At 32.1% G+C, this 57671-nt stretch carries 60 protein-coding genes, 4 pseudogenes, 1 riboswitch and 1 other annotated feature (1 of these 66 running past the window's edge); of the genes and pseudogenes, 53 read left to right on the plus strand and 11 right to left on the minus strand.

Annotated features, from left to right (window positions below; translation table 11 throughout):
- The 5 genes and pseudogenes from AC1Q8M_RS08780 to AC1Q8M_RS08800 all read left to right on the plus strand — a co-directional run.
- A partial coding sequence (locus AC1Q8M_RS08780) for a SpaA isopeptide-forming pilin-related protein (protein WP_206777363.1) occupies positions 1-509 on the plus strand: 509 nt, incomplete at its 5' end.
- Positions 510-663: 154 nt separating this feature from the next.
- Entirely contained in the window at positions 664-1227 is a 564-nt protein-coding gene (locus AC1Q8M_RS08785) for a class I SAM-dependent methyltransferase (RefSeq protein WP_000225731.1), read from the plus strand.
- 239 nt (positions 1228-1466) lie between these two features.
- Complete coding sequence (locus AC1Q8M_RS08790; RefSeq protein ID WP_016512802.1) at positions 1467-1946, plus strand: SRPBCC family protein; 480 nt, start codon at positions 1467-1469, stop codon at positions 1944-1946.
- A gap of 79 nt (positions 1947-2025) precedes the next feature.
- Positions 2026-5196 (plus strand): annotated as a pseudogene (locus AC1Q8M_RS08795) (ATP-binding cassette domain-containing protein).
- Between the two features lie 173 nt (positions 5197-5369).
- Positions 5370-6179, plus strand: a complete 810-nt coding sequence (locus tag AC1Q8M_RS08800; RefSeq protein ID WP_000472642.1) for a MerR family transcriptional regulator — start codon at positions 5370-5372, stop codon at positions 6177-6179.
- Between the two features lie 263 nt (positions 6180-6442).
- Here AC1Q8M_RS08800 and AC1Q8M_RS08805 read toward each other — a convergent pair whose 3' ends face one another.
- Positions 6443-7159 carry an SDR family oxidoreductase gene (locus tag AC1Q8M_RS08805; protein ID WP_098361368.1) on the minus strand — a complete coding sequence of 239 codons (717 nt, stop codon included), beginning with the start codon at positions 7157-7159 and terminating at the stop codon, positions 6443-6445.
- A gap of 347 nt (positions 7160-7506) precedes the next feature.
- Between AC1Q8M_RS08805 and AC1Q8M_RS08810 the strand changes: the two genes are divergently transcribed.
- From AC1Q8M_RS08810 to AC1Q8M_RS08825, 4 genes are all read left to right on the plus strand, one after another.
- Positions 7507-7845 (plus strand): winged helix-turn-helix transcriptional regulator, encoded by a 339-nt coding sequence (locus AC1Q8M_RS08810; RefSeq protein WP_000365523.1) that lies wholly within the window; start codon positions 7507-7509, stop codon positions 7843-7845.
- A gap of 133 nt (positions 7846-7978) precedes the next feature.
- A complete protein-coding gene (locus tag AC1Q8M_RS08815) occupies positions 7979-8731 on the plus strand; it encodes a class I SAM-dependent methyltransferase (RefSeq protein ID WP_090976669.1) in 753 nt (250 codons plus the stop codon).
- 287 nt (positions 8732-9018) lie between these two features.
- Entirely contained in the window at positions 9019-9813 is a 795-nt protein-coding gene (locus AC1Q8M_RS08820) for a VOC family protein (RefSeq protein WP_097947128.1), read from the plus strand.
- A gap of 116 nt (positions 9814-9929) precedes the next feature.
- The gene (locus AC1Q8M_RS08825) at positions 9930-10682 is read left to right on the plus strand and encodes an aminoglycoside phosphotransferase family protein (RefSeq protein WP_016512795.1); all 753 of its coding nucleotides are present in this window, start codon (positions 9930-9932) and stop codon (positions 10680-10682) included.
- Positions 10683-10760: 78 nt separating this feature from the next.
- Here AC1Q8M_RS08825 and AC1Q8M_RS08830 read toward each other — a convergent pair whose 3' ends face one another.
- Positions 10761-11708 (minus strand): phosphotransferase enzyme family protein, encoded by a 948-nt coding sequence (locus AC1Q8M_RS08830; RefSeq protein WP_098361367.1) that lies wholly within the window; start codon positions 11706-11708, stop codon positions 10761-10763.
- 331 nt (positions 11709-12039) lie between these two features.
- Between AC1Q8M_RS08830 and AC1Q8M_RS08835 the strand changes: the two genes are divergently transcribed.
- The gene (locus AC1Q8M_RS08835) at positions 12040-13134 is read left to right on the plus strand and encodes a helix-turn-helix domain-containing protein (RefSeq protein WP_097996867.1); all 1095 of its coding nucleotides are present in this window, start codon (positions 12040-12042) and stop codon (positions 13132-13134) included.
- A gap of 14 nt (positions 13135-13148) precedes the next feature.
- Here AC1Q8M_RS08835 and AC1Q8M_RS08840 read toward each other — a convergent pair whose 3' ends face one another.
- The gene (locus AC1Q8M_RS08840) at positions 13149-14840 is read right to left on the minus strand and encodes a M3 family oligoendopeptidase (protein WP_016512792.1); all 1692 of its coding nucleotides are present in this window, start codon (positions 14838-14840) and stop codon (positions 13149-13151) included.
- 170 nt (positions 14841-15010) lie between these two features.
- Between AC1Q8M_RS08840 and AC1Q8M_RS08845 the strand changes: the two genes are divergently transcribed.
- From AC1Q8M_RS08845 to AC1Q8M_RS08855, 3 genes are all read left to right on the plus strand, one after another.
- Positions 15011-15604: a DUF4030 domain-containing protein gene (locus tag AC1Q8M_RS08845; RefSeq protein ID WP_001225391.1), complete on the plus strand. Its 594-nt coding sequence runs from the start codon at positions 15011-15013 to the stop codon at positions 15602-15604.
- A gap of 70 nt (positions 15605-15674) precedes the next feature.
- A complete protein-coding gene (locus AC1Q8M_RS08850; protein ID WP_065228875.1) occupies positions 15675-17045 on the plus strand; it encodes an aminotransferase-like domain-containing protein in 1371 nt (456 codons plus the stop codon).
- Positions 17046-17065: 20 nt separating this feature from the next.
- Positions 17066-17422, plus strand: a complete 357-nt coding sequence (locus AC1Q8M_RS08855) for a hypothetical protein (RefSeq protein WP_001253116.1) — start codon at positions 17066-17068, stop codon at positions 17420-17422.
- Positions 17423-17532: 110 nt separating this feature from the next.
- On the opposite strand, the gene AC1Q8M_RS08860 is transcribed toward AC1Q8M_RS08855, so the two are convergent.
- Together AC1Q8M_RS08860 and AC1Q8M_RS08865 are read right to left on the minus strand one after the other, a co-directional pair.
- Complete coding sequence (locus AC1Q8M_RS08860; RefSeq protein WP_492334134.1) at positions 17533-18966, minus strand: 4-hydroxyphenylacetate 3-hydroxylase family protein; 1434 nt, start codon at positions 18964-18966, stop codon at positions 17533-17535.
- A gap of 18 nt (positions 18967-18984) precedes the next feature.
- Positions 18985-19428, minus strand: coding sequence for a cysteine dioxygenase (locus tag AC1Q8M_RS08865; protein WP_001176002.1), 444 nt, complete (start codon positions 19426-19428; stop codon positions 18985-18987).
- A gap of 319 nt (positions 19429-19747) precedes the next feature.
- Here AC1Q8M_RS08865 and AC1Q8M_RS08870 point away from each other — a divergent pair, with 319 nt between their 5' ends.
- From AC1Q8M_RS08870 to AC1Q8M_RS08895, 6 genes and pseudogenes are all read left to right on the plus strand, one after another.
- Positions 19748-19948 (plus strand): hypothetical protein, encoded by a 201-nt coding sequence (locus AC1Q8M_RS08870; protein WP_061660661.1) that lies wholly within the window; start codon positions 19748-19750, stop codon positions 19946-19948.
- A 160-nt stretch (positions 19949-20108) separates the two neighbouring features.
- A pseudogene (locus AC1Q8M_RS08875) lies at positions 20109-20922 on the plus strand (alcohol dehydrogenase catalytic domain-containing protein).
- An 81-nt stretch (positions 20923-21003) separates the two neighbouring features.
- A complete protein-coding gene (locus tag AC1Q8M_RS08880) occupies positions 21004-21861 on the plus strand; it encodes an NAD-dependent epimerase/dehydratase family protein (RefSeq protein ID WP_000689430.1) in 858 nt (285 codons plus the stop codon).
- 55 nt (positions 21862-21916) lie between these two features.
- On the plus strand, positions 21917-22414 hold the full coding sequence (locus AC1Q8M_RS08885) for a DUF421 domain-containing protein (protein ID WP_001021414.1): 498 nt from the start codon (positions 21917-21919) through the stop codon (positions 22412-22414).
- 256 nt (positions 22415-22670) lie between these two features.
- Complete coding sequence (locus AC1Q8M_RS08890; protein ID WP_061660662.1) at positions 22671-23300, plus strand: class I SAM-dependent methyltransferase; 630 nt, start codon at positions 22671-22673, stop codon at positions 23298-23300.
- 263 nt (positions 23301-23563) lie between these two features.
- Positions 23564-24196, plus strand: coding sequence for a type 1 glutamine amidotransferase family protein (locus AC1Q8M_RS08895; protein WP_001194780.1), 633 nt, complete (start codon positions 23564-23566; stop codon positions 24194-24196).
- Between the two features lie 293 nt (positions 24197-24489).
- Here AC1Q8M_RS08895 and AC1Q8M_RS08900 read toward each other — a convergent pair.
- Positions 24490-25275 (minus strand): annotated as a pseudogene (locus tag AC1Q8M_RS08900) (SMP-30/gluconolactonase/LRE family protein); the annotation flags it as partial.
- Between the two features lie 141 nt (positions 25276-25416).
- Here AC1Q8M_RS08900 and AC1Q8M_RS08905 point away from each other — a divergent pair.
- Together AC1Q8M_RS08905 and lysS are read left to right on the plus strand one after the other, a co-directional pair.
- Entirely contained in the window at positions 25417-25587 is a 171-nt protein-coding gene (locus AC1Q8M_RS08905; RefSeq protein WP_000551042.1) for a DUF2197 domain-containing protein, read from the plus strand.
- A gap of 69 nt (positions 25588-25656) precedes the next feature.
- Positions 25657-25913 (plus strand) — a binding site (T-box leader).
- 81 nt (positions 25914-25994) lie between these two features.
- On the plus strand, positions 25995-27548 hold the full coding sequence (lysS, locus tag AC1Q8M_RS08910) for a lysine--tRNA ligase (protein ID WP_098361365.1): 1554 nt from the start codon (positions 25995-25997) through the stop codon (positions 27546-27548).
- A 59-nt stretch (positions 27549-27607) separates the two neighbouring features.
- Here the strand turns inward: lysS and AC1Q8M_RS08915 are convergent, their stop codons facing one another.
- Positions 27608-28036, minus strand: coding sequence for a cell wall hydrolase (locus AC1Q8M_RS08915; protein WP_001128402.1), 429 nt, complete (start codon positions 28034-28036; stop codon positions 27608-27610).
- 150 nt (positions 28037-28186) lie between these two features.
- On the opposite strand from AC1Q8M_RS08915, the gene AC1Q8M_RS08920 reads away from it, so the two are divergent.
- The 3 genes from AC1Q8M_RS08920 (at position 28187) to AC1Q8M_RS08930 (ending at position 30915) form a co-directional block, all read left to right on the plus strand.
- On the plus strand, positions 28187-29101 hold the full coding sequence (locus AC1Q8M_RS08920; protein ID WP_061660667.1) for an acetamidase/formamidase family protein: 915 nt from the start codon (positions 28187-28189) through the stop codon (positions 29099-29101).
- Between the two features lie 126 nt (positions 29102-29227).
- Positions 29228-29935 carry a response regulator transcription factor gene (locus tag AC1Q8M_RS08925; protein ID WP_098236968.1) on the plus strand — a complete coding sequence of 236 codons (708 nt, stop codon included), beginning with the start codon at positions 29228-29230 and terminating at the stop codon, positions 29933-29935.
- The gene (locus AC1Q8M_RS08930) at positions 29932-30915 is read left to right on the plus strand and encodes a sensor histidine kinase (protein WP_002094028.1); all 984 of its coding nucleotides are present in this window, start codon (positions 29932-29934) and stop codon (positions 30913-30915) included. Before AC1Q8M_RS08925 ends, AC1Q8M_RS08930 begins: the two co-directional genes overlap by 4 nt.
- A 318-nt stretch (positions 30916-31233) precedes the next feature.
- Here AC1Q8M_RS08930 and AC1Q8M_RS08935 read toward each other — a convergent pair whose 3' ends face one another.
- On the minus strand, positions 31234-31860 hold the full coding sequence (locus AC1Q8M_RS08935) for a DUF6518 family protein (RefSeq protein ID WP_000376270.1): 627 nt from the start codon (positions 31858-31860) through the stop codon (positions 31234-31236).
- A 557-nt stretch (positions 31861-32417) separates the two neighbouring features.
- Between AC1Q8M_RS08935 and abc-f the strand changes: the two genes are divergently transcribed.
- The 6 genes from abc-f (at position 32418) to AC1Q8M_RS08965 (ending at position 39407) form a co-directional block, all read left to right on the plus strand.
- Complete coding sequence (abc-f, locus tag AC1Q8M_RS08940; RefSeq protein WP_098361433.1) at positions 32418-34046, plus strand: ribosomal protection-like ABC-F family protein; 1629 nt, start codon at positions 32418-32420, stop codon at positions 34044-34046.
- Positions 34047-34066: 20 nt separating this feature from the next.
- A complete protein-coding gene (locus AC1Q8M_RS08945; protein ID WP_098015605.1) occupies positions 34067-34660 on the plus strand; it encodes a GNAT family N-acetyltransferase in 594 nt (197 codons plus the stop codon).
- A 518-nt stretch (positions 34661-35178) separates the two neighbouring features.
- Positions 35179-35673, plus strand: coding sequence for a DUF3267 domain-containing protein (locus AC1Q8M_RS08950; RefSeq protein ID WP_080126419.1), 495 nt, complete (start codon positions 35179-35181; stop codon positions 35671-35673).
- A 317-nt stretch (positions 35674-35990) separates the two neighbouring features.
- Positions 35991-36761, plus strand: coding sequence for an ABC transporter ATP-binding protein (locus AC1Q8M_RS08955; RefSeq protein ID WP_000404441.1), 771 nt, complete (start codon positions 35991-35993; stop codon positions 36759-36761).
- The gene (locus AC1Q8M_RS08960) at positions 36736-38667 is read left to right on the plus strand and encodes an ABC transporter permease (protein ID WP_000144151.1); all 1932 of its coding nucleotides are present in this window, start codon (positions 36736-36738) and stop codon (positions 38665-38667) included. The genes AC1Q8M_RS08955 and AC1Q8M_RS08960 overlap by 26 nt, the downstream gene beginning before the upstream one ends.
- A 68-nt stretch (positions 38668-38735) precedes the next feature.
- Entirely contained in the window at positions 38736-39407 is a 672-nt protein-coding gene (locus AC1Q8M_RS08965; RefSeq protein WP_002094033.1) for a lipoprotein BA_5634 family protein, read from the plus strand.
- Positions 39408-39483: 76 nt separating this feature from the next.
- On the opposite strand, the gene AC1Q8M_RS08970 is transcribed toward AC1Q8M_RS08965, so the two are convergent.
- Positions 39484-39825, minus strand: a complete 342-nt coding sequence (locus tag AC1Q8M_RS08970) for a DUF3914 domain-containing protein (RefSeq protein WP_001165517.1) — start codon at positions 39823-39825, stop codon at positions 39484-39486.
- A gap of 279 nt (positions 39826-40104) precedes the next feature.
- Here AC1Q8M_RS08970 and AC1Q8M_RS08975 point away from each other — a divergent pair, with 279 nt between their 5' ends.
- From AC1Q8M_RS08975 to AC1Q8M_RS09020, 10 genes and pseudogenes are all read left to right on the plus strand, one after another.
- Complete coding sequence (locus tag AC1Q8M_RS08975) at positions 40105-41346, plus strand: esterase/lipase family protein (RefSeq protein ID WP_098400630.1); 1242 nt, start codon at positions 40105-40107, stop codon at positions 41344-41346.
- An 87-nt stretch (positions 41347-41433) separates the two neighbouring features.
- Positions 41434-42459 (plus strand): homoserine dehydrogenase, encoded by a 1026-nt coding sequence (locus tag AC1Q8M_RS08980; RefSeq protein WP_098400631.1) that lies wholly within the window; start codon positions 41434-41436, stop codon positions 42457-42459.
- An 89-nt stretch (positions 42460-42548) separates the two neighbouring features.
- Complete coding sequence (pdxR, locus tag AC1Q8M_RS08985) at positions 42549-43997, plus strand: MocR-like pyridoxine biosynthesis transcription factor PdxR (RefSeq protein ID WP_097822283.1); 1449 nt, start codon at positions 42549-42551, stop codon at positions 43995-43997.
- A 4-nt stretch (positions 43998-44001) separates the two neighbouring features.
- Positions 44002-44916, plus strand: coding sequence for a D-alanine--D-alanine ligase (locus tag AC1Q8M_RS08990; protein WP_002094034.1), 915 nt, complete (start codon positions 44002-44004; stop codon positions 44914-44916).
- Positions 44917-44989: 73 nt separating this feature from the next.
- Positions 44990-45095, plus strand: a riboswitch (TPP riboswitch).
- A gap of 127 nt (positions 45096-45222) precedes the next feature.
- Positions 45223-45912 (plus strand): thiaminase II, encoded by a 690-nt coding sequence (gene tenA / locus AC1Q8M_RS08995; protein ID WP_016512778.1) that lies wholly within the window; start codon positions 45223-45225, stop codon positions 45910-45912.
- A gap of 418 nt (positions 45913-46330) precedes the next feature.
- A complete protein-coding gene (locus AC1Q8M_RS09000) occupies positions 46331-46573 on the plus strand; it encodes a DUF3937 family protein (RefSeq protein ID WP_000494855.1) in 243 nt (80 codons plus the stop codon).
- A gap of 548 nt (positions 46574-47121) precedes the next feature.
- The gene (locus tag AC1Q8M_RS09005; protein WP_141527849.1) at positions 47122-47460 is read left to right on the plus strand and encodes a heterocycloanthracin/sonorensin family bacteriocin; all 339 of its coding nucleotides are present in this window, start codon (positions 47122-47124) and stop codon (positions 47458-47460) included.
- Positions 47461-47612: 152 nt separating this feature from the next.
- A pseudogene (locus AC1Q8M_RS09010) lies at positions 47613-47744 on the plus strand (site-specific integrase); the annotation flags it as partial.
- Positions 47745-47953: 209 nt separating this feature from the next.
- The gene (locus tag AC1Q8M_RS09015) at positions 47954-48439 is read left to right on the plus strand and encodes a hypothetical protein (RefSeq protein WP_002041181.1); all 486 of its coding nucleotides are present in this window, start codon (positions 47954-47956) and stop codon (positions 48437-48439) included.
- 311 nt (positions 48440-48750) lie between these two features.
- Positions 48751-49452, plus strand: coding sequence for a pPIWI_RE module domain-containing protein (locus AC1Q8M_RS09020; RefSeq protein WP_000736205.1), 702 nt, complete (start codon positions 48751-48753; stop codon positions 49450-49452).
- Between the two features lie 38 nt (positions 49453-49490).
- Here the strand turns inward: AC1Q8M_RS09020 and AC1Q8M_RS09025 are convergent, their stop codons facing one another.
- A complete protein-coding gene (locus tag AC1Q8M_RS09025; RefSeq protein WP_000675860.1) occupies positions 49491-50600 on the minus strand; it encodes a site-specific integrase in 1110 nt (369 codons plus the stop codon).
- Positions 50601-50903: 303 nt separating this feature from the next.
- Here AC1Q8M_RS09025 and AC1Q8M_RS09030 point away from each other — a divergent pair, with 303 nt between their 5' ends.
- The 4 genes from AC1Q8M_RS09030 to AC1Q8M_RS09045 all read left to right on the plus strand — a co-directional run bounded on the left by AC1Q8M_RS09030 (position 50904) and on the right by AC1Q8M_RS09045 (position 54073).
- Positions 50904-51935: an exosporium leader peptide-containing protein gene (locus AC1Q8M_RS09030; protein WP_492334135.1), complete on the plus strand. Its 1032-nt coding sequence runs from the start codon at positions 50904-50906 to the stop codon at positions 51933-51935.
- Positions 51936-52552: 617 nt separating this feature from the next.
- Positions 52553-53650: an AimR family lysis-lysogeny pheromone receptor gene (locus tag AC1Q8M_RS09035; RefSeq protein WP_097820541.1), complete on the plus strand. Its 1098-nt coding sequence runs from the start codon at positions 52553-52555 to the stop codon at positions 53648-53650.
- 12 nt (positions 53651-53662) lie between these two features.
- Positions 53663-53812 carry a hypothetical protein gene (locus AC1Q8M_RS09040; RefSeq protein WP_167754516.1) on the plus strand — a complete coding sequence of 50 codons (150 nt, stop codon included), beginning with the start codon at positions 53663-53665 and terminating at the stop codon, positions 53810-53812.
- A gap of 120 nt (positions 53813-53932) precedes the next feature.
- Positions 53933-54073, plus strand: a complete 141-nt coding sequence (locus AC1Q8M_RS09045) for a hypothetical protein (RefSeq protein ID WP_000527328.1) — start codon at positions 53933-53935, stop codon at positions 54071-54073.
- Between the two features lie 19 nt (positions 54074-54092).
- On the opposite strand, the gene AC1Q8M_RS09050 is transcribed toward AC1Q8M_RS09045, so the two are convergent.
- Positions 54093-54431, minus strand: a complete 339-nt coding sequence (locus tag AC1Q8M_RS09050) for a helix-turn-helix domain-containing protein (protein ID WP_048567701.1) — start codon at positions 54429-54431, stop codon at positions 54093-54095.
- A 171-nt stretch (positions 54432-54602) separates the two neighbouring features.
- Here AC1Q8M_RS09050 and AC1Q8M_RS09055 point away from each other — a divergent pair, with 171 nt between their 5' ends.
- The 9 genes from AC1Q8M_RS09055 to AC1Q8M_RS09095 all read left to right on the plus strand — a co-directional run.
- Positions 54603-54809, plus strand: a complete 207-nt coding sequence (locus AC1Q8M_RS09055) for a helix-turn-helix domain-containing protein (protein WP_000242167.1) — start codon at positions 54603-54605, stop codon at positions 54807-54809.
- 121 nt (positions 54810-54930) lie between these two features.
- Entirely contained in the window at positions 54931-55197 is a 267-nt protein-coding gene (locus tag AC1Q8M_RS09060) for a helix-turn-helix domain-containing protein (RefSeq protein ID WP_000522017.1), read from the plus strand.
- Positions 55197-55361 (plus strand): hypothetical protein, encoded by a 165-nt coding sequence (locus AC1Q8M_RS09065; protein ID WP_048567699.1) that lies wholly within the window; start codon positions 55197-55199, stop codon positions 55359-55361. Before AC1Q8M_RS09060 ends, AC1Q8M_RS09065 begins: the two co-directional genes overlap by 1 nt.
- A 29-nt stretch (positions 55362-55390) precedes the next feature.
- The gene (locus tag AC1Q8M_RS09070; protein ID WP_048567698.1) at positions 55391-55567 is read left to right on the plus strand and encodes a hypothetical protein; all 177 of its coding nucleotides are present in this window, start codon (positions 55391-55393) and stop codon (positions 55565-55567) included.
- A 4-nt stretch (positions 55568-55571) separates the two neighbouring features.
- Positions 55572-56294 (plus strand): DnaD domain protein, encoded by a 723-nt coding sequence (locus tag AC1Q8M_RS09075; protein WP_492334136.1) that lies wholly within the window; start codon positions 55572-55574, stop codon positions 56292-56294.
- Complete coding sequence (locus tag AC1Q8M_RS09080) at positions 56242-57105, plus strand: ATP-binding protein (RefSeq protein WP_048567696.1); 864 nt, start codon at positions 56242-56244, stop codon at positions 57103-57105. The genes AC1Q8M_RS09075 and AC1Q8M_RS09080 overlap by 53 nt, the downstream gene beginning before the upstream one ends.
- Positions 57106-57107: 2 nt before the next feature.
- Positions 57108-57302: a hypothetical protein gene (locus tag AC1Q8M_RS09085; protein ID WP_048567695.1), complete on the plus strand. Its 195-nt coding sequence runs from the start codon at positions 57108-57110 to the stop codon at positions 57300-57302.
- A gap of 16 nt (positions 57303-57318) precedes the next feature.
- Complete coding sequence (locus AC1Q8M_RS09090; RefSeq protein ID WP_016512773.1) at positions 57319-57597, plus strand: AbrB/MazE/SpoVT family DNA-binding domain-containing protein; 279 nt, start codon at positions 57319-57321, stop codon at positions 57595-57597.
- Positions 57590-57671, plus strand: partial view of a hypothetical protein gene (locus AC1Q8M_RS09095; RefSeq protein WP_016512772.1) — the beginning only. The gene runs 278 nt beyond the window's last position; 82 of the gene's 360 nt are visible here — the first part of the coding sequence; it begins with the start codon at positions 57590-57592; its stop codon lies off the right edge, out of view. Before AC1Q8M_RS09090 ends, AC1Q8M_RS09095 begins: the two co-directional genes overlap by 8 nt.

Here is a 57671-nt window from a genome sequence, read left to right on the forward strand (position 1 = left end):
ATACCTTAGTGGAAGTAGAAGCACCTAAAGGTTACGAATTATTAAAAGAAAAAATAACTGTAAAAATAGAAAAAGATACAGTAGTAGAAATTAAAATAGAAAATAAGAAATTGCCAGATCCGACTGGGCAATTTGAAATTGAAAAAGTTGATGATAAGGATAGTGAATTAAAGCTAAAAGGCGCTGTATTTCAAGTGTTAGATAAAGAAGGGAAAGAAGTTAGTAGATTAATAACGGATGAAAAAGGAAAGGTAATTTCCAACCAATTAGCAATTGGAAAGTATACGATTAAAGAAATAAAAGCACCGAACGGATACATGTTACTTAGGGATCCAATAGAAATAGAAATTACAGAAGCAGTAAAGACACAAAAAATAACAGTAAAAAATGCGAAGAATAATTGGGTAATTCCTAATACTGGTGGGAGCGGAACAACAATTTTTTACGTAATTGGTATTATGCTAATGTTTGCTGTGCTATATTTCTGTAAGAAAAATCGTATATTATGAACTAATTTTATAGAGTTAGACAGATCGTTGCGTTAGAGAGTTTTTAGGACGTGAGTTCGGTATTGTACTGGACTCATGTTAATAAATTTTGAAGGAGGAAGGATAATAGTAAACATAGAATATATTAATGAATTAAAATATTTAAGAGGTGAACATGGTGGCGATAAAACAAGACGAAATTAAAGTAGTTGTCGGAGCTGGAGTGTTTAATAATAATCCAGGTTGGATTCAAACGCAAGAAGATGAACTTAACTTACTAGATAAAGCTACGTGGGAAGGAAGATTTGAATACAACTCTATTTCAGCTATTTTAGCTGAGCATGTATGGGAACACCTTACTTTTGAAGAAGGTGTAAGAGCAGCTGAAATTTGTTATGAATTTTTAAAACCATCTGGTCATATTCGGTGCGGAGTCCCTGATGCATTCTTTCAGGATGAGGCATATCAAAATATAGTTCAAATAGGGGGACCCGGTCCGAAAGATCATCCAGCAGCAAGTCATAAAATCGTTCATAATTATATAACATTAACGAAAATGTTTGAAACTGCTGGATTCGAGGTAGTTTTACTTGAATATTGTGATGAAAATGGTCGGTTTTATTACAACGAATGGGATGCAAACGACGGTGTTATTTTCCGTTCGAAAAGGTATGATTCTAGAAATAAAGGCGATAAACTTGGTTTTCCATCGCTAATTGTCGATGCGATTAAGCGTTAATCATTCAACAAAACAGGAGTTAATCCTATGATTTCATAAGTCGCAAATGCGGCTTTTTTATTTGTACGCAAATCTATATTTAATTTTCAATATTATATAACTCGATTTAGAAAATATTTAAGTTTTTCTCAGCACCATTCACTTTAAATTAACACTTCGCTGACATAAATATTTATTTTATATTTATATTCGTGTAAAATGAGATGAGAACATATATTCTATATAAGGAGGCAATTAAAATGATAGCTGAAATTGGGAAACTAACTGGTGGATATATTGTAAAATTTGAACGCGAATTTCCATATACGGTAGAGGAAGTTTGGTCTGTATTAACAGAAAACAGTAAGCTGAAAAAATGGATGTCCAATTTACAGATTGAAAGCCTTAAAACTGGTGGAATAATAAAGTTCGACATGATGGACGGTTCATTCATAAACATTGATATTTTAGAGTGTCAACTAAACTCAGTACTTGAATTTACTTGGGATAAAGACCGTGTCCGATTTGAAATACATAAAGAGGAAAATGGTACTCTTTTATTCCTAAAAGAGTACATTCATGAATTAACAGATCATACACCGAGAGATATAGCTGGTTGGCATATTTGTTTAAATCTTTTTTCTTACGTTTTAGAAGGAGAAGAGAAAGAATTTTCTAAAGATGAATGGCAACAGTGGTTTGAAATATACAAGGATAAGATTCATGAAGTGAGAGGATAATTGCATAATAGGTAATATTCATTATGTAATTATTATATTGTAAAAATGCTTTTGTGAATAAATAAGAATAGAGGTTAATATGAAAGTAAATCAATTAATTGCTAATAACATAAATAAATTAGATGCAACTATACCGTTTAATAAATCTTTTGGAATTGCTGGTTTATCTGGATCGGGTAAAACAACTTTTTGCCAAACAATTGGTGAAGAATCAAAAAAACGATTAGTTTCTTTATTGCCAAAGGCTGAATATCAATATTTATTTCCTAACATTATGGAAACAAATTTTAGTGCCATTAAGATGGAAGAAATACCTTTAGTACTTTTTCTAGGAAAATCATCGATTTCGTCTAATCCGCGTTCAACGATTGGTACTCATACTGGTGTTTTTACAGAGGTTCGGGAAAAACTTGCTGAGGTATTTAATCTTTCTCCAGAGGTCTTTTCATTTAATAATCAATTAGGCTGGTGTACTGGTTGTAAAGGCCGTGGTACTACAAAAAATGTTGAGTGTAAAAAATGTAAGGGAAAACGTTATAGTGAAGAAATTGAACAACATGAAATTGATTTGTTGGACAAGCCACATTCAATCTCAAATATTAATGATTTAAGTATTGAATCTATTCTTTCACTAGCAAAAGAGTTAAATATTAGTGAAGAAAAACAGCATATACTGCAAAATATTATTAATATGAACATTGGTTATTTAACATTAAATCGAATTATGGGTACGTTATCAGGTGGAGAGTTAACACGACTTTATTTGGCCGAATTCATGGCAGTAAGTGAAAATGCTGTAATTATTATTGATGAGATTTCAGTTGGACTTGATCATGAAACTTTATTACAAATTTTAGAAGAGATTAAACGATTAGGGTGTAAAAATCAAATTTGGCTTATTGATCATTCAGATACAGTACTAGATACAACTGATGAGCAATTGTTCTTTGGACCTGGTAGCGGAAAATATGGCGGGAAAATTGTGGAAGAATCACCAAGACCAAAGTCAATACTGTGGGATCGAAATAAAGAAATACCAACAGAATATTATACATTCTATGATTTATATTGCCGTAATATCCAAATGGCTGAGTTTCAAATTCCTAAAAACAGGCTTGTAACAGTTACAGGAGAATCAGGATGTGGGAAATCTACACTTGTCAACGAATGTCTAGCTACAGATTTTTTGAAACGATATCCAAAAGATAAATTAGTTATGGTAGGACAAGACCGAAATCAATCAATTACAAGTCGATCAACTGTAGCAACTTTCCTAGATATTAAAAAGAAACTGACAAAGTATAGTGAAGACATTGATGATATTTTTGAGCGCTCGATTGAGGATATTATTGATGAACTTCCAAATGAAGATATCGCTTATAAACGTTTGAGCCTACTAATTAAATTAGGGCTTGGCTATTTAACATTAGAGAGAAAAACACAAACATTATCGACAGGTGAGTTTCAATGTGTTCATTTAGTTTCGGAATTATTTGCAAACACTAGAAATCCACATACATTATTTATTTTTGATGAGCCTTCAAAAGGTTTATCACAAAATATTTTAAATCAATTTATCGATAGTATTAGAGGTATTCTGCAAGATGAATCAGTTTCGATCATTATGATTGAGCATAATCGTTACATGTTAGAAAGCTCTGATTATATAGTTGATTTTGGAAAAAGGCAGAATGAATCTATAGAGCATTTGGATGTTGTCAATCATGAGGATTACTATCGTCAAAAAAGTAATGTGAATAGCACAGAGAAAATACACATCTCTTCAATGCTTAAGCAGAAAAAAGGGGTTCACTATTTAGAAGAAAATCATATTAACTATTTTAAAAATGCCGAAAATATTTATAAGGGCGGTATTTTAAAAAGTTTATCATCAATGGCTAGGTTAATTTATGGTGAATATGAATCTAATACAATCGCACCTGTTATTGCTATTGATCTTGAAAGACATTTATATAGTCAATATAGTTTCTTATATGAGATTGGTGGATTAATTAATCATATTGTAGCTGCTCATCCAATTAATAAAGATACGAGAAGTTTTGATTTCTATTCACAGGACAATCATTGTCCATCTTGTTCTGGACGTCTTCAAATTGAAGTTTTTGATAAAGATATTGCCATTCAAGATAAAAGTGTTCCATTTTGGGATGGGCTATTCGATCCAGAAATCATGAAGGTATTAAAATTTTATCAGCATGAAAAAATAGAATTTCTATTCGAAGAAATAAAAAATGAGCTTGGTCACGATTTGTCAAAGAGCTATAATGATATGTCAGAAGAAGAAAAGCATACGTTTTGGTACGGGTATTTTGAAAAATCATTTTATGATAAAAAAGGAAAGACACGCAGAACATGGGTAGGATTTAATACAATTATTGGTGGATATATTGTTATTTCAAAAGCACCTATTAAAGAAGAAATTAAAAGTTCAAAAAAAATGATGAAATGTCCAATTTGCGAGGGGACGGTTTTAAATCATCATAAACCACTTAAATTTGGTAACGTAGATATTCGTGAAATAATCAATCAGCCTATTAATGAAGTATTGAAAACAGTTGGTGATTTACCGACACTTGTTAAATTGAAATCTATTGTTGGTGGCGATATGGTATTGACAGAAGATGTTTCTTTATTGCCAAGAAAAGCACAAGTTGCATTGAAAATGTTTGAATTAGAACAAGCAAGCTTTTCAAACTATGAAATGGTGTTACAAAATGTTTTACCATTCTGGGGTGAAATAAAAGGAAATATCGAATCCATTAGTGTTAATAATCAAGTAACTGTTTGTGATTTCCCTAATGTTTATGAAACGAGAGAAAACATTATAAATAAGTATTTCACAAATGGTAAATATAAAAAACTTACGTATGTATAAGAAGCGTTTGGATACAAAAAAATATTTACCCAAATTAATAAAATTAAAAAAAGTAATCCATGTCCATTTTGTAAAGGTAAGAAAGTGATAACCGAAGATAATCTACATGATGGTGTCTTTAAACTAACAATTCCATGTGTAACTTGTAATGCAAGTGGTATTAATGACGAAGGGTTAAAAGAAGTTGTCGAGGGCGTGGATGTACAAACGTGGTTAACTGGAAAAGTAAGTGATGTTGTGAATGAAAGCGTATTAACAGAAGCTGTTGGGCAAATACCAATTTTTAATCGTATTCGTGAGTTGGATAAACGAGATATGATGGCGGTTTATGAATGTCTTGAGAAAAATAACTAGTGATGGATTTGTCAATTGCAGTAGTCATAAAAACAGGAATATAGGTTTTTAATTATATAAATATAACATGTTAAATTGTTATTTAAATCGTTAAAAATAGTTGACCCTCACATAATGTCATTGTTTATGATGAAGTTGAGCTTCAAAGTAGATGTAACTTATAGGAGGAAATCATGTTTAAAATAGGGGATTTTTCGAAACTATCTTCCATTAGTATACGTATGTTGAGACACTACGATAAAGTGGAATTATTACAACCAGTAAAAGTCGATGAGCAGAGTGGATATCGATTTTATTCAGCTGACCAATTAAAAAAGGTAAATCAAATTCAAACATTAAAAGCTATGGGGTTTAATATTGCTACCATCAAAGAAATAATAGAATGCGATAATGTAGATAGCATAAAAGAGCAATTTTTAAATCGTAGTGCTCAAATTAAAGAGGACATGAATAACCTCCAAAAACAATTACGTCTCCTCGAAGACTCAATGAAAACGATGAGAGAGGATGTTGTTGAGATGAATTATCATGTTTCAATAAAAGAAATTCCAGAAAGAACTGTAGCTAGTGTTAGAAAGATTATTCCATCGTATAATTGCGAAGGTGATTTATGGAGTGTATTAATGCAAGAAATTCAAATGAAAAATATTAGTATTGCCCATCCGAGTTATAGTATTGCGGTTTTCCATGATCGTGAATACAAAGAAAATGATGTAGATATAGAAATACAGCTAAGTATTCTAGGTAAGCACGAAAATACAAAAGACGTTACATTTAAAAATATGAAATCAACCAATGTAGCTTCTATAACAGTTAATGGAAGTTATGAACAGATGACAGCTGTAAATGAGGCTGCGGCAAAATGGATTGAGACAGAAGGTTACAAATTAGCAGGCCCGATGTTTAATATTTATCATGTGAGCCCAGCGATGGAATCGGATCCTAATAAGTGGGTTACAGAAGTTTGTTATCCAGTTAAATAATGATAAAGAAAAAAGGCATTAATTATATGCCTTTTTTCTTTGGAAACTTATCCATAAATATCAAGACAAATTACTTCGAGATTCGATTCGTCAACTACTAGCACAATTTTATTTGCAAATGTACAAAATGAGCGGATTGTAATGAATCATCTAAAAACCAACCAGTTGGTACTAAAGTAATGTAATCATCTATTTGGAAATTTCAGCAATGTTTAAATGAGCAACAAAAGCCGCCGTAATAAGGGGCTTTTGTCTTAAATAATTTAATGATATGTGTACCCTCCATCAGGAAACAATACATTACCCGTAGTAAAACTATTTTGCATTAAATATAGAACAGTATGTGCAATTTCATCATTATATCCAGCTCGTTGTACAAGTGAAAGAGATTTATAAACTTCGTAAGCAACTAGTCTATTTTCATTTTGTTCATTTTCTTTTTGTATTGTTCCAGGAGAAACCACATTAACTCTAATAGGAGCTAATTCCACAGCTAAAGCCTTCCCTAAACTTTCAATAGCACCATTGCAAGCTCCATAAGCAGGTGCGCCTTTAAGTGGTCTTTGACTAAATGCACCAGACATTAACACAATCGATCCAGAGTTTGAAAGAAAAGGAATTGCATATTTTACGGCATAATATTGAGGCCAAAACTTTCCGATGAAGCTACTTTCAGCAATTTCCTCTGTAGAGGTAATTGGTCCAAGTGTGTAAGAGGCTCCCGGTGTGAATAAATGATCAAAGTTCCCAACTGTCTTGAAAAAATTTTGTAATTGCTCTTTATTTTGATTATCCAATATATAAGTTTGAAGATGATTGTTATTTATTACTTCTCGAGCAACTTTTAATTTTTCTTCCGAGCGTCCGGCAATAATAACATGTGCACCTTGTTTAATTGCTTGTGTTGCTGTTGCTAATCCAATACCAGAACTCCCGCCAATAATAACGATACGACTATCTTTTAATGTAGTAATAGACATATTTTAGCCACTCCTTTAATAAAAAAATTAGAATATAACTGCTATGCTTTTATTATTCGCTAAAAGATAGCAAGTGAAAAGTACGCACTTTGTATGTACATAGTCGCAAATTTCGTACTAATCGCTATACATGCGGATAAGTAATAGGAAAAATTTCTAAATATGGTTTATCCCGCATTAACGGGCAGTAAAACTCCCACCTCAAAGTTAGGAAAATGTAAGGAAGTTAGGTAAGAGATCAATTGCCCGTAAAAGCCCGATTGGTTCAACTAATAATCAGTGTGGGATGAACAAAACCCCCACTGATTAAAGTTTCACTTTATGATATCTGAGGAGAGGTGAGAAAAATGGATTTACAAGAACCGAAGTTAAAAGGAGTAATAGCAACATTACAAATAATCGGTGGGAAATGGAAGCCACTCATTTTATTTATTTTGCTAACAGATGGAACGAAACGTTTTGGTGAATTAAAGAAATTAATACCAGATATATCTCAAGGGACGTTAGCAAAGCAATTACGTGAATTAGAGCAAGATCAACTAATAAAACGCGAAATTTATCAAGAAATACCACCTAAAGTAGAATATAGCTTAACTGAACATGGAAAAACAGTCAGTACTGTTTTGGATAGTATGTGTAGTTGGGGAAGAGGGCATTTAGAATATATAGATAAAGATAAACCATAAAAATGTTATGTAAACTTATTGTAGTGTGAAGGGAAGTGTTGTTTTAATAATTTGTATTTTATAATATATAATTAAGGAGTGTCGTAGGTTATTATACATATTTAATTTATTTTTACAAAGGGGAAGTAATAAGATGAACGAATTAGAGTATAAAAGCTTCTATGATAAAGTAGGAAGATTAAATGGATGGGATTTTAGCAAAATAAAATGTGAAACTGTAGGAGATACATGGGACTTTTATAGTGAGGTAAAAGAAAGGTGTAAACCATCACATATTTTACTTGATGTTGGTACAGGCGGAGGAGAAAATGTACTTAACATAGCATCATCAGCTAAATTGTTGATTGGAATTGATAATTCTAACGGCATGATTGAAACGGCACATTCTAACTTGAAAAAATCAGGTGTACAAAATGTTGAGTTTCTTCAAATGGGTTCTGAAGCTTTAACATTTCCACATGCACATTTTGATATTACTTCAAGTTGTCATGCCCCGTTTCTGGCATCTGAGTTAGCAAAAGTAATGAAAAAGGGTGCCTTTTTCTTAACACAACAAGTAAGTGAGAATGATAAATTAAACCTGAAAGAAGCATTTGGTAGAGGACAATGCTTAGGTGAACGGGATGGTACTTTAAAAGAAAAGTATATGAATGAACTTATTAGTGCAGGATTTGATCTCGTGCAAGTACGTGAATATGATGTTACTGATTATTACAGTAGGTCTGAAGATCTCATTTTCTTATTAAAACATACTCCTATTATTCCTAGATTTGGAGAACAGGAAGAGGATTTTACTATTTTACAAAAGTTCATTGATACGTATAGTTCTGAAAAAGGAATTCGTACTAATTCAAAAAGATTTATGATTATTGCTGTAAAACCTTAATGTATTTTATCGTAAAAGTTGCTTTTCATTTAAGGAAAGGCAGCTTTTTTATATGGAAACAATGCAGGGGAAATTTGAAAAAATAGAAATAAGTAAAGTGTTAATTAAAAACCGAAATATGGAGGATATTTGTTTTGAAACGTTAGTGTACTAGCAATAAAAGAAGCTAACATATTCATACTAAAGTTGTAGTTTCTATATGAAAAATCCATCCTTCCGTTTGATTTTATCTATTTATAAGTGTAATACAATACGAATAGATAATAAGAAATGAGGGGGAATGTAAAGTGATTACACATATATCAGATATAAAACTACAAACGGTTTCCATAGAAGGGGTAAAACAAGTTTATAAGGACATATTATCTTTTCCAATAAAAAAAGAAACAACATCCTTCATTCAATTTGAAGTAACACCTTATACAACAATTAGTTTTCAAGAAGTGTATGAACCAATTGCACCTGCACATTTTGCTTTTGAAATCCCATATTCAAAATTCCATGAAACAGCAAAATGGTTAAAGGACTCTGGATTACTCATTGTAAAATGGCAAAATGGAAATGTAATTGGTGAAGAGAATGGTCTATTCAATTTATACTTTAAAGACGGAGATGGAAATCTACTCGAAATTATCGCACATAGTTATGTTAAAGAGGATGTATTAGTACCACACTCACCTTTAAACATTTTATACGTAAGGGAAATTGGTCTTCCTGTTAAAAGTGTACCTGTTTTTACGGAATGGTTAAAATCAAATCTAAATATGAAAACGATGGAAGATGGGGATATTTTTAACTTTGTTATAGGTGGCACTGCATATATCGTCGCGACTTGGTGGCAGCGACCTTGGATTCCAATCGCGATGAAAGCTCTATCACCGAAAGTATACGTTTCTTTCGGAACACCAGACGTCGCATTTTTACAGCGAATCCAAAATAACTTTAAGAAAAATAGTGTATCATTTGAATGTAAACGTAATGAAGTATCATTTATTGAGCAAGGATATACATTTTCAATTGTGCATACATCAGAGTTTCATTCGGATATTCCTAAACAATTAAACTTACCGCTTTCTATTTAAGGATGGAAAGCGGTAAGTTTTTTGTATATTCGTGAAGAAGGTTTTAGCTAGGATTATAGTGAATTTAAAGAGAAGTATAAGGTGTTATTCTAATTTATGTTAAGGGGGGAAATAAAGTGGTTTTAGGTAATCCAATTGCAAAAGGGAATACAGCAGAAATTTATTTAACTGATGATAAGGTTGTAAAATTATTGAAAGATTACCTCCCAGATACAGAGTCTATGAATGAAGCAAAAAAACAAAAATATGCGTATTCATGTGGGTTGCCAGTTCCAAACGTATTTGAAGTGAAAAAGATACAAAATAGACAGGCAATTATTATGGAACATGTAAAAGGGGACAACATTGGTGATCTTCTGCTTAATAATTTAAATGAGGCAGAGCGTTATATCAGCCTTTGTGTTAATGAGCAAAAAAAGATCCATGCTATACATGTGAATACAGATGAAATGGAGTTAATGAGGGGAAGGTTAGAGCGTCAAATTAAATCTGTGCATAAATTGGATGAACGCAAAAAGAAGGATATATTACAAAAATTAGATTTTATTACATTTGATTTTAGGCTATGTCATGGAGATTTTCATCCATTTAATTTGATTTTGAGTAAGGAAGAGAAAGTGAAAGTTATAGATTGGGTAGATGCTAGTTCAGGTGATATTCGCGCAGATGTATTTCGAACATACTTGTTGTACTCACAATCTTCGGTAGAATTAGCTGAGATGTATTTACATATATATTGCAGTCGTACCGGCATATCAAGAGATGAAGTTTTTCAATGGGCTCCTATTATTATTGCAGCTAGATTTTCTGAAAAAGTATCACCGCAAAATGAAGTGTATTTGAGAAGATTATTGAATCAGTATTTATAAGTCATAAAAAAGGTTGTCAGCTAATTAATAAATGCTGTTGTTTAACCAAAGTTTCCTTGCAGTTAAACAACAGCATTCTTAAATATTGATATAGGTATTCTTATTTTCGATCTTCATCCTATAAAGGTTCATAATCCGTACTTGTTCCTCCGTTAATTCTTCTTTATCCCAATACATATGCATTAAGCTATATTCAAAAATCTCCTTTAATTTAATAAATAACGGAAACTTGTCTTTCATCTCTTTTGGTAGCTCATTTTCCTCTTGATAGCCTTCAAATAGTGCTTTTGTAATAGAATACTCATAGTCAACGATATTCCCATTTCCAGCAAATGAATATTCTATCGCACTATAAATAGGAACGGCTAAATCGAATATGTAAAAATGTTTTTCGCAGTCTTGAAAATCTATCATTGTTAAGTTTGAATTATTTTCGACTAAAATGTTTTCTAACCATAAATCTCCGTGTATTAAGCCGTAATTTGAAGGGGATTTTGGTAGCTCTTTTATGGAAGTTAAAACGTCAGTTGCAATTTCTCTTATTGTATTTTCTTCTTTAGGGATATATTTAAGAAAATTATACTCTTCATTTTCATACCAATCGTTTATATGTTTTACTGGTTTAATCTTTTCAAAGCTTTTAGATATACGATGTAATTTTCCAATTTGTTTACCAAGTTTTTTAAATATATTAGAATTCCATTCAGACCTTGGTAAATGTATACCAGGAGCAGCTTTATATAATACAGCAAAAATCTCCTTGTCTAATGTGAATTTTTCTACAAAATTCCCTTGTAATGAAGGGATTATTGGTGGAACACCTAAACCATTTTGATATAAAAAATTTGTATATAAAACTTCCTCTATCTGTTCTTCATATGTTTTGTAGTTTGTAATTCTACTGAAGTATGTACCTTGTTCGGTAAGACATTCATACATCTCATTTGTTATTGGCTTAATGTTAATAAAATTCAACGGATACTGTTCATTTATGAATTGAAGTATTTCTTTTTCTAGCTTGTTCATTGAAACGTCCTTTCCAAACATTAATTTTTTAACTTGGGAATTAAAAGAATTTTATTTTATAAAATTCGTGTTTAATTTTTGAAATCCTTTAAAATGAAATATGATGTAAATTGACCTTTAATAATTAGTAAGGTGTTGCCAACATACTCATTAACGCTAAATTGAAAAATGAATAGAAGGTATGACAAAATAAGATAGATGAAAAAATATAAAATTAATACTTATATATAGATTATAAAGACTTTAGAGAAAGGCTCATGTTATAAAACATAAGAAATATCAAAAGAAAGAAACGCACTTCTCCTATACTTTTAAATAAGGAGTGAAGGAAATGAATGAACATATACAGCAGATGATTAATTGGATTGAGAGCAATTTAAAAAAGAGATTTTCATTAGATGAATTATCTCGTTACATGGGGTATTCTCCTTATTATTGCTCTTTTAAATTTCATCAAGTAACGGGTTTCAGTATTAGACGTTATATTCTTCTTAGAAGGTTGTATTTATCTACGGAAGATTTAAAGAAAGGTAGGAAGATAATTGAGGTAGCGTTGGATTACGATTACTCTTCCCAAGAGGCTTATAGTAGAGCTTTCAAAAATGTTTTTGGAATGAATCCAAGAGAATACCAACTTAACAAAATGCCTATTCAATCATTTGTTAAACTAAATTTAAATAAAGAAGGGGTGTTTAAAATGAATATTTCTAGAAAAATAGAGGTTGAACAGTTACGAGATAGGAAGAGTGAGCTATTTGATAAAGAGGTACTTAACATATTAAATGGTCAAGTTATGTATGAAGAATTTAAAAACGAAAAGCTAATGGGTGATTCTGATTATGCACCATTTAATGAGGCAATGTGTGTGAACTCGGCTACTACTCAAGTTTTTAATGAAGAGTTTATTAAAACAAGAGCGAAAGGACATAACAGTTCAGTAGAAAGTTATATAAAAAAGGTTATAGATCCGTTAGAAAACCTTTTTACGAAAAAGTATAAATGTATTGTTCTATGGTTTGGTGAAGATATGTTTTGCCAAATGAACCTACTTACCATACTTTCTCACCTTGAACAGTCTGCTTATGAAGGGAAGGTATACTTAAATAGCTTTAGAGAGGATGAATTTAAAGTAAATCAAATTGAACTTGAATTGGGGAATTATTCCTCTATATACAATGAAGTATTAGTAAACCATAAAAAGACCTCTCATAAGGTACCACCTGTAATGTATCAGGCTATAGACTTATTTTTAGAAATGTTAACAGAAGATAATGCAGTAATGAAATTCATCTCTAAAAATAAAGATTTATCAACTCGTGAATTATTAATAAAGTTGTTTTATCTTTTTCCAACAATCGGATATGGAGATACTCAGTACATAGAGCTGATTAATAAAATAAAGAAGAAAGCTACACCAAAAATATAGGTGCAGCTTTCTTCTTATAATTGCTCAAGTAATTCTAATTCTTTTTCTACAAATAGCATTAGTTCTTTAATTGTTTCACCAGAAAAATCAAAACGAATACCGGCTGCATCATACACTTCTTTTATAGATTGCGAGCTTCCTAGTGATAATGCCTTTTTATAATTTTCTAGCGCTTGCTTAGGATCCTCTTTATATTGTTTATACATTTGTAATGCACCAAGTTGGGCGATCGCATATTCAATATAATAAAATGGTACTTCAAAAATATGGAGTACAGGTAGCCAACTCGTTGCTATCCAGTTTTCGTAGCCATCAATATGTATGACGCTAGACTGATAATGTTTTTGAAGTTGTAAGTATTTTTCATTTCTTTCTTCAGAAGTATGACTTGGATTTTCATACAGCCAGTGTTGAAATTGATCGACAATAAGCATAATAGGTAAATATGAAATAACATCTTTAAAGAAGTTAATTTTTGCTTGTTTTAAATCTTTTTTGTCTGTATAGAAGGTATCCCAATAATTAAGCGAGAATAACTCCATTGTCATACTGGCTAGCTCAGCTGTTTCAGCTGGAATTTCTATATACTGTCGTAATTTTAATGGTTTTATGAGTTCGTTATGAATACTATGACCCATTTCATGTATAAAAGTGACAATATCATCTTGTGTATAATTTAAGTTCATAAAAATATAAGATAATTGTGAAGCTGGTAAGTACTCACAAAAGCCACCAGCTGCTTTTCCTTTGCGGCTTGTTAAATCAAGACAATTGTGTTTATACATTCGGTTTAAAAGTGCTGAAAATTCAACATCTAGTTTATTAAAGATATGAGTGCTCTTTTCAATTAAATCATTTTCATTTGCAATAGGTTTAAGTACTTTTTGATCTGGAGTTACAGCTGATACATCCCACGGGCGAAGCGTATCAACTTGCAGTTTATCTTTTTTCTCTAGCAATATTTTATCTTTAAGAGGCACAACATACTTACGTATGGATTCAGCTAGTTCATAGCAATCTTTCGCTGAATAATCAAAACGCTCGTATTTTTTGAACATATAATCGCGATAATTCTCTAGTTGAATATTTTTTGCTTTTTGATGGCGAATTTCAATTAATTGATTTAATATGTTTTGGAGTTCTTTTTCAACAGATAAAAATTTTTCAGAAATAATGGTTTTTGCCTTTTTACGGGTGTCACGATTCGAATCTTGTAAATAGGATTGTAATTCTGTTATCGTTTTTTCTTCTCCGTCCCAAATTCCACTTAATCCTCCAGTGATTTCAAAGTACTCTGTGATTAATTTGTCTTCCTTTATTTCTAATTCAATATTTTCCTCACAAAATAACTTTTGAGCGTTTTTTATTTTTGTATCTAATAAACCATATACGTTAGAATCTAATTCCATTCGAAAAGGTGACTCTAAATATTTATTATCCAATAAATTTTGGTACCGCTTTAAAAGTGGCTTTACAAATTGTTGATCATGTTCAAAAGTATCCTTTATTTCTTCATCATCCGTATTACATTGAAAGGCGATGTAATGTGATCTTACTTGTTCTTCGATGTCCCAAATTACTTTTGACTGCTCTTTTAACCAATTTTCAAGGTCTAGTTTTGAAGAAATCATTTTATTTAATAAAGTCGAAAGAGTTTTGTCCAATTGTAGTACATTACTAATATCAATCGTATTTACACGTTGCATTATATATCCCTCACTTTTTATTTATTCATAGAGATATTCTATTTATTAATTGTAATTTCCTTGTTAAGTGGGGAAAATGTGAAATAATGTTAAATTTAATAATTAAAGAAGGTATTTATATGTCAAAGTAAAAAGTTTATCGTAAATGAAAATGTTTGGAGGGGTGCTACATGAGAAAGGGAAAGAAGTTACTTGTACTTTTATTTCCATTTGCTTTATTATGTGCCTGTGAGAATGACATTGAAGATGCTAAAAGTGAAGATTCTATAGTGATGGATATTGCCACAGCAGCGGTAAAGGAGGAATCTTTTTTTAGTGCTGCTATAAGAGATGAAAAAGAAAGGATAGTAGATTTAGAGATTGCTGATAGCGAAGATAGTAACGAAATAAAAAATGATATTAATAAAAGATTGGTGATACAAGGTGTAACGTCTTATAAAATCAATATAACTCAAAGAAATAGAGAAGTTGTAAAGGCAGAGAGTAGATGGAATCAAGTTTTTGGACATATATTTGATGATGTATTCAGAAAAAATGGATATGAAGGGTTTGGTATTCAGCAAATAAATTATAAAAAGAATCAACCTGTTACCATTGATATAAAAACTAAGATTAGCGATGATGAAGTAGGGGCGAGAGAACTTGGACAGAAAATAGAAAAAGAAGTTGAAGTTGTACTTAAAACAGAAGCAGTAAAGAAATGGATTGAAAATGATTCATATGCTATTGGGATTTACGATATAGATGATCGGAAAATTAACTAATTGAGGAATGAATGCTATATGAATAGAAAACCGATGGAATCAAATATAGAATTGCTGGAGGAGGTGTAATATGTATAAGTATTTACATATTTTAAATGACATTGAAAATAAGATTCAAAATGGAGATATAAAAGAAGGAAAGAAATTACCGTCTATACGGTCACTCGTTACGCAATATGAATGTAATAAGGCAACAGTTATACGTGCGCTTCATGAATTAGAAAAGCGTCACATTATATATTCTGTCCCTCAAAGTGGATACTACGTTGTTAAGAAATCTGGGAGTACCATAGAAAATAACGAGATAATTGATTTCGCTTCTTCAGCACCAGATCCAGATGTTTTCCCATATTTAGATTTTCAGCATTGCATTAATAAGGCTATTGATACTTATAAAAATGATTTGTTCGTATACGGAACACCGAAAGGGTTACCATCTTTAATTCCAGTCATTCAAAAACAGTTGGCAAATTATCAAGTGTTCACGAAAGAAGACAATATTTTTATAACATCAGGTGTGCAGCAGGCGCTTGCTATATTAACTTCTATACCATTTCCGAATGGAAATGAAACTGTATTAATTGAACAGCCAACATATCATCTATATATTGATTATCTAGAAATAAATAAAGTTCCTGTAATCGGTATTAAACGTACGAATGAAGGTATCGATTTGAATGAATTGGAGCAAATATTTCAAACTGGAAAAATAAAATTCTTTTATACGATACCGAGATATCATCATCCGCTTGGAACTTCTTATTCTAAAGATGAGAAAGAAAAAATCGCACTATTGGCTAAGAAATACAATGTATTTATAGTGGAAGATGATTATTTAGCAGATTTAGAAACTGATTCAAAAGCAGATCCGTTATATAGCTTGGATAATTATAGTCATGTCATATATTTGAAAAGTTATTCGAAGATTATTTTTCCTGGTTTACGGGTTGGAGTTGCAGTCATCCCACCATCCATTGCAAATGCGTTCTATACATACAAAAAGATACTAGATATTGATAGTCCAATGATTTCTCAAGCGGCTTTAGAAATTTATATAAAGAGCGGTATGTTTGAACGTCATAAAAGTAAAATTAATTCTTCCTACTACAATAGATCAATAAAACTAGCAGAAACATTAGAAAAAGTGCAAAATGAAGATCAATCATTATTTACATATAATAGACAAAACACATTTGGAATACACACTTGTTTAGAAATGCAGAAAAACACAGTTACAGAAACACTTATACAAAAATTAGGTGACATGCAAATAAGTGTCGATACTATTGATAAGAATTATATGAGGAATTTTCCTAAAGAAAAACTATTAAAATTAAATGTTTCGAATGTAAAAGAAGATAAGATTGAAGAAGGTATTCGTAAAGTAATTGAGGAAATCAAGCAATTAAGACAGTTTAATTTTCAGTTTAGAAAAGAATAATTTGAATTAGGAGGTTCGTTGTGAGGCGCAAAATCATTCTCTTGTTTGTATGTAGCGCTATAGTGGCAGGTGCAATTGTTGTGATTACATATTATAAAAAAGAGGATCAATGCATAGCAGTTGCTAAGTATTCAAGAGGTATTATCGTAGATCAAAATAACGAACCTATATTTAATGTGAAAATATATGAAGATTCAATTGAAAGTAAGGAACGCAGTATTTCAAATGCACAAGGTGAATTTGAAATACTAGATGGGGTTTGTGGTGAGATTGTTTTACAATTAGTTACTCCTGATAGAGAAATCTATACGAGAAAATATGATAGGAAGTATATACCAGAAGTAATAAAGCTGAATTATAAAAATAAAAGTGAATAAGATGAAACCATTACAGAGAAAAGTAGCAGTTGTGGCCGGAGCAATTATATATGTAATTGGATAATTATATATTTTTTAAGAGCACTCTTAGCAAAGAGTGCTCTTTTTCATCAATGTAAATATTTACTTATCATCTTTTTAAAGTGATTTTTATCATAATTTACATATTGCATAGCTGTATTTCGTATTGGATCTCCAGCATAAAATCTTTCATACAATTCGTGTCTAGATCCTAAGGGGCTTCCGATGGTATCCCAGGCTAACTTAAATAATTTTGTGCGTTGTTCGGCATCTATATTAGTTCCTTTAAAGTACTTTTTCAATAAATCAGCTATAGGACTCTGGAAGTTATTTGAGCTCGAAGGAAGTTGAATGAACCCACCTGCTCCAATTAATTGTAAAATTTCTATTGCACGGGGATAATATTTGGAACCAAGATTCCTTGCAGTTTCGATATATTTAAAATTCGGCAAATAAGTTTTCGTTTCATTTGTAGTACCTTCAACTTCAGCAGCAATTAAAAGTGCGCGAATTGTTTCGATTTGCATAATTAATTCCCCAAGCTTCTCTTGAACATGCAAATAAGTAGTAGCACCGATCGCTTCAGCAATTTCACAAGCAATTGCAGTTATAAATTCTAGTTTTACTACTAATCGTACAATTGCTTGATGATAAGCTAAACTACTAGAAGCTATATCTGACTTTAATTTCCATAATGCTTCAGGGTTGTTATACAGTAAGACACGTTCCCATGGTACAAATACATTATCAAAGATTAATAGTGCATCCATTTCATCGTACTGTGAGCTAAGAGGGGAATCAACTGTACTTGAGTTTGCATTCGCAAATGGTTCTCTACAAACCATATGTAATCCAGGGGAATTGGCTGCCACAATGAGAAAGTGAGCTAAATCTTTTTGAGTATCAGTCAGTTTTGCTAATGGATAGATTAATAAATCATTTGAATAAGGAGAAGCAGTACCTACCATTTTTGCACCATTTAAATAAATTCCATCAGAAGTTTCCTTCGTAACTCTTAGTAACCCTAAATTTTTTGCATTCAATATTGATTCTGTAGAACGATTTATTTGTGGGTCACGTTGAACTACACTTAAGAACAAGTGATTATCTCTCGCTTTTTCATAATAAGATGTAATTTTATCTGGAAACTGTGCATCGAATTTTTTATAAAAATATCTTGATACGTACCAGCCAGTAAGTCTCGATCTTGCATAATCAGATAATCTACTCATTACACCGTCTGTAGCATAACTCCACGTTTCAAATGCAGTTCTTCTCATTAATAATTCATTATAGGAATTCGGAACTAAAAATGCAGTATGAACAAATTCTTTCGTTTTTGGGCTCACATATCCAATAGAATCTCTTCGTATGGGGTCATCAAACAATGTAAATAAATTAGAAATGGTACTTAATGTACCTGCAAAATGTTTGTCTGTAGTTACATCTACTTTTTGTCCATAGAGCCAAACGTTACGACCATCTTGTAAGCTCTTTATATAGTAATCCTTCAAATTTTGCATATTTCCTCCTTTTAAAGGCTACTCATATATTTGTACATCTTTTAATGGTGGGGAATATACGTGAAATGTTATTGCTGTTGAATCTGTAGCGTTATACATTTTATGCACAGTATCTTTTTTTACTGTGAAAATATTTCCCTCTGTAAACTCTTCAATCCGCTCGCTATTATTTTCGTACGTTATATTTTGTAGCGTACCATTGACTATTAGTATACATCCTACAGATATTCCGTGATCGTGCACAAAAGTCTTTGCTTTGCTGGGGAATTTTAATACTAAAATCTCTACAAATTCAGACTGATAGATAACGTTCCTTCCGTATTCAAGATTAACTGGTGAAGTAATAAAAGGAGATATTTTATGAAGTGAAATATTTAATGATTGAATAGCGTGTATTAAATTGACCGTATCGTAGTTACATAGGTTATTAAACGTTTTTTGTATGTTATGAATCAATTGCATGTAAAACTTCCTCCTAAGCATGTACAGTAAAAGAAAACCTAATCTAATATTATATAGTGAGTATTGAATTACATAATATTATATAGTGAGTATTGAATTACATAATATTGTATTGAAACATTTCCAAAAAGTGACTTCTTTTACTTAGGAAGTTTATTCGATTTGAAAATTGTGGTAATTCGTTCCGTTAAAATGATATGCTTGAACTATATATTTTTTATCCCGTTAAATCCCGACTGGTGAGGGCTGATAATCAGTGAAGGATGAACAAAACCCCCACTGATTAAAGTTTCACTTTATTGGAAAGGTGATGAAATAAATGGCATTTCTTTTAGTGGAAAATCTATATCAAATGTCTATTGTTTTACTAATTTTATGTTCATTTTGTTTTTATAGATATTTAAAGAAAATAAAAAGGGAAAGAAAGCTTACAGGTTTTGAAATTACGATGTATATCGTGACACAACTTGCGTATTTCATTTGGGCGGCAACAACTTTTCTTAAAATGTTATCAGAATAGTAATTTTAAAGTATTAGACGCTGAACAGAAATGTACAGGAGCATTAAAGGTATAAACTTGGGCAAGGGTAATTTATCATCTATTAGGTAAATAAATTTAGTCGAAATCTAGATGGATAACAATATTACTTATAACATCTTTATAAAAAGAGAGGATATAAATGGAACAATATAAGTTAATTGTAAAAGGGCCTAAACAACTTGAGTGGGAAACAAATGAAATTAAGGACATACAGGACGATGAAATTATCGTTAAAACAATCGCAGGAGCGATAAGCATTGGGGCCGAGTTACCACAGTATAATGGATCCGATGTTACAGATACGAATCCTTTTTATCCAAGAAAAACTGGATATGAAAGTTATGGTGAAGTGATTCAAGTTGGTAATAAAGTAACACATGTAAACGTAGGCGATAAAGTAGTTTCTTTTTATGGACATGAAACGATAGGGATAGTTAAGGGTTATAAAGTAATTCGAGTGCCTAGTTCTATACAACCTAAAGTTGCTTTATTATCTATTCTTTCGTGTGATGCCGCTAGTGGATGTTGTTGAGCCTAATAAAAATAGAAAAGATTTTGCAAAGAAGTTTGGTGCGAAAAACATATATGATCCAGAAGAGAAAATAATAGAAACATATAATTATGGTTTTGAATGTTCTGCTACAAATAGTGGGTTCCATACTTTGCAAAAAGCTCTTAAAACTAATGGTGAAATATGTATACTGTCTGATGGTAATATAGAAGAACTAACATTAATTGCTAACTTTTATCAGAAAGAATTGCAAATCATTGGATCAAGTGACGGATACGATTATCAAAAGCATGCAGATTGGTTTTTTAAAGGAATAGGAAAAACACCATTTATAGAAGAGATCTTTCAACATGAAATACATTATACTTCACTCATAGAATGCTTTGATGAATTGAGTTTAGGGATAATTAAACCATTAAAAGTATATGTTTCATATGAATAACGAAAAAAATAAGCAAATATTTGTCACATACCTTACAAATGTTTCGTCACATTTATGATTACTAAATGAGGAGGAACATATATGAAAATATTTGTAGCAGGTGCAACTGGTGTAATAGGACGTTCTTTATTGCCAATGTTAATAAAAAATGGGCATACAGTTTTTGCGATGATCCGTAATACTTCGCAAGTAGAAGCAATGAAAAAGATTGGTGCCATACCAGTAATAGCTGATGTATTTAATAGAAAGGCTGTATTTTCTGTATTAGAAGAAACAAATCCCGATGTAGTTATTCATCAATTAACGTCATTGTCTTCATGGAATTTTGAGGATAATGCAAAAATTAGAACAAAAGGCACTCGTAACCTTGTCGATGCCGCTAAAAATGTAGGGGTACAGAAAATAATCGCTCAAAGTATTTCATGGGCGTATGAATCAGGGGATACATTTGCGACTGAAAAAGACTCACTACATATTACTGCTTCTATGCCTCGGCAAGTCACTGTTAATGGCATATTGAAATTAGAAAAAGCTGTTACTGAGTTACCTGAATCGGTTATACTTCGTTACGGCACATTATACGGACCAGGAACATGGTATGCGGAAAACGGATTAATAGCAAATCAAGTTCGTAATAATGAAATTATCGCATCAGACGGGATAAGCTCGTTTATACATGTTGAAGATGCTGCAAGAGCTACTATGCTAGCCCTTAATTGGCCTGCAGGAATCGTAAATATTGTAGATAATTATCCAGCAACTAGTAAAGAATGGTTACCAATATATGCAGCAGCGATAGGGGCACCTCAGCCTAAAGTTCAAGATGGGAAAAATAGTTGGGAAAGAGGAGCTTCCAATAATAAGGCACGTAAAGAGTATGGATGGACACCTTTATTTCCATCATGGTCTGAAGGATTTAACAACTTAATAGGTAAGTAAAACACACCTTTGATGGGAATGATAGTAAAATACACCATTAAAGGATTGGGTAGTTATGAATATAATTTTGGAAAGTATTATATTAACTTTTACTGGAATAATTGTTTTGAAAATGACAGGTAGTACATCTGTGAGCCAAATGACAAGAGCTGAAATCATTATAGTTGTATCAATTGGCCGTATTATTGTAGAACCTGTATTAAGTAGAAAAGTAGTCCCATCTATATTTGCGGCTATCATATTTGCAAGCATATTACTTATCATTCATTTCTTTGAATTGAAATCAAGGAAGGTGGAACAATTTTTAAATGGAAGTAGCATTATAATTGTTGAAAACGGAGAGATTGTAAAAGAGAATTTGATGCAGGCAAAAATGTCGGAACAACAACTTTATATGGAATTAAGAGAAAAAGGGATTCATGACGTAAAGAGTTTACAGCAAGTTACAGCGGAACCGAATGGTCGTATTGGTTATCAATTAATAAAAGAAGCACAACCAATAACTTTAGAAATGTTAGAAAAAGTATTAGATCGGTACAATATAAAAAGATAATTTCTCGTGAGAAAAAGCCAATACTATAACGGAAGTATTGGCTTTTTTATTTTTCTACAAACGTAAGGATTAATAAAATAGGGTGGATTTTAAACCAATCATTATAATAGATATAGGCTTATAATTGTGCTATATTCAATGGACTTATAGTGAATGTGGTAAAAAACTAATTTGGCATAGGTAGACGCAGCGTTAAAATTTATAAGTTTTTAATGTGATACTAAAAATGGATTGAAAATAAGGAGATAGATACATAATGGAATTTTGGGAATCAAGTTTTATCGAAAAACAAACGATGTGGGGATTTGAACCTACAGAATCTGCAATTTTGACAAAAGATTTTTTTCTTGAAAAGAACGTTAAGAATATATTAGTTCCGGGTATTGGATATGGAAGAAATGCAAAGGTTTTTATCGATAATGGTATAAATATAACAGGTATTGAAATTTCGAAAACAGCGATCGATTTAGCAAGAGAAAACGGACTAGAAGATGTTAGTATGTATCACGGTTCAGTAAACGAAATGCCTTTTGATAATAAACTGTATGATGGGATATTTAGTCATGCACTTCTTCATTTGTTGAATGAACAGGAAAGAGAGAAATTTATTGAAGATTGTTATAATCAGTTAAAACCAGGCGGATATATGGTTTTTACAACTGTTTCTAAAAAAGCTCCCATGTACGGAAAAGGAAAACAGTTGGATAAAGATTATTATGAGATAATGGAAGGTGTAAAAATGTTCTTTTATGATTCTGAATCTATAAAAAAAGATTTTAATCAATATAGATTAGTAAAAGTTTCGGAAATTGATGAACCAAATAAGAACATGGCAAATAAACCTTCAATCAATTTCTTAATGATAAAATGTAAGAAAGAACGATAACTAAAAGTTATTAAGAATGATTAAAGATGTTTATATATTGATTATGCACAAATAAAAAGGACAAGCATATAATATAAATACCTTTTAACTTTAAGTAACCTTAACTTTCGTTAATAGGGTATCTCAAAATCCCCAAAAGAGCACTTGCGGAAACAAGTGCTCTTTTATTTGGAATTTTAAACCATAAATATTGAATAAAATGTTAAACTGAAAAGAGCACTTGTTTTAATTAAGAGTGTAGTATATGAATGGAGTGTTATTGAATGCAAACAAGAAAAGCCTATCTATATGTATTTGACACGATGTCTGATTGGGAATACGGACATTTAATTGCTGAACTTAATACAGGGAGATATTTCAAAAAAGATGTAGCGCCTTTTAAAGTAGTTACAGTTGGAATAAATAGAGAAACGATTATTTCAATGGGGGGCTTGAATATAAAGCCGGATATTTCCCTAGATGAATGTATCCTTGAGAGTAACGATTTATTAATTTTACCTGGAGGGAATACTTGGAGTGAAGAAATACATAAACCTATTTTGAAAACAGTTGATGAAGCTTTAAAACTTGGTACAATTGTAGCAGCAATTTGCGGTGCAACTATAGGTCTTGCAAATTACGGTTACTTGGATTCTATAAATCACACAAGTAATAGTTTAGAGTATATGAAAATGGTTTGTCCTACTTATAAAGGAGAAAATTTTTATGAAGTGGGACCTGTAGCGTCTAGTAGAAACCTTATTACTGCATCGGGTGTAGCGCCTCTAGAATTTGCCATGGAAGTACTGAAAAAATTAGATGTATTTGCGCCGGATACACTTCATTCATGGTATAAATTGAATGAGACTCATGAAGCAGAATATTTCTTCCAGTTAATGAATTCAATTAATAGCTGAGTAGTATGTCGAAAGAAAATTATATTTTAAATGATGCGAAAACTAATAACAAAATAATTTTATGAAAATAAAAGGTAAGGGTATTCCTATGAATATATGAGGAAATATCCTTACTTTTTATAGTATTATTTCCGAATGACAAATGTAATGGCATTTGTTTTTAATCGAATGTGTCTTTCATTACGAACTATATTATAAGCTAATTCTTTTATTTCAACTTTTAGTTCTTTCCATTCTTTATAAATGCTTTTTAAAGTACTTATCATTTCTTCGGTTAAAAGATTAATTTCAATCGTCATTCTTGTTCTGGCTGTTGTAACATATAAATCAGTTAAGTTAGGTCCACCAAATGTACATGATGTCACATATAACGCAGGAATTGGAATACTTAATATTTGTTCTCCAGTAGAGGGATTCCATCTAGTTATTTTTGAACCTCCCCAATGTGCAATCCATAAACAACCTTCTTCGTCAATTGTCATACCATCAGGTAGACCATCATTTTCAGAGAAAATGATTACATCACTTGGATTATGAATGTCTCCAGTACGTATATTATATTGATAGCGAACCACTTTTTTAGTAGGTGTATCTATAAAGTAAAGGTATGTATGATCAGGTGACCAAGCGATTCCGTTTGAAGTATTTACATGTGAAACTTTTTTCTCTACACTCAAATTATTATGTAAACAATATAAGGAACCTGCAGCATTCATACCGTATGTATCTGTAGTACCTGCCCAGAAACGACCAGCTGGATCACATTTTCCATCATTAAAACGATTTTCTATTAAATGAGGTTCGGGGTCAAAAATATGTGTCAGTTTTTCTGTATTTACATTAATAGAATAAAAGCCGTTTTCCATAGCTAAGAGTAATATGTCCTCTAAATATGGAACAACACAGCCAATTTGTTGATTGAGAGCGATTACTCGGTTCGTATTGGTAGTAGGATTATATATGCATAATTTTTTCTCCATAATATCAACCCAATATAAAAGTTGCTTTTTTTCATTCCAACATGGTCCTTCAGCTAAACTTGCTTTAACATTTAAAGCTAAGTCTATATTACTGAACAAGATGTTCACCTCGCGTTATAAGATATTAATATAATTCGATAAGAATAGAGGTAAACCTTTTAGTCAGAGGATATTATGATTTGTGCTCTAGAAAACTAATCTTCTCAAGTGATTAAAAGGTTTATAAACACGGAGGGGAAAATGCATATGATGTTTTATGAGATTGTTTGCTTTTCTTGTAAGAATATATTTCGTGTTTACGAAGGTAGTGAAAAATATAAGCGATTTAAAGAGAAACCAAAAGGGGCATATTGTTGTGATGAGTGTAGCCACAAAATTCAATTAGAAGCGATAAAGAATTTTTTTAGATAATTTTACGATTTCGATTCGGAAAAGTTTGACAATAAAAGTGTTATAAATTATCATATTAAAAAACTAATATTTAAGGCATAGAAGAGAAGAGTAGTTAAGAAAGAATACGTACAGAGAGCTCTGGTAGCTGAGAAAGAGCGGTATCCATCTTAATGAAAAAAGGCTTGGAGCTGCGCAAGGAACTAATTTATTTAGGGATGGTGCGACGGGTTCTCCCGTTATAGAGATAGGGTATAAGCATATTTTGCCGTACCTGAAGAGGTTAATATGGTGACATATTAACAAACTGAGGTGGTACCGCGAAGCTAACAACTCTCGTCCTCAAGATGAATAATCTTGGGGGTGGGAGTTTTTTTGTTGCATAAAACTGGAAATGAGAAACAAAAAATAATTGAGGTGAGTAATATATGCATTGGGCGTATGAAGTAGCACATGAATTAATTAGGAAACATCCAAATAAAGAAATGTTTGTTTGTGCATCTGGAATTAGTCCGTCAGGTTCTGTTCATATTGGGAACTTTCGTGAAATCGTAACGACTTATTTCGTAGTAAGAGCACTTCAAGATTTAGGGAAAAAGACTCGTTTTATATTTTCGTGGGATGATTATGATAGGTTTAGAAAAGTTCCAAAAAATATTGATCCATCTTTTGCAAAGTATATTGGTATGCCATACTGTGATATTCCAGATCCGTATGGACGTCATAACTCGTATGCGGAGCATTTTGAAAAAGAGTTTGAAAAATCGCTTCAAGCATTTGGAATTGAAGTAGAATTTATTTATCAACATGATGAATATACAAGTGGAAGGTATAATGATAATATTTTAGAGGCTTTGTATAAACGAAAAGAAATATATGATATTTTAATGGGTTTTAAAACTGGAGAGTGTAGTGAAGAAGAGCGAGAGAGCTTTTATCCAGCTGCATTATATTGTGAGAGGTGCGGAAAAGATACAACAACTATTACACATTTTAATGAAGTATTAAAAACAGTGCGGTATGAATGTGAATGCGGAAATGAAAAAGAGTTATCCGTATTAAATACAAATAAAATGAAACTAAACTGGAAAATCGATTGGCCGATGAGGTGGATGATAGAGGATGTTATTTTTGAACCGGGCGGTAGAGATCATTCATCAGAAACGGGTAGTTATAATGTATCAAAAGAAATTGCAAGGAAAATATTCAATCGAGAAGCGCCTCATTACGTTTCTTACGATTTTATTGGTATTAAAGGGAATCATGAAAAAATGTCTAGTTCTTCAGGGAATAGTATTACACCAAGCGATTTATTGAAAGTGTATATACCAGAAGTAATTCTCTTTATGTTTGCAAAATACAAACCAGGCGCTGCTTTTCATATTGGGTTGGATGAAGATGTGATTCGTAATTATACAGAGTATGAGCGATTGAAAGATAGTTATGAAAATAAAACGCTCAAAAATGAAGATTTATTTGATGCAATTAAAATCTCTAGAGTTGATAGTGAGTTTAAAGAATATCCGAAATTTAATCAAGTAGCAGGAACGTTACCATTATTAAATTTTGATTCAACTATTTTACAGGGGATATTAAAGAAAATAGATAGGAGCTATGCATTAGATGAAATGAGAGCGATAAGTAATCGCGCAGAGTATTGGATAAGAAACTTTCAATCTGAAAAATTAATCGCGGTAAATCAGGAGAAAAATGCAGAGTTTTACTACACATTAGATGAAAGGCAGAAAGAATGGCTAGTAGAAGTTTGTAAAATACTTCGTTCTAATAAAGATTACTCTAACTTAATGGAGCAATTATATGCGATTTGTCATCATGAAAATAAAAAAATAATGAAAGAAAATCAAAAACAATTATTCACTATTATATATAAGCTCATTATGAATCAATCAAATGGTCCTCGTATACCATTATTAATACATGTAGTAGGCATAGAAAAATTCATCACACTATTAGATTTCTAAAACACAGTTAAAAGCAACGTAAGTACCAAAATTTCTAAGTACTTGCGTTGCAAATTTTACTATCGTGAATACATTTTCGGACATTCATCACCACTTGGTTCATAAAAACAATGGCTTTTAAACTGTCCTACAAATGGCTGATTATACCATTCAGGTGGACAAGCTCCAACTGGACGGAAATACCAAAGAGCCCATCGTGCAGGCCAGCGCCATTGACCTTGTAAAACTTTTCGTGCGATTTCTTTTTCTGATTCACGAGCGCGTTGATAAAAATATCCATATTGTACTGCTTCAAATCCGCCGGGGCTTTGATATACAGCGTCTCGTACGGTACGGAGTTGTTTAAAATCTAAGCAATCACAAAATACACGGTTTACTACAACGCATCCAACTAACTCCTCACCTTGGCGACCTTCGCCTTCAGCTTCAGCACGAATTAATCGAGCTAGTAAATCAACATCACTTTCGTTGTATGGAATAAGGGGCATAGTGATACCACCTTTCTGTTATAGTAAAGAGTGTATGTTATAAAACAATCTGCGTGCTTTTTTACTTAAAAATAACATTTAATTTTAAGAGGAGCTTGTATAAAAAAAGCTAATTAGTAATAATAGATAAATATAAAAGGGAGAGGTATTATGTATCGAATTCATAAAGACCATATCATTTACTTAATGTCACCAGAAAATAAGCCGTGTATGGAAGTAGAAATTGGGAGCAGTCTTGTATTTGAAACATATGATTGCTTTGAAAATCAAATCGATTCTGAAGATGTTGTGTTTCAAGAATTAGATTGGAACCGAATTAATCCAGCGACTGGACCTGTATATGTTAAAGGAGCAGAACCTGGCGATATATTAGTCGTAACGATTGAAAAAATTGAAATTGCAGAGCAGGGCGTTTTAACTACAGGTGCAAACCTTGGTGTAATGGGTGATGAGTTAAATGAAAATACAGTGAAAATTGTCCCAATACATAATGAATATGTTTTGTTTTCAAGTGAACTACAAATCCCGATTAATCCAATGATTGGGGTAATTGGTACTGCACCGAAAGAAGAGAGCATTTCATGTGGCACACCGCATGATCACGGCGGGAATATGGACTGTAAAGAAATTAAAGAAGGAACAACATTACTACTACCAGTTAATGTCCCAGGAGCACTATTAGCATTAGGTGATTTACACGCAGCAATGGGTGATGGTGAAATTGGTGTTAGTGGTGTAGAGGTTGCTGGTGAGGTAACGGTAACAGTTCAAATTATAAAAGGAAAACAATGGCCATTACCAATGGCTATTCAAAAAGAAAAAATGATGACGATTGCTTCAGAGAAATTGTTAGATGATGCAGCAAATCGTGCTGTACGTAATATGGTGACATTTTTACATGAAGAATTAGCAATGTCTAAAGCTGATGCAACGCTTTTATTATCGGCAGCAGGTAATTTAAAAGTTTGCCAAGTTGTGGATCCGCTGAAAACAGCGCGTATGGAACTAGGAATGGATTATGTGGAGAAACTAGGATTTATTTTTAGTAAATTTCATATTAAATAGATAAGGGACGAAAAAGGATACTTTTGTATAAAAGCATCCTTTTTTAATTTACGGATTTTGTGAAAAGAGGTAGTATTTATTCTATATAAGTATATTTGAGATTGCGGATTAAAAAGGAGTTCAATAATGGTCAAAATTATGATTGTAGAAGACGATATGAAAATTGCAGAACTATTATCGACACATGTTGCGAAATATGGTTATCAAGGAGTTATTGTATCGGACTTTCAAAATGTATTAAACATTTTTTTAGAAGAACAACCAGAGTTAGTTTTATTAGATATTAATTTACCGAGTTTTGATGGGTACTTTTGGTGTCGTCAAATTCGCGGAGTTTCAACATGTCCGATACTATTCATTTCGGCCCGTGAAGGCACGATGGATCAAGTTATGGCGTTAGAAAACGGTGGCGATGATTTTATTCCGAAGCCTTTTCATTATGAAGTTGTAGTGGCGAAAATTCGTAGTCATTTAAGACGTGCATATGGAGATTATGCACCGAAACTAGAAGAGCGAATGATTGAGCAACATGGCCTTTGTTTATATCCTGAAAGACTTGTATTGAAACTTAGAAATGACGAGATTGATATAACGAGAAACGAAGCTATTTTATTAGAGACATTAATGAAAAATTATCCGCGTGTTGTGAGTAGAGAAGTGTTACTTAATAAATTATGGGATAGTGAATCTTATGTTGATGATAATACATTAAGTGTAAATACAACACGTGTGCGTAAAAAGTTACAAATGTTACATATAGAAGGTGCGATTGAAACGATTCGTAGTGTTGGATATAGATTGCATATTACTTGGGATACTGGTATAGAAAAATGATAAGGTTGTTTATACGTGATCATATACCACTTATTTGCTTTACCATAATTCAACTACTAGCTATATTTCTCGTATATTGGTTTGATGGGCATAATCATATTACAACGGCGTTATATGCAATGTTTCTAGGTGTTTTCTTTATGGGAAGTTATTTAATGTTTCGTTATTTTACACATCGTTCTTTTTATGAGCGCTTAGCAAACCCCATGCAATCTTTGGATGAATCTGTTCAAAAATCTGATTTTGCAGCTGTATCGGCTGCTCTTCAAGAATTACTTGAGGTGCAATATAGACATTATCAAAATCAGCTGCAAATGCAAGAGAGAAAAAATAATGACCATTTAACCTTTATGAATCAGTGGATCCATCAAATGAAAACACCTTTATCTGTAATAGAATTAATTACACAGGATGAAGTAGATTCACGTTTTGAAAGTATAAATGAGGAAACTGATCGATTAAAAAAGGGATTAGAAATGGCTCTGTATGTCGCACGTTTAGAAGCGTTTACACAAGACTTTTATGTAGAAAGGGTACAACTACATAAAATAGTGAATGATTCGGTACATGAACATAAACGATTCTTTATCCGGAATTTTGTATATCCAGAGCTTGAAATTGATAAGGATATTACTGTAGAAAGTGATGTGAAATGGTTACAATTTTTAATCGGACAAATACTATCGAATGCGATTAAGTATTCATCAGGTAGTAGAGAAAAGATTAAAGTGAAAGCTTGTAAGGAAGGTAATACAGTTGTGCTTGAAATTATCGATAATGGTGTAGGAATACCAAAGCAAGATTTACCAAGAGTCTTTAAACCTTTCTTTACAGGAGAAAATGGTAGAGATTTTAAAGAATCAACAGGGATGGGACTATATCTTGTATATGAAATTACGAAACAATTAGGACATAGTGTAGAAATCAATTCAGAGGTTAGTAAAGGTACAGTTGTACGAATTAAATTTTTTAATGTGTAGATAAGTGATCTAGGCTAAAAAACTTTGGAGATAGATTTTTTAGCCTTATTTTATAGCAATTATATGAAATAGTAAAAGGTCATCTTAGTATGTATAATGACACGTTAATAAATACGGGTGTTAAATTAGAAGGATTTAATAATAAATTGATAAATAGATTTTGTAAGAAAAAAGCTATCCCTTTGAAAGAGGTAGCTTTATGTATCCATCCTTTGAATAAGTGTATTAACATGAATAAGTATAATGTTCAAATTCGTGATATTTTTTGTGGATTATAATAGAATTAGTCTTTTATTTTTTCATGATACAGTATTGTAATTAAACAAACAAACTTAATAATTTATATCCAATTAATCCTAAAATAGTGATAGGAACCATCATTAAGAAAGAAGAAATTCGATTAGCATTAGAGCGTTCTAATACAAGAATCAAGATAATCCCGACTATGACTTCGGTATATCCAACAGGTAACATGTGACTATAGTGTTCAAAATTTAAAAGAATGTGAAGTCCATCCGTTACAAAAACTCCACTTAAAAGTGCGCTTCCGAATTTATGAAGTGGATTTGTAGTATCTTTCCATAGAAAACCTGCAATTCCAAAGATAGTTCCTCCTATACATGCACATACAATCCATACAGATATAAAATAAATAGAGTGAGCTACATTTTTAATAACTATTGCATAACCATAGTAGCCTAATACCATACCGAGTAGTGCAAGGATACCAGAAAGTATAGCTGAACGCTTAGAATAACTAAAGCTAGCCACAAAAAAGGATGGAACTAACCAAACGCTTCCTAGATTAGCTAATGAATTCCAGTGTCCAGGAAGTATACTTTGCCCCAATTTAGTTAGTATACCAACAATAATCCCTACTATAATCGGGATGAGAAAAATCCTTAAAAACATATTTAACTTTGTGATTTTTAATGTCCTGTCCATAAATTCAATCCTTACATTATTATTTTCTGTAAAGATATAATAGCTTATCACAAGGGAATAATCAATAAAAATTTATCGAAAAACAATAAGTGGTTATTGGGTAACGAATAACATTTTGTTTTTATATAAAATTTATATAAGAGAGAGTGCTTAGAAGTTTACTACTGGGGAAATCTAAAGGACGTATTACAATCAATGTAATTTGTGCTTGTTCAATATGAAGCTAAGAAATGATAAATAAGCCTAAAAGAAAGCAATCTTTTTAACAGCACAAATAATTGCATTTACTCATACAGTACTAGTATGGTACAATATGGTTATTAATGACGGAAAGGAATGATGGGTGGACGATGATTAACTAATCTTATTTTTAAATGTTGAAATGAAATAAATTTCAATTTATAAAAATTAGGATTAGTCTGCCCAATTCCAAACAACGGTATTGCTATTTGATTTGCGTAATAGCTTATTTGGGTATAAGTAATGTAACGACTAATCCTGCCAAAATTACTTTGGGAGGATTTTTTTGTTCTCCCTTAATGAAAGGGATCGGTAATATGAAAGAAATTTTAAAATTAAATGATGTTTACGTTGAAATAATGGAAAATACTTTGTTAGAAAAAATGAATGTAGCAGTGAAACAAGGGGATGTTATCGGATTAATTGGTAAAAATGGTGCTGGTAAATCAACGTTACTTCAATTAATAAATGGAAAGATTGAGCCTTCAAAAGGGATTGTTGAATGGCAGCAAATGAATATGACAACCGCATATGTTGAGCAAGAAATAGAATCTTTTATTAGTAATGATGTGATTTCGCAAGAAGCAGAACTTCTTGCGAAATGGGGCGTGCCAACGAACGATTTTCATACTTTAAGTGGTGGTGAAAAGCTGAAAATTCGATTAGCAAAAGGATTTGCCGAAAATCCTAATGTCTTAATATTAGACGAACCGACAAATCATTTAGATGATATCAGTACGGGATTTCTCATTAAACAAATAAAAAAGATGAAAGGTACTGTTATTGTTGTATCGCATGACCGATATTTTTTAGATGTTGTCGCAACAAAAATATGGTCAATTGAGGACAAAAAATTAATTGAGCATAGTGGTAATTATACGAGCTACATGAAAGTACGTGAGCAAAGAAGGAAGTCGCAGCAGCGTGAATATGAAAAGCAGCAAAAAAAGATAGAACAAGTAGAAACACATATAAAAGAATTGAGTTCATGGTCACAAAAGGCACACGCGCAGTCTACAAAACAAGAAGGTGTGAAAGAATTCTATCGTGTAAAAGCGAAGCGAATGGATGCACAAGTGAAGTCAAAACGAAAACGACTCGAAAAAGAGCTGGAGAAAACGAAAGTAGAACGTGTGAAAGAAGAATATTCAGTTGAGTTTTCTATTCAAGCGAACAAAAAAGTAGGAAAACGCTTTTTAGAAGTGAAGCAATTAAAAAAAGACTTTCATGGGAAAGCATTATTTGAAAACGTAAATTTTACAATTCAGCACGGTGAGAAAGTTGCGATTGTTGGACCAAACGGTAGTGGAAAAACAACATTACTGAAGATGATTATGGGAAACGAAACTGCTGAAGGAGAAATATGGATTTCACCATCTGCAAACATAGGCTATTTAACACAAGAAGTTTTTGATTTACCGCTTGATAGAACACCGGAAAATTTATTTTTTAAAGAGACGTTTGAAGAAAGAGGAAAAGTCCAAAATTTAATGAAACATTTAGGATTCCAAGCGTCTCAATGGAAAGAGCCGATTGAGCATATGAGTATGGGAGAAAGAGTAAAATGTAAGCTAATGGCTTATATTTTAGATGAAAAAGATGTACTCATTTTAGACGAACCGACGAATCACTTGGATCTACCTTCACGTGAACAACTTGAAAATACATTAGCTGAGTATAACGGAACATTAGTAATTGTATCTCACGATCGATATTTTCTGGAGAAAACAACTAACACAAAACTCGTGTTTTCAAACAATACGATACAAAAGCAGCTAGAAGAACCTACTAAAACAAGAGATGATATTGAAGAGCTACGTTTAAAGTTAGAAACAGAGAGACAAGAAGTATTAGGAAAATTAAGCTTTTTAACTTCTAACGACAAAGAATATAAAGAACTTGATGAACGATTTATAGAACTTACGAAGCAGATTAAGGCGCTATAACGTAAGTAAGGGGGATTAATATGGGAGAAGAGAGTTTGACTAAGTTATTTAGAATAGATTGTGGAGATATATACTTGCAAGAGTTTATGGTCAAAGATGCAGAGAGTATTTATAAAATAGCAAATCAACCGGAAATAGAAAAGTTTTTACCAGACTGGAAATCAACAAAAGAACAAAGGATGGATTGGATTGCAAATTATGAAATACCAGCAAACCAAGTATTTCTTGAGGCAGTGAAAACTACGAATAACATAGATAATCGTATGTTAAAGCTAGGAATATTTAAGAAAGCTACAAATGAATGCATTGGATGGTGCTGCACAGGCATGAAAGAAGAACTCCCTTCACCAAACAGAGAGATAATGTATGCTATCTCAAATGAACATCAAAATCATGGCTATGCTACAAAAGCGACTAAAGGTTTAATTGACTATTTGTTTAAAGAAACAAATTTAAATGTCCTCAACGCAATTGCTTTAATTAACAATGCACCATCAAATAAAGTTATTAAAAAATGCGGGTTTACTTATTTGAGTGAACAGAAGATAGAAAATCAACTATATAATCATTATGTATTGAGTAAATCTGAATGGATAAAAAATATTTCTCTGTAAAAGGAATTAAAACGAAATCATAAAAAAGCTTAGAGCTAAAACTCTAAGCTTTTTTATATTCATTTTATCCCGCATTACCGGGCAGTAAAACCCCCACTGATTAAAGTTTCACTTTATACCTGCTGACATAAGAAAGGTACAATTGTAATGACTTCTTGAAGGAATTGCTTTTCAACAAAATAGGGAAATCAAGCTGTACATGGGATATCCAGTTGAAAATCATTTATGAAAAGGTGATTGGAATATTTTGTCGAATTTATGTATCAATGATAATACAAATTTCTTACTCAAATCATTCTACAAATCAATTACTTAAAAAATGGAAGGGAAAAGTGGGCGGTATAAAGAAGCATTTAGTCTTAGTCAACAAAAATTGCTGGTAAGTCTATTAAAGAGCTACATATAAAACTTACGGTTGAGTGCTAGTAGGTAGATTAAATCTATAAGCCAGGAATTAGTTTAAATGAGGGAGGGGAACACATATTATAATTTGATTTCGTCACTTGCCACAAATAAGTATGGATTTTTCAGAATGGACTCCTTTTATACAGAATAATTGGTACCGAAAACATTATATGAAGTTTGTATATTTACTTCAGATAATCATTTTTATAATACCTTATTTTTTTGAAACAGGTTTCACTCATATTAATATATTTTATCTTATCATAATAGGTATGTTAGTCTTCATCATTCACGAATGTCTACACATTTTAGTAATAAGTAAAAAAGGGGATATTAGCTTAACATTTAGTAAAAGATTTTTTTGGTTAAATACAAATGCAGTCTTACCCAAAACGAGATTTTGGGTCTTTATGAGCTTGCCTATAATTGTATTATCAGTAGTTCCTGCCATGATATCGTTCTTTGTATCAGGAAATATTAAATCAATTTTATTATTTATATGTTGGATAAACGCATTCATTTCCGCCTCAGATATTTACAATTCGTTTTTGATTGCAATGAAACCGAAGCACTCATTTTTTTGCAGAGGTTATTATAAAGTGAAATAGTATTTAATGGGTAACTCAAATATGCTTCAACTACATACAATAGTTAAAATATAATATTTGAAAGTAAAAAGACCGATAAAAAAATCGGTCTTTTCTTATTAATAAAATAAAGATTAGAAAATAGCATTGTAATTCTAACCAATATGCAAATATTATAAGATAGATATGCTTTGTTTACAGATTTGAAAATAGGTTTGTTATCAGTTTTTTTAGAAATCTTACAAGCGTGTAAGATAAATGAAAGGTGAATCAATATGAGCTGTAAGACAATTCATTTACACTCTATAGTGAGCAGTGGAAATGAAGGGAGAATATAAATGGAAATTTTGCAGGCAAATAGTATTAGTAAAGTATATAAAGGGAAAGTACCTTATAAAGCATTAGTAGATATTGATTTATCAATTCAAGAAGGTGAATTTGTAGGAATTATGGGCCCGTCAGGTAGTGGGAAAACAACGTTATTAAATATGGTATCTACTATTGATTCTCCATCATCGGGAGAAATATTTATTAATGGTACAAATCCTTTTCAATTATCATCAGAAGAATTAGCGTTATTCCGCAGAAAACAATTAGGATTTGTATTTCAATCATTTAATCTTCTTAGCACACTTACTGTAAAAGAAAACATCGTATTGCCGATGACTTTAGATGGTGTTTCCGTCCAAGAAATGAATAAACGAGTAGAAGAGATTGCAAAGAAGTTAAACATTACTGATATATTGAGTAAAAGAACGTTTGAAATATCAGGGGGACAAGCTCAAAGAACAGCAATCGCTCGTGCGATCGTTCATAAGCCGCAATTATTACTTGCAGATGAACCAACAGGGAACTTGGACTCTAAATCTTCAAATGATGTAATGGAGATGCTTGATACTCTAAATAAAGAAGAAAAAGCAACGATGATGTTAGTTACACATGATCCGTATGCAGCGAGCTTTTGCAGCCGAGTAATCTTTATTAAAGATGGTCAACTATATAACGAAATTTATTGTGGTGAAAGTAGGCAAACTTTTTATCAAAAGATTATGGATGTCCTTTCTTTGTTAGGAGGAAAAAGGCATGACTTTTCGTCAGTTCGCATTTAATAATATTTTTCGCAATAAGCGTACATATGCTGCCCATTTTTTAAGTAGTGCATTTTCTATTATGATTTTCTTTACGTATGCTCTTTTATTATTTCATCCTGATTTACAAGGTGAGTTGAAATCGACAAGTGCAACAATAAGTGCATTTGGTACATTGGGATTTTCAGTTTCGCAAGGATTGATTTTTGTATTTTCATTTTTCTTTATTTTATATTCAGTTAGTTCGTTTTTAAAGACGCGTAAGAAAGAATTTGGCATTTTAATGATGCAAGGTATGTCAATGAGACAGCTTAAGAAATTATTATTAATTGAAAATATGTTGATTGGACTTGGTTCAATTTGTATAGGGATTTTCATTGGACTCATATTTTCTAAACTAGTCTTATTGATAAGTGCAAGTGTATTAATGATTAATAATGGTTTACCTTTTTATATACCAGTCCGAGCTGTATTATTAACAGTTATTACATTTCTTTTCTTGTTTTTAATTGTTTCATTATTTACATTTAAAATGATAAAAGTAACGGAACTTGTGGAACTTATTCGAGCAGAGGAAAAGCCAAAACCTGAACCGAAATCTTCAGTTTTATTATCGATACTTTCTTTAATTAGTATAGGGTATGGATATTTTTCAGTATTTCGCTTTATACCAAGTACCAATTTTATTACGCTTGGAATAGGTGTGCTTCTAGTAATTATAGGAACGTACTTTTTATATACTCAGTGTAGCGTTTATATATTGCACCTTGCTAAAAGGAGAGAATCTTTCTTTTTAAAGAGAACAAATATATTAACATTTTCAGAATTAATTTACCGTATGAAAGATAATGCAACGATGTTTTTTATAGTATCTATTGTTTCAGCAGTTGCATTTACAGCAATTGGTACAACAGCCGCAATTGGAAATAGGGATTTGGTAAGGATGACAAATCCGTATACATTTTTGTATGGAAGTTTGGAAAATGACAAAGTATTGAATAAAAATCTTTCTATTATAAAAAAACACCTTTCTGATGCTAATATTCCGTATCGAATGGCTTCATCTTCATATATATACACAGAAAATAGCGTAAATGTAATGAAGTTAAGTGAATACAACGATCTTGCTAAAGCACTAGGCTATCAACAAGAAACCATTGAAAAAGAAGATGAAATTTTATTAATCCCTGGAGTTGTATCACAAAAACAAGAATTTAAAAATGGCGAGTATAAAAAGGATATAGAAGTCATTCAAGGTGATTGGACAAAGACATTTCATGTGAAAAAAGCTGTAGAAAATTTAGTTTTACCACATGATTCTAGAACTATTTATATCGCTGTTCAAGATCAAGTATATGATGGAATGCCTCTTACTAGTGACCCAGTTAATGAAGAAATTTCATATCGTACTTACGGATTTGTTGTAGATGATTGGATAAAAACGAAAGAGATTTCCAATCAATTAAAGAGTATATTTGATAAAGATCTTAGGGACAGAGATTTCTACTTTGAAGCTTTAACATTAAACTTGTTGGAAGCAAAGCAAAAGAATGGTTTATTACTTATGGTAAGTATTTTAGTCGGAATCGTCTTCTTTACATTCGCCGCTAGTTTTATTTATTTCCGATTATATACAGATTTAGATCGCGATCAACAGCAATATAAAATGATTTCGAAAATGGGATTAAGTAAAGGTGAGTTGAAAAAAGTTGTAACGAGGCAGTTATTATTAATGTTCTTTTTACCAATTGTCGTTGCAGTGATTCATACTGTAGTCGCTTATATGGCATTACAACAATTAGTCGACTTTTCTATCATAAATAGCTCTATCGCCATTTTAATTTCATTTATATGTATACAAGTTTTATACTTCTTTATCACTCGTTGGCGTTACCTACAAAAGCTTTATAAAACTATGGAACAGTAGAGAACATCAGCAAGTAACATTGCAGAAAAGCATGTAAAAAAACAATATGAGTTATGAAAGGAATTGTAATGAAAAAAACATTATCAATTTTCATATTATGTATATTAATTTTAATTAGTTTAAGTGCATGTGCTAAAAGTGAAGAATTATTTCCAGCTAACGGTGTATTAATCATTGGAGATGAGAATCATACTGGAGCAATTATGAATCGTTATAAGGAAAATACGAAAGAACATGAAATTTTCCCAGTGAAAACAGGGGAATTTGAAAAAGGAAAGGTATTAATATTAAATGAATCTACTGCACAAGCGATGATTAAAGCAAAGATTTTTCGTAAACGTGACCAAGGAGCCCTTTCCAAACTGGTAGATACGTTACCTAATTTTCCAAAAGAAAGCTCACTACTATATATAAATGAAGAAGAAAAGAATATTAAAAGTATTAAAATAGAAGGAAAAGAGATACCAGTTGCATATGATAGTGATGCTTGGCTTGGCAATAAACGTGACTATGGAGCACTATGGTATATCATTGTGGCGAAAAATAGTGTGTATAAAGAAATAAAAGCGAATGAAACGAATATGCAACTTCTACATTTAAAAAAGTCGTTAGGTGATGAAAAACCTAAAATGTCGACAGATAATACATTAATTAATGAAAAAGTAAAAGTAAGAAAGCTAATTGAAGGTTTTAAAGAGAAAGTATCAGTTCAGTTTGTAACGATCGGAGAAAAATCTTAAAAAAGAGTTCGAGGTTGATAGAAAGTTTATCAGCTTCGAACTCTTTTTAGTTTATAGACAAATCAATTATTATGTTTTACATTACTTCATTTAATCGAGTCTCGTTTGTTTCCTCAATCGCATTTGAATTTTGAACTGAATTATTTTGGGCTTCTTTTTCTTTACGAGCCTTTTGTAGCATTTCAAGGATGATCCATAAAGGAACACCTTTATCCTTTAACATCTTCCATAAATCTAATTCATTAAATTTATGCTCAGGCTGTTTCATTTCTTTTTCAGATGAACGAATATCAAACTTGATAGGATCATTTACTTTCTTACTTTCAAGTTTAGTAGAAGAGATAGTATTATGCTCAAGAGTAGATGGAGTTATTTTAGTAGGTTGAGATAATGTATGAATATTTGATCCGATTTGCATGTTTTTTCCTCCTTTTTGAAGCAATGAGATTAGTTTTCTTATGGTTTTTAAATCTTTTTAACATGAGGAAACTATATCTAATTATAAATCTAAATAAATAGATTTACAAGTTATATTGTAAAAAGTAAATGTTTACTTGAATTAATATTTATCAACATTTGTATATGTTTTCTATATATACAACGTATATAAAATACTTTACATTATGTTTAAGTTGTTAAATTATTCTGTTAATTTTTCGAAAAGAAAAATGTAAACGTTTTATTAGGGGGAGAAAGTATGGGGAAGTTATTTTTAAAAATATGTTTTTTCGCATTAGTGACCGTATGTTCATTCGCAGCGAAAATATCATACGCTGAAGAAAGGCAACAAAATAATTATCCTATCATATTGGTGAATGGATTTGCTGGATGGGGTAGGGAAGAAATGCTGGGCGTAAAATATTGGGGTGGTGTTCATGATATACAGGAAGATTTGAAACGAAATGGTTATATGGTACATACCGCTGCTGTTGGACCTGTTTCTAGTAACTGGGATCGTGCATGTGAATTGTATGCACAAATTAACGGTGGGACAGTAGACTATGGTGCCGTACATGCTGAGAAACATGGACATAATCGTTTTGGCAGAACTTATAGTGGTTTTGCACCGAATTGGACTGAAACAAATAAAGTTCATTTAGTTGGACATAGCATGGGTGGACAAACGATTAGAACATTAGTACAGCTATTAAAAGAAGGCAGTTTTGAAGAAAAGAATTATGTGAAAAATCACCCAAACACCAAAATATCACCACTATTTGAAGGCGGAAAATCATATGTTCATAGTGTTACAACATTAGCAACCCCTCACAACGGTACAACACTTGCGGATGGGAGTCTTCTGCTACCGTTCGTTAAAGATTTACTCATTACAACTGCAAGCTTCGGAGGAAACAATAATTTATCGTTATATGATTTCAAATTGGATCAATGGGGTATAAAGAAGAATGCTGGAGAGTCCTTTTTCCAATATAGTAATCGTATTCTAAATAGTTCACTTTGGAAAAATACAAAAGATATAAGTCAATGGGATTTAAGTACAGATGGTGCAAAGGAGTTAAATAATTGGGTAAAGACACAACCGGATGTGTATTACTTATCCTATAGTGGACATGCATCACAAGCAGCACCTATAACAGGTTTACATTTACCTCATATAACGATGAATAAAGTGTTGATGGGGAATGCGTTTTTCTTAGGTTCTTATGCGAGATATGAAGAAAACCGTCCGTTAGTTGATACTTCTTGGTGGCAAAATGATGGTGTAGTAAATACAAATTCCATGATTGCACCATCTTCTAATGTTGCTGTAAATAATAATGAGTCATTACAGGTTGGAAAATGGAATCATATCGAAACGAAAGCGAATTGGGACCATCTCGACATGGTAGGGTTAAGTGTTTCAGACTCGTTAGGTTTTTCTAGCATTCAAGAGTTTTATAGAACAATTGCTGAAAAGCTATCACGTTTACCGAAATAGGTAATAATAAAGCGCTCTCGATGGAATTCGAGAGCGCTTTATATTATATTGAAAGAGGGATTTGGTAGAAAAATATGGGGGGATATTATGAAAATTCAAGTTGTATTATCAGGATACGGAACAGTAGGCAGAGAGTTTATAAAATTATTAAATGAAAAATATTCATATATATATGAAACATATGGGATTCAATTAGTTGTAAGTGGCGTATTAGGGAGAAATATTGCAATAAATAATGAAGAAGGCTTATCTCTTCATCATTTATTGCTGTATGGTGGCGGTACCGCTGCAATTGAAAAATATTTAGAGTATCATCCGAAGGAACGTGCAATAACTAGCATAAGTGGTACTGTATTGGTAGAATCAACGGTTACAAATCTTAAAGATGGAAATCCAGGGAAACAATATATGAAACAAGCGATTGAGAAACAGATGGATATAGTAGCAATTTCTAAAGGTGCGCTCGTTACAAACTGGAGAGAAATAAATGAAGCAGCAAGAGGCGCAAATGTACGAATTCGATATAGCGGTGCAACAGCCGCTGCACTACCGACACTAGATATTGGACAATTTAGTTTAGCCGGTTGCAGTATTGATAAAATAGAAGGAATATTAAATGGAACAACTAATTATATTCTTACGAAAATGTATGAGGAAGATATGACATTTGAAGAAGCGCTGAAAGAAGCACAAAATAAAGGGATTGCTGAGACAAACCCTATATTAGATATAAGTGGTTCAGATAGTGCGTGTAAATTGTTACTTTTGACTAACAGCTTAATGGAAACAGAGAAAACACTTACTGATATACATATAAAAGGAATCGAGCACGTTACAAAACAGCAAATACAAAATGCTAAGAAACAACATAAAATTATTAAATTAATAGCATCAATATATAAGGATGAGGGTGGCAATGTGAATTTAAATGTTGAACCGTGCGAAATAGAAAAAGATCATCCGTTAGCAAAAGTAAATGGGACCGAAAAAGGAATTACGTTCTTTACAGATACGATGGGGCAAGTTACTACAATTGGCGGGGCTTCTAATCCACGAGGCGCTGCAGCTGCAGCTTTAAAAGATGTAATTAACTTATATCGAAAAGATTTGTAAGACCGTACCGCCCTTTATAAAAAATACATATGTCGTGGACCTTTTGAGAATGAAATAAATATGCAAAAATGATTGCAGGGGGTAAGGAATTGTTTAAGGATTTTAAAGTTGTTAAAGATCGTCCCGTTTATATTCAATTAAAAGACTATTTGAAAAAGATGATTATGAAAGGGCATTTGCTCGGGGATCAAAAAATCCCATCAACAAGGGAACTAAGTGAATTACTAAGTGTGAGTAGAAACACTGTACTCGCTGCTTATGCAGATTTAGAGCAAGAAGGACTCATTTATGCAGTTAAAGGAAAAGGGAACTTTGTTGCGAAGGTGGATATATCTAACACTTCGTCTGTTGAAATAGATTGGAAAAATAAACTTAATACAGTGACCGCATTAGCGGACGAATTAGATTTAATGAAACATGGTGTTCGTTGGGAAAAGGGAATGATTGTTTTTAATAGTATAGCCCCGGATGAGAAGCTATTTGATGTTGAAAATTTCAAAAGAGCTTTTCTTACTCGTATGTCCATTGAAGGGGACATCGTATTGAACTACGGATATGCAAAGGGATATAGACCGTTAATGAATTATTTACTTCATTACATGGAAATGAAAGGTGTAGACATTTCGAATAAAGATATTCTAATTACAAATGGATTTACAGAAGGATTGGATATTGTACTCTCTTCTTTATCAAAAAAATCCGGTCGTGTCATTTGTGAGAATCCAACTCACCATGCTGCACTTAAGCTTTTCCGTTTACATGGACTTGAAGTTCATGGGATTGATATGCATGAGGATGGTATTGATACGAATGAAGTTGAAAAAAGTTTGCGTGAAAAAGATTTTGATTTTGCTTATTTAATTCCTTCTTATCATAATCCAACCGGTATTGTTACGAGTTCAGAGAAAAGAACGGAATTGATGAGGTTATTCTCAAAATACAAGGTTCCTATTATAGAGGACGGATTTAATGAAGAATTACGTTATTCAGGTTCACATTTAGCTCCATTATTAACTTTTGCGGGAGCTGGCAATAATGTGATTTATATTAGTAGCTTTTCAAAGGTGCTTTTCCCTGGTTTACGTGTAGGCTGGATTATTGCAGATAAAGAGCTGATTCATTATTTAGAAAGCGTAAAAAGAGCAAGAACGATTCACACATCTACGCTAGATCAAGCTGTTCTGTTTCAATATTTACATGAGGGATATTTTGAAAAATATTTAAAAAAGGCAAGATCTGTTTATAAGAAAAAATATGAGTTAGCTGTCGGGGCATGTAACCAGTACATTCCTTTTAAAAGAATGACTGGAGATGGTGGACTTCATTTATTTATAGAGCTAGAAGAGCGTATGAATGCCCGCACACTTTTACAAAAGTGTTATGAGAAAGGCGTTACGTTTTCACCTGGAGATGTTTTTTACTCTGATGGAGAAGGAGCAAACACTTTCCGATTAGGGTTTTCGCGCTTGAAAGAAGAAGAAATAGTTCGGGGAATTAAAATAATTGGTGATACATTAAAAAATGAAATTTGGAGTTGAGAAAATGAAAATCGGTGTTATTATGGGCGGGGTATCGTCTGAAAAACAAGTTTCAATTATGACGGGGAATGAAATGATTGCTCATTTAGATAAAAATAAGTATGAAATAGTTCCAATTACATTAAACGAAAAAATGGATTTAATTGAAAAAGCGAAAGACATTGACTTTGCATTGCTCGCATTACACGGAAAATACGGAGAAGATGGGACAGTTCAAGGAACACTGGAGAGTTTAGGGATTCCTTATAGCGGAAGTAATATGTTATCTAGCAGTATATGTATGGATAAAAATATTTCGAAAAAGATTTTACGTTATGAAGGTGTAGAAACACCAGATTGGATTGAACTTACAAAAATGGAGGATCTAAATCTTGATGAGTTAGATAAGTTAGGATTTCCATTAGTGGTAAAACCAAACTCTGGCGGATCGAGTGTCGGGGTGAAAATCGTTTACAATAAAAATGAATTGATCTCAATGCTAGAAACTGTATTCGAATGGGATTCTGAAGTAGTAATTGAGAAGTATATAAAAGGTGATGAAATTACATGTTCTATTCTGGATGGAAAACAGTTACCTATAGTTTCAATTCGACATGCAGCCGAGTTCTTTGATTACAATGCAAAATATGATGATACTAGTACAGTTGAGGAAGTTATCGAACTTCCAGCAGAAATTAATGAACGTGTAAATAAAGCTTCACTGACTTGTTATAAAGCATTAAAATGTAGTGTTTATGCAAGAGTTGATATGATGGTGAAGGACGGAATTCCATATGTAATGGAAATTAATACATTACCAGGGATGACACAATCAAGCCTATTGCCCAAAAGTGCAGAAGCAGCGGGAATTAGTTATAGCAAACTATTAGATATAATTATTGAAACATCATTAAAAGTTAGAAATGAAGAAGGGTTTTAAGGAGATTATATAACTAATTCTTTTGACAGTTTCACGAAGTATGCTATGATGAATACATTATAAAAACAAAATATTTATCCACTAGGGGAGCCTTTTATAGGCTGAGATCAAATGTGATTTTGAGACTCTTAGTACCTGATCTGGTTAATGCCAGCGTAGGGAAGTGGGAAAGACGTTGCTATTTAATGAGTAAATAAATACTGTCAATTTCACTTTCTTTACGCCTGTAAAGAAAGTTTTTTTATTTTACAGCTTTAATAATTGTGGATAAATACTTATATTTTATACATTATTGGAGGGATTTAAATGACTTTTTCACAATCATTACGTAAAGAAGTAGATTCAATTTGGGAAGCGAGTTTTAACCATCCTTTTGTAAAAAAACTTGGTGAAGGAACATTAGATTTAGCTAGTTTTCGCTATTATGTGCTTCAAGATTCATATTATTTGAGTCATTTTGCTAGAGTACAAACTTTAGGAGCTGCAAAAGCTCTTGAATTAGAGACGACAGCTCGTATGGCACATCATGCTCAAAATACATATGAGGCCGAGTTATCTTTACATGAGAATTTTGCTAAAAAGCTAGGGATAACAAAAGAAGAAAAAGATAATTTTATTCCTGCGCCAACTGCATATGCGTATACTTCACATATGTATCGTGCTGCGTATGAAGGGCATTTAGGAGATATCATTGCAGTAATTTTACCTTGCTATTGGTTGTATTATGAAATTGGCGAACGCTTAAAAGAGTGCCAGCCGGAAGAGCCAATTTATAACGAATGGATTTCTGCTTATGGATCTGATTGGTTCCGTACGCTAGTTGAAGAACAAATTACACGTTTAGATACTATCGCTGAAAAAGTAACAGAGGCAGACCGCAAACGTATGAAACAGCATTTTATTATTAGCAGTCAATATGAATATTCATTTTGGGAAATGGCTTATACATTAGAAAAGTGGCCAGTGGATACAGACGTAAAAGACGTAATTGGATAAAGAATAGAAGTAATGTTATAGATAGGTATGGATCATACCTATCTATATATTTTTTCTTGTCAAATTCGCGTAAAGTCATTAGTGCTACGGATGTGGCGAAATAGAATATCGATAATTTAGCTCATTTACTTGTCTACGCATTAACTGGATAAACTTCTGTCACATTTATTTTACAATCAAAGAACGTAAATGTTGGTGGTATGAAGTTAAATAAGAAAAGAAACCCGAGCTGTTAGCTGTAACGGAGTTGTTTTTTCTTTGCAGGAATTTCTAAATTATCATGGAGTGTTGTTAATACAATATGCATATTTGCATATTGTGTTTTTTTGAGTTCTTTTTGTGTTAAAATCAAATATAGGGATGTGGGAATATAAAGAAGTAAAAGCAGGAATATCCAATTAATTTTGAGAGGTGTTATATGTTTACAAATAAGAAATTAATTCGATTTGGTTTATCGTTGTTTGTATTTTTAGGAATCATTAATTTTACAATCAGCTATTTCCAAACATATCTTGAAACAGCAGCAGATATCAAATGGGTAATTCCAGAAATTTGGAAAACTATTTTACTAGATGTTCCTCAAGGTATACTTGTTCTTTTAGGCGCAATTGCTTTATATGATTTCACAAAAGAGGCATCACAAAAAGACGCATCAATCTAAGTGTGTCTTTTTTCAATTAGGAATTTCATAGAGAGTTTTGCTGGAGAAATAGAATGAAAAGCCCTAATAAGGGCTTTTTTCTTTGTAGGAATTTTTTATCCGTCATAGAAACCGGTCACTAGGAGATGTTATAGCGAAACGCATTTACATTACAGAAAAATCTAAGCGGCAGACGGAAATATATAGGATATGGCAACATAATTATTGAGAAATTAATTGAATTTATTAGGTATGAAGATATGACGCTAGAATTCATATTTTTTAATTTTTATTTATCCCGCATTAACGGGCTGTTCGTAAAAGCCTGATTGGTGAGGGCTAATAATCAGCGGGGGATGAACTCCCCCCACTGATTAAAGTTTCACTTTATAAAAATGAGCCCATAGCAAAAATAGGTATATGAACAAGGTGCATCATTTAGTGATAAGTCATACTTTGTTGGTGTACGTATTGAACTTAGTTTATAGCACTATTTTTACTTAGATGTAACGAACAGAAATATAGGGAAGCATCAATGAGGTTGTATTTTATAAACGGAGGTTATGAAAATGAATCAGTTTCAACAAGAACTACAAGCGTTAAGTCTTAATGATTACCGGTCTGGAAATATTGTCTATTGGGACCAGCAAAACCAATATCCATATTACTATATTGAAGATGCTGCTCGTCGCTGTGGCGGTTGTGGTCGTTGTGGTGGTTGTGGTGGAGGTCGTTGTGGCGGATTCCGTTGTGGTGGATTCCGTTGTATTGGTTGCTTCGGTTGTTTTGGTTGCGGAGGTTGCGGAGGTTGCGGAGGTTGTGGCGGCTGTGGTGGTTGCTCTAATTGTTTTGATGGTTTTAGTGGTACTACTGATACTACTGGTACTATTGTAACGTATGAATATTAATTACATTTATCCCACTATTTGCGGGTAATAAAATCTCCCTTAAAATTCAGAGAGAGCAAAGAGAAGTTAGGTGGCGGACTGTCCATAAAAGCCCGATTGGTGAGAGCTGATTAAAGCTTCACTTTATCAATTAAAAAACATTAGTTTTATATATGTACTTGCCGACAAAGAATATAGCCATTATTAATGGATATATTCAGTCATTCAAGTGAAAGAGTAACAATAAGATATATAGGTGTAATCAAGAGGTGATGGATAAAGCAATGACTAGATTTAAAATCTAATCATTGCTTTTTTCTTATGGTTTTATCATCAAATATCTGTCTGGTTTAGGGATTGATTTCTTCTAGCTAATGAATTTATTACAACTTTGTAAGGTTAATGTAATGTTAATCGATAGTAAATGAAGATGCTTGAGTGTAATTTAAATAAGATTAAAAAGTACTGTTTATCTATAAAATAATCGGGTAAATAATATGTAATTAGGAAGTGTATGAATATGATTGAACTAAAATCTATTATCCATTCGTATAAACTAAAGAGAAAAATAGCTAAAGATTTATACGGAAAAAGAGATGAATTGACACTGTTATTAAATGAATTTAATAAAATGAAATGTACAGTAACATCTGAAAAGAAGAAAAACAATATATTATCTCGTTTGCAACTAATTTATCAAAATATGAAATTAGATAAGCAGTATCCTCTATCAGTTGCTTTTGATAGTAAATTATTGGAGCGATTAGAAAAAGAACCTCTACATACTATTGAGGATGGTGTAACATGTTTACATCTAATGTTAGATGTGAATTATGAGAAAATAAAACAATATGGTTCGAGTACAAGTAGGTCATTTGTTCCATTATCGCAGTCTTCTATTTGTCTTGCTGATTGTATTTGTTTAACAGGAGTTGTAGTAGGTTTACTAGGAGCAATTTCATTTGGGGGATTACTGTTATCTATATGTTCAATTACATAAAGGTTGATATTTGTAAAAAGGGCACCGAATTAAGGTGTTCTTTTTTGGTTTTTTTGTAAAGATATTGTAAATGATAAGTACAATGCATTAAGTGTAATGTATAATTCGAATGTATCGAAATACAAATATAATAGAGGTGTTATACATGATAATTACTTTGAATTTTTAAAAGAGTCGGTTTGATAATAATTTATGTAGATAAACAGTTTTTACGTTTCTTTTAAATACTTAGTTTAAATGGATTAGATTAAGTAACTATTGTTCTAGCTTTTTGATAATCAAGACAACTGAAGAAAGGAAGGAATCATTTTATGAAAAAATTAAGGCTGCTAACATTTGAAAATATAGTAGAACCCCTTTTAAATGAAAAGGTATCATTTATATACTTTCCTATTGAATGGCTGGACATCGTAGAGATACATTATAAGACATTTTTATTAACGAGTAAGTTGAAACGTTTGAATGAAAGATTGTATGATATGTTTTCGGATATATTGTTTATTCAGCATAACCCGTACGTATTAAATGAAAATACACCATGGATTGTATCGAAAGAACCTATTAGACAAGAGCAGCTCGATTATATTTTTCAAAGTTGGTATGAGATTATTCATGATTGGAAACCAAATAGATTAGTAGAACCACCAAAATATGAATGGCAATCCGATTTGATTTCTAATTTGCCAGTACTACATGATAATGAAACGTATTCTAAGTGGGTGCCCGCTTTAATCTCACATATTTTTTGTGAGCGTCCTATATATTTAGAAAATACAAATGAAGAAGAAATCTATTTTTCCCCTCTTAGATCACAAAATATTTGTGAGGCGATGTCAGGGCCGATAAAAGATGAAAAAACACAAGATTTTTTCTCCTATGTATATCGATTCGAATGCATAACCCGCGGTGGTGAGAACGCTCCATTATTAAATATTTCAATAGGGATTCGGAGATTTTATCAAGAATATAAGATGATAGGTCAAACAAACCTTGATATGACAACATTTGTTTGACTTTTTTTGATAAAATGCAAACATTTTGCAAACATAGGTTATCCAAAGATACTTTTACCGAAGTTTTTAACTGCTTCTTCCTGCATATTCGGTAAAACATGAGAATAGACACTTAATGTCATTGAAATATCTGTATGACCTAATCGCTCACTGATGATTTTAGGGTTAACTCCTTGTTTCAATAGTAGAGTTGCGTGTGTATGTCTTAAATCATGGAATTTAATTTCTTTTATACCTACTTTGTTTGTCATCCTAATGAAACTTTTTCTGAAATGTGCTCTTTTTATTATTCTTCCAAACTCATTACAATTTATTAAATCTTGATCTAGATAAGCAGAACCAAACCTTAATTTCTCTTTATTGATTAAAATTTTATGTTTTTTTAAGGCTGCTATTGTTTCATTAGGTACAGGAATTGTACGTTTTGATGAATTTGTTTTTGCAGTTTTTTTGATTTTATTGTCATGACCAGATGTTTGATTTATTGTAACAGTATGTTTCTCAAAATCAATGTCTTGCCATCGTAAACCTAGAACTTCTCCTAGACGCATACCTGTAGTTATTGCAAGTAGATACCCAATGTGATATCGTGATTCTTGTGAATGAGCTAAAAACTTTTTTACTTCTTCCTCTGTCCAAGTCTGGATTGGGGTTTTTTCTTTTTTAGGTATCTCAGCAAAATCTGCTGGATTTCGAGAAATAATATTTTGTTTTACAGCTAGGTTTAAAGCACTCTTTAAAATTCTATGCATAAGCAGAATAGAATTGTTTGTAATCCCTTTGTCTATCGCAGTTTTATAGCATTTTTGAATGTGCATAACATTTAATTTATGGAGTGCGACCATTCCTATACTAGGTATAACATGTTGGTTGATAAATGCCCTATAGCCAGCAAAGGTACTCTTTTGTATACTCATACTTTTAATTTCTAGCCAATGATTTAGGTAATCTTTTAGCGTAACTTTAGATGGCTCTATAAAAGTTCCTTCATTCAACTCTGTAATTTTCTTTGCTACATCGGCCTGTGCTTCTTTTTTTGTCTTATATCCAGAAAACCACTTCTGTCTTCTTTTTCCTGTCTCTGGATCAGGACCGATATCAATAACGATACAGTATTTATTTCCTCTTTTTCGAATATGTCCTTTCACTTAAAACACTCCTTCATTTGTTTTGAATCATGTTGTATAAGTCTGGTTGTAATTTTGCTGCTATGAAAATTACATAGTTGGACATATCAGCGATGGATATATTTTACCATATATGAACAGAATTGATTATTTAATATATTGGTTGTTTTTTACAAAAGTTAATTTTATAAAAGAATTTTGTATATTTAAGGGAATATTTTTATTTAAAATATTTTATTTGGAATAGTACATCTTGTATATATCATATTTTGTACAATTAATATTTTCTTAATTGAGAAATGATTTTTATTTGGAGTGAGATATATGGAGAGGAAAAAGAAATGGGAAGGATTAAACTCTAAAAATCTATCTGCTAGTTCACTGGATTCGAGTTTAATAGGACCGACATTGCCACCGATTTCCTCATTTACTCTACCAACGGGAGCAAGTGGAGCAACAGGTCCGACAGGCCCAACGGGAGTAACGGGAATAACAGGCCCAACAGGTCCAACGGGGGTAACTGGAATAACAGGCCCAACAGGTCCAACGGGGGTAACTGGAATAACAGGTCCAACAGGTCCAACGGGGGTAACTGGAATAACAGGTCCAACAGGTCCAACGGGGGTAACTGGAATAACAGGCCCAACAGGTCCAACGGGGGTAACTGGAATAACAGGCCCAACAGGTCCAACGGGAGTAACCGGAGTAACAGGTCCTTCAGGGGGCCCGGTAGGCCCAACAGGTCCTTCAGGAGGTCCAATAGGTCCAACTGGAATAACAGGCCCGACAGGTCCAACTGGAATAACAGGCCCGACAGGTCCAACAGGAGCAACTGGAATAACAGGCCCAACAGGTCCAACGGGATTTGAATCTGCATTCAGAGCTTTCAAATCTACTGATCAGTCCGTTACTGCTAATACACTGTCTATAGTAACATTTGAAACTACACAATTCGATTTAAATGGTGAATATGATGGTGTATCAACATTTATACCGCAACAAGATGGAGTATATTTAATTATTACTACTATAATTTTTAGTCCTACTGATGATACTCTAAATTATGTGACGGAAGTATTTATAACAGTTAACAGTGCTTTAATAGCAGGAGATGATAGCTTTTTTGGTGGAAATACTGGGCTTTTAAATGCGGTAACAGTTTCTACGATTGTACAATTGAATGCAGGGGATATGGTGCAAGTTCAAGCTGGTAGTACCATAGATGGCGCTATTGCATCTCCACTTCTTACAAATTTTCAAGCTGCGAGGTTTCCATCACCAGTTCCAAATACACTTTTCTTATTAAATAATTTATCTGCAGATTGGAGTAAAAGGCCATTTAGTAGAAAATCATAATTATGTTCATTTTTAAAATACCCTAAAGAAAATGATGAATTTAGATTGAGTTTGTCTATTAAGAATAAGAAAAGCCACTTAGATGAGTGGCTTTTCTTATTCTTAAATTATGGCATATACAGTTAAAACTAAGTGATTACATAATTGGAAATAGTTAAACTTGTACTATTTTGGTTCAGGATAGTAATTTTAATATAAAATCTCAATAGGTATTTATTAACTTTACATCTCTAAAAGAATAATTGAACTTTTGCTATCACTATAGTTACATATAAACCGATTATCAAATGCAATATTTCATATTTTTAACTGTCAAAAAACTAGACTTATATTAGTATTTTTAACTTTCTCAAGTATTTTCAGAATATAAGAGAATAGATGTTTGGGTTATTTGTGATAGAATATTCTTAATAATATAATTTAAAGGAACAAAAAGACCCATAGCGCAGCAAAAGTAGTGTGCAGCCACTCTTATGCTGTTCCCTAATTTGGATAGGGGAAACTATTGCCATGAGTCAGCCCAAGTATAACATGATATTTCAAATAAAATCCTCTATGGTACAGTTTTTCTATTGAAAAAATTCGGGAGGGTGTCTCGCGTTCAAGGAGGCTTCAATATGAATAAGGTGATAGGTCTTGGAGGTATTGTTTCAAGTGATGATATGAATTCGGCGAAATTGTCAAAAATAACAAATTTATCGCAGTCGAATTTATGGAAAACATTGAATGGGAAAGTACCTATGACTTTTACAAAACTAATGAAAATTTTGGATGGATTTGATTCTGAAGAAAAGAAAATGGAAGTAGTTCAGGAGTTTTTGAAGGGTACCAATAAAGAATCGGATATACGACTTGCTATGTATTATTTATATTTAGCAGGTTATTCGGACCTACTTAGTGATCTTGTTGGAAAAGAGTATAAACAATCAGTAACAAATAATTATAGAGAGATTTTTCGTGTTTGTTTAGATAGACAAACTCGTTCATTAAGATCAGGGGAATTCCTTAAAGAAATAGAAGTGTTACGTACAAAGGTCAATTTAAATAAACCAGGAGTAAATATACTTGTGAACACTTTGAGTATCTATGGTTATTTTGATTTAGGGGCATACAATGTTTTAACAGTGCTACAAAGGATGATACAAGAAAAAATAAATCATATGCCAAAAGGTTTAGAAAAAACTTTAAATGAGGTGGAGTTAAACATAATATGCTCATATGCATATTTAATGCAAGATGAGGTGAAAATGGCTAGAGATTTATTGCAAAAAGTACTAGAAGAAGCAAGTGCTCCGGGTTTATTAAAAGCTACGGCATTAAGTATAGTCGCGGAAAGTTATATTTTCTGTAATCCAGATAAAGCATTTTATTATTTTGAGCTTTCACTTGTAGAGTTGAAGAAAATAAGAAATAACAAATCATTACTTAAAAGAAAGTTAGTGGAAAACACCCTCTCTTTTTGTTGTATTATTCATAATATTCATGTAAAATCTGGATATATACATCATGATGCTGAAAGGGCGTTAAAGTATATACGTCAAAATAAGAAAAGTGAAGCTTCTGCAATATTAAATCAGATTGATAATCGAACCGCGATTCAAGACTTTTATTTATCGATAGCAACAAATGATGAGAAACTGCGTAGGAAAGCATATCATCGATTCTTAAAAGACGGTAATTTATTCTACATAAAAATCTTTGATATCTTAAAGTGAGGGACAATGAGAATGAAAAAAATAGTAGCTAGTTTAGTTATTACATGTACAATTACGTTATCGTTGTTATCTGTTGGTTTGGTATCAACTAATGATAATAAAGCCGCTGAAAAAGTAAAAGAAGTACAAATAATGAAAATGGATCCGGGAACTTTAGGATAATAAATGATTTAAAATGCCATTGCATCTAAGGATGTGATGGCATTTCGTACGTTTAAGGGGTTATTCATTTTCTTCATTTTGGGATTTTTGAATAATTAAGGGTGATGGAGGATGGGTTATATGGGGAATTTAATAAAAGAAAAATCAGATAGGGATGTAGTTGAAAATAAAATGGAAGTATTATTAGAAAAAATATATAAAGGTGATAAGGAAGCTATTGAAAAGCTGAATAAAATAAAAAAAGCGATGGTTAGCAATTAAGCTAGTTATCGCTTTTTCGTTATAACTCTTTTTTGATTAAATTAATTATCTCTTCACGCTTTTTGGGATTGAGTTCATTAATTTGAAGCATAATTTCTTTGAGATCATCTTTTAATGATTTTGACTCTGTTGAATTTAAACTTTTATATTCAGAGAGTCCCATGATATAGTCTGCTGACACTCCAGATAAACGAGATATTTTTTCAACGGTCTCTCTAGATGGGTTTCTATGGCCATTTTCGTATAAAGAAATCATGGTTTTTTTAGCATTTATAGCTTCTGCGAATTCAAGTTGACTCATTTTAAGAAGTTCTACCCGTATTTCTTTAATTCTAACACCAATTATATTTTTACTCATTAGTAAATCCTCCCCTTAAAATTCATTGATTATAGTCAATGAATTCCCTATATAGAATGTATCAAAAAGGTTTGCTACAAGACAACTAAAATTTTTTGAATAAAAAGGGTTGCTTGAAGCAAACCTTTAGTATATACTCAAATTAACAAACAAGATGAAGGTGATAAAATGATGGTACTTGATACAGAAAAAGTTAAAATCTTAAGGACGAATCTTGGGTATAGTCAAAGTTATGTTGCTGAAAAGATAGGTTATCGAAACAAATCGATCTACTGTAATTTAGAATTAGGTAACAGACAGCCAAGTATAACTAAATTGGTTAAGTTAGCAAAATTTTTAAATGTGACAACAGAGGAAATTTTAAAGGAGTCAGTATAAGACGACTTATTTTTTTACCTAAATGTTTGCTTGAAGCAAACTAGATGTTATACTTCATAAAATATTTTTACCTTTAATCAAAATTTCATAAGTAAATTACAGATATAAAGGAGCGAAAAAAATGGGATTAGATCAATTTATTAAAGAATCTATCCGTGAAGTTGTAAGAGAGGAAATTAGATCAGCAATAGCTGACTTACAACTACAATCACAACCAAATAAGGTTATGCGAGTAAAAGAAGCGGCAGCTTACCTCAACATTGCTGTTTGTAGAATGTACGAATTAGCAAATCACCCTAGGTTTCCAGTAATAAGAGAAGGGCGTAAACTTCTTTTCTTGCAAAAGGATTTAGAAGCTTGGCTTGAAACACAAAAGGAGGCGGACTAGTGGAAGATACAATATCATTAGCTATATTTGGATTGTCAATCACAGGTGGTTTATGGCTACTTTATGTTACTTATGAGCCAATAAGAAAATGGGCTTGGAGTAATGTAGAACAAAATAAAAAGACCCATGGCAGTGGGTCCGTTAGAAAAAACAAATTTCTATAAGTATACCATGGAAAGTAGGGAAATAGTACATGAATTTAATTGAATATCAGGTGCTATTACCTAATAAATTTTTGGGATTAGCAAAAAGCAAAGATGAGTTGAAGCAAATAGTTGAGCAGTATTTCAAAAATGGTTATTCGCATTATGAAATTCAAGGAATCATCAAAATTGGTCAAGCATATGTTGCAGTTTGTACGAGGAGGTAAACAGGTGGCAACATTTCGAGTAAATAAAAGTAAAAATTACACAACTATTAATAACACAGGTCTTCGAGATGAACGTTTAAGTTGGAAAGCAAAAGGGATATTGGCTTACATTTTATCGTTACCAGATGATTGGGTGTTTTACATGGAGGAAATATCTACTCATGCAAAAGATGGAATTGATAGTTTAAGGGTGGGAATGAAAGAACTGAAAAAATACGGTTACGTTAGAAGGTTTCCTGTAAAAAACGAAAAGGGAAAGATAACTAACTGGGAGACGATTATTTATGAAGTTCCACAAGTGGAGAATCCACAAATGGAAAAACCACAAGTGGAAGTTCCATTTGTGGAAAATCCAACACTACTAAGTACTAAAGAACTAAGTACTAATAAACAAAATATTAATATACAAAGTAGTAGTAGCATCTTCTCTTTCTACGAAAATACTTTCGGTATTTTAAATACATTCATCGCCGAAAGTATTTCGCAATGGGTAAACGATACAAGCGAAGAACTTGTACAAGCAGCTATGGAACGTGCTTTGAAACAGCAGAAGAAATGGAATTATGCTGAGGGCATTTTAAAACAGTGGGTTAATAAAAACATTCGAACTTTAGCGGATGTGAATGCAGCAGAAATAGAGTTTAAAAACAAAGGTAGAAAAGGAGAGAAAAACAATGCAAGCGTTAGGAAAAACAGTAGCTTCATCGAAAAATACGATTTTGAGTAAATTTAATCAAAGTTATGTGTTGTCTCCTAATAGATGTACAAATGTTTTCTTAGTCGGAAAAGACAAAATAAAAGACGTTTGTAATAAACGCTTACTTATAGATACAAAAACAAATCAAGAGTTTTGCCCGCAATGTATATCAGTAGAACAAGAGGACCAGCAACTTGCAAAAGAAACCCTTGCTATTAAGAAGAAAAACGAAATTATTCATTTATACGATTCGTTTTCAGATAACAGTCTTATTAATCCTAAGTTAAAAAAAGCGACATTCGATAACTATGAACCACCATCAATGGAATTAGCAAATGCTAAAGAAGTAATGATGAATTTTGCTAGAAATTTTGATCCTAACAATTCAGAAAGCATAGTAATTACAGGTGATTATAGAGTTGGGAAGAGTCATTTATGCGTAGCAGCTACAAAAGAAATTATGAGAAAAGGCTACAGCGCAATGTTTATAGAAATGAACGCACTCTTTACAAAGATTACATCTACTTGGAATAAAAATAGCGAATTAACAGAGGACAAGCTAATGTCTATCCTAGCAAATGTGGATGTACTTGTATTAGATGATTTTGGAGCCGAGTTCACAGAAAAAGATGCTGAGGGAGTTACTTGGAAGAAAACGAAAACAAAGGACATTCTCGAGCGTAGGCTAGGTAGAACGAACTTATTTACAACAAACTTTGGAGTCATGGAGTTAGCTGGAATGTACGGAGAGCGTGAGTTTAGTCGGATTATGGAAGATACACAAGTTTTGCAAATGCAAGGTGAAAATTACAGTTTGCGTAATTTCAAAAAGGAGGAATAAACATGTGTGTATTATGTCATGACACAGGAATTATTCGTAAAGAAACTTATCTGGGTGTGATTGAAACGAACGGTTGTAATTGTGAAGTAGCAAAGCAACAGCAAGAAGAAAATGATAAGCGTTGGCAAGCGTGGTTAATAAAATTTGAGTCAATGAAACAAGAGTTACAACGTAATAAACAACAAAAAGTTAGTTAACAAGGGGGAGAAAGCTATGAAAAACACAGGTGTTGCAAGAAAAGTGGACGAGCTAGGTCGTGTAGTAATTCCAGTAGAGTTACGCAGAACTTTAGGTATTACCGAAGGAACGGCACTAGATTTTCATGTCGATGGTGAAAACATCGTTTTAAGAAGACATGAAAAGTCATGCTTTGTAACGGGTGAAGTTTCTGAAAACAACATAGAGTTGCTAGGTGGCCGAATGTTTTTAAGCAAGGAAGGGGTAATTGAATTACTGGATCTTATTCAGAAGAGTGGGATGGCACATGCCTAAGCAACTAAACATTTTCGATGTAGAGCCAACAATTTGTGAGTTTGATGTAATGAAGGCAAATGTGAAGAGAGGAA

Source organism: Bacillus sp. GW823-FHT06A10, from assembly GCF_058795375.1.

Coding starts and splice junctions, on each gene's coding strand:
- AC1Q8M_RS08815 (WP_090976669.1), top strand. CDS start 7,979: ATGAACGAATTAGAGTATAAAAGCTTCTATGATAAAGTAGGAAGATTA.
- AC1Q8M_RS08895 (WP_001194780.1), top strand. CDS start 23,564: ATGCAAACAAGAAAAGCCTATCTATATGTATTTGACACGATGTCTGAT.
- AC1Q8M_RS09090 (WP_016512773.1), top strand. CDS start 57,319: ATGAAAAACACAGGTGTTGCAAGAAAAGTGGACGAGCTAGGTCGTGTA.
- AC1Q8M_RS08930 (WP_002094028.1), top strand. CDS start 29,932: ATGATAAGGTTGTTTATACGTGATCATATACCACTTATTTGCTTTACC.
- AC1Q8M_RS08860 (WP_492334134.1), bottom strand. CDS start 18,966: ATGCAAAATTTGAAGGATTACTATATAAAGAGCTTACAAGATGGTCGT.
- AC1Q8M_RS08785 (WP_000225731.1), top strand. CDS start 664: ATGGTGGCGATAAAACAAGACGAAATTAAAGTAGTTGTCGGAGCTGGA.
- AC1Q8M_RS09030 (WP_492334135.1), top strand. CDS start 50,904: ATGGAGAGGAAAAAGAAATGGGAAGGATTAAACTCTAAAAATCTATCT.
- AC1Q8M_RS08965 (WP_002094033.1), top strand. CDS start 38,736: ATGAAAAAAACATTATCAATTTTCATATTATGTATATTAATTTTAATT.
- AC1Q8M_RS08915 (WP_001128402.1), bottom strand. CDS start 28,036: ATGCCCCTTATTCCATACAACGAAAGTGATGTTGATTTACTAGCTCGA.
- AC1Q8M_RS08970 (WP_001165517.1), bottom strand. CDS start 39,825: ATGCAAATCGGATCAAATATTCATACATTATCTCAACCTACTAAAATA.
- AC1Q8M_RS09070 (WP_048567698.1), top strand. CDS start 55,391: ATGAATTTAATTGAATATCAGGTGCTATTACCTAATAAATTTTTGGGA.
- AC1Q8M_RS09085 (WP_048567695.1), top strand. CDS start 57,108: ATGTGTGTATTATGTCATGACACAGGAATTATTCGTAAAGAAACTTAT.
- abc-f (WP_098361433.1), top strand. CDS start 32,418: ATGAAAGAAATTTTAAAATTAAATGATGTTTACGTTGAAATAATGGAA.
- lysS (WP_098361365.1), top strand. CDS start 25,995: ATGCATTGGGCGTATGAAGTAGCACATGAATTAATTAGGAAACATCCA.
- AC1Q8M_RS08800 (WP_000472642.1), top strand. CDS start 5,370: ATGTTTAAAATAGGGGATTTTTCGAAACTATCTTCCATTAGTATACGT.
- AC1Q8M_RS09005 (WP_141527849.1), top strand. CDS start 47,122: ATGAATCAGTTTCAACAAGAACTACAAGCGTTAAGTCTTAATGATTAC.
- AC1Q8M_RS09050 (WP_048567701.1), bottom strand. CDS start 54,431: ATGAGTAAAAATATAATTGGTGTTAGAATTAAAGAAATACGGGTAGAA.
- AC1Q8M_RS08890 (WP_061660662.1), top strand. CDS start 22,671: ATGGAATTTTGGGAATCAAGTTTTATCGAAAAACAAACGATGTGGGGA.
- AC1Q8M_RS08960 (WP_000144151.1), top strand. CDS start 36,736: ATGACTTTTCGTCAGTTCGCATTTAATAATATTTTTCGCAATAAGCGT.
- AC1Q8M_RS08880 (WP_000689430.1), top strand. CDS start 21,004: ATGAAAATATTTGTAGCAGGTGCAACTGGTGTAATAGGACGTTCTTTA.
- AC1Q8M_RS08920 (WP_061660667.1), top strand. CDS start 28,187: ATGTATCGAATTCATAAAGACCATATCATTTACTTAATGTCACCAGAA.
- AC1Q8M_RS08805 (WP_098361368.1), bottom strand. CDS start 7,159: ATGTCTATTACTACATTAAAAGATAGTCGTATCGTTATTATTGGCGGG.
- AC1Q8M_RS09040 (WP_167754516.1), top strand. CDS start 53,663: ATGAAAAAAATAGTAGCTAGTTTAGTTATTACATGTACAATTACGTTA.
- AC1Q8M_RS08865 (WP_001176002.1), bottom strand. CDS start 19,428: ATGCAATTGATTCATAACATACAAAAAACGTTTAATAACCTATGTAAC.
- tenA (WP_016512778.1), top strand. CDS start 45,223: ATGACTTTTTCACAATCATTACGTAAAGAAGTAGATTCAATTTGGGAA.
- AC1Q8M_RS08990 (WP_002094034.1), top strand. CDS start 44,002: ATGAAAATCGGTGTTATTATGGGCGGGGTATCGTCTGAAAAACAAGTT.
- AC1Q8M_RS08810 (WP_000365523.1), top strand. CDS start 7,507: ATGGATTTACAAGAACCGAAGTTAAAAGGAGTAATAGCAACATTACAA.
- AC1Q8M_RS08790 (WP_016512802.1), top strand. CDS start 1,467: ATGATAGCTGAAATTGGGAAACTAACTGGTGGATATATTGTAAAATTT.
- AC1Q8M_RS09035 (WP_097820541.1), top strand. CDS start 52,553: ATGAATAAGGTGATAGGTCTTGGAGGTATTGTTTCAAGTGATGATATG.
- AC1Q8M_RS09060 (WP_000522017.1), top strand. CDS start 54,931: ATGGGATTAGATCAATTTATTAAAGAATCTATCCGTGAAGTTGTAAGA.
- AC1Q8M_RS08955 (WP_000404441.1), top strand. CDS start 35,991: ATGGAAATTTTGCAGGCAAATAGTATTAGTAAAGTATATAAAGGGAAA.
- AC1Q8M_RS08980 (WP_098400631.1), top strand. CDS start 41,434: ATGAAAATTCAAGTTGTATTATCAGGATACGGAACAGTAGGCAGAGAG.
- AC1Q8M_RS08905 (WP_000551042.1), top strand. CDS start 25,417: ATGCATATGATGTTTTATGAGATTGTTTGCTTTTCTTGTAAGAATATA.
- AC1Q8M_RS08925 (WP_098236968.1), top strand. CDS start 29,228: ATGGTCAAAATTATGATTGTAGAAGACGATATGAAAATTGCAGAACTA.
- AC1Q8M_RS08935 (WP_000376270.1), bottom strand. CDS start 31,860: ATGGACAGGACATTAAAAATCACAAAGTTAAATATGTTTTTAAGGATT.
- AC1Q8M_RS08845 (WP_001225391.1), top strand. CDS start 15,011: ATGAGAAAGGGAAAGAAGTTACTTGTACTTTTATTTCCATTTGCTTTA.
- AC1Q8M_RS09015 (WP_002041181.1), top strand. CDS start 47,954: ATGAATATGATTGAACTAAAATCTATTATCCATTCGTATAAACTAAAG.
- AC1Q8M_RS08885 (WP_001021414.1), top strand. CDS start 21,917: ATGAATATAATTTTGGAAAGTATTATATTAACTTTTACTGGAATAATT.
- AC1Q8M_RS08870 (WP_061660661.1), top strand. CDS start 19,748: ATGGCATTTCTTTTAGTGGAAAATCTATATCAAATGTCTATTGTTTTA.
- AC1Q8M_RS09055 (WP_000242167.1), top strand. CDS start 54,603: ATGGTACTTGATACAGAAAAAGTTAAAATCTTAAGGACGAATCTTGGG.
- AC1Q8M_RS08835 (WP_097996867.1), top strand. CDS start 12,040: ATGAATGAACATATACAGCAGATGATTAATTGGATTGAGAGCAATTTA.
- AC1Q8M_RS09000 (WP_000494855.1), top strand. CDS start 46,331: ATGTTTACAAATAAGAAATTAATTCGATTTGGTTTATCGTTGTTTGTA.
- AC1Q8M_RS08840 (WP_016512792.1), bottom strand. CDS start 14,840: ATGCAACGTGTAAATACGATTGATATTAGTAATGTACTACAATTGGAC.
- AC1Q8M_RS08945 (WP_098015605.1), top strand. CDS start 34,067: ATGGGAGAAGAGAGTTTGACTAAGTTATTTAGAATAGATTGTGGAGAT.
- AC1Q8M_RS09045 (WP_000527328.1), top strand. CDS start 53,933: ATGGGGAATTTAATAAAAGAAAAATCAGATAGGGATGTAGTTGAAAAT.
- AC1Q8M_RS08975 (WP_098400630.1), top strand. CDS start 40,105: ATGGGGAAGTTATTTTTAAAAATATGTTTTTTCGCATTAGTGACCGTA.
- AC1Q8M_RS08950 (WP_080126419.1), top strand. CDS start 35,179: ATGGATTTTTCAGAATGGACTCCTTTTATACAGAATAATTGGTACCGA.
- AC1Q8M_RS09020 (WP_000736205.1), top strand. CDS start 48,751: ATGAAAAAATTAAGGCTGCTAACATTTGAAAATATAGTAGAACCCCTT.
- AC1Q8M_RS09080 (WP_048567696.1), top strand. CDS start 56,242: ATGCAAGCGTTAGGAAAAACAGTAGCTTCATCGAAAAATACGATTTTG.
- AC1Q8M_RS08830 (WP_098361367.1), bottom strand. CDS start 11,708: ATGAACAAGCTAGAAAAAGAAATACTTCAATTCATAAATGAACAGTAT.
- AC1Q8M_RS08850 (WP_065228875.1), top strand. CDS start 15,675: ATGTATAAGTATTTACATATTTTAAATGACATTGAAAATAAGATTCAA.